At 73.3% G+C, this 55,526-nt stretch carries 50 protein-coding genes, 7 tRNA genes and 2 pseudogenes (1 of these 59 running past the window's edge); 28 read left to right on the forward strand and 31 right to left on the reverse strand.

All coding sequences use genetic code 11. From position 1 onward, the window contains the following. Positions 1-159 precede the first annotated feature (159 nt). Positions 160-1,233, forward strand: coding sequence for a cytochrome P450 (locus ABZT47_RS26675; protein ID WP_354847557.1), 1,074 nt, complete (start codon positions 160-162; stop codon positions 1,231-1,233). Between the two features lie 116 nt (positions 1,234-1,349). Here the strand turns inward: ABZT47_RS26675 and ABZT47_RS26680 are convergent. The 4 genes from ABZT47_RS26680 to ABZT47_RS26695 form a co-directional block, all read right to left on the reverse strand. Beyond that, a tRNA-Val gene (locus tag ABZT47_RS26680) sits at positions 1,350-1,424 on the reverse strand. Positions 1,425-1,446: 22 nt separating this feature from the next. Continuing rightward, positions 1,447-1,517, reverse strand: a tRNA-Cys gene (locus ABZT47_RS26685). Positions 1,518-1,547: 30 nt separating this feature from the next. Further along, a tRNA-Gly gene (locus ABZT47_RS26690) sits at positions 1,548-1,620 on the reverse strand. A 69-nt stretch (positions 1,621-1,689) separates the two neighbouring features. Beyond that, positions 1,690-2,346 carry an amino acid-binding protein gene (locus ABZT47_RS26695; protein ID WP_354847559.1) on the reverse strand — a complete coding sequence of 219 codons (657 nt, stop codon included), beginning with the start codon at positions 2,344-2,346 and terminating at the stop codon, positions 1,690-1,692. 127 nt (positions 2,347-2,473) lie between these two features. Between ABZT47_RS26695 and dusB the strand changes: the two genes are divergently transcribed. After that, positions 2,474-3,586 carry a tRNA dihydrouridine synthase DusB gene (dusB, locus tag ABZT47_RS26700; RefSeq protein WP_354847562.1) on the forward strand — a complete coding sequence of 371 codons (1,113 nt, stop codon included), beginning with the start codon at positions 2,474-2,476 and terminating at the stop codon, positions 3,584-3,586. A gap of 141 nt (positions 3,587-3,727) precedes the next feature. On the opposite strand, the gene ABZT47_RS26705 is transcribed toward dusB, so the two are convergent. Further along, positions 3,728-6,220 carry a DUF3516 domain-containing protein gene (locus ABZT47_RS26705; RefSeq protein WP_354847967.1) on the reverse strand — a complete coding sequence of 831 codons (2,493 nt, stop codon included), beginning with the start codon at positions 6,218-6,220 and terminating at the stop codon, positions 3,728-3,730. A 295-nt stretch (positions 6,221-6,515) separates the two neighbouring features. Here ABZT47_RS26705 and ABZT47_RS26710 point away from each other — a divergent pair, with 295 nt between their 5' ends. From ABZT47_RS26710 to ABZT47_RS26720, 3 genes and pseudogenes are all read left to right on the forward strand, one after another. Beyond that, entirely contained in the window at positions 6,516-7,295 is a 780-nt protein-coding gene (locus ABZT47_RS26710) for a hypothetical protein (RefSeq protein WP_354847564.1), read from the forward strand. 441 nt (positions 7,296-7,736) lie between these two features. After that, positions 7,737-7,988: pseudogene (locus ABZT47_RS26715) on the forward strand (metal-dependent phosphohydrolase); the annotation flags it as partial. Positions 7,989-8,210: 222 nt separating this feature from the next. Further along, positions 8,211-8,525 (forward strand): annotated as a pseudogene (locus ABZT47_RS26720) (metal-dependent phosphohydrolase); the annotation flags it as partial. 146 nt (positions 8,526-8,671) lie between these two features. On the opposite strand, the gene ABZT47_RS26725 reads toward ABZT47_RS26720, so the two are convergent. After that, positions 8,672-8,941, reverse strand: a complete 270-nt coding sequence (locus tag ABZT47_RS26725) for a DUF4031 domain-containing protein (protein ID WP_354847567.1) — start codon at positions 8,939-8,941, stop codon at positions 8,672-8,674. Beyond that, on the reverse strand, positions 8,938-9,453 hold the full coding sequence (locus ABZT47_RS26730) for a MarR family winged helix-turn-helix transcriptional regulator (RefSeq protein ID WP_354847570.1): 516 nt from the start codon (positions 9,451-9,453) through the stop codon (positions 8,938-8,940). Before ABZT47_RS26730 ends, ABZT47_RS26725 begins: the two co-directional genes overlap by 4 nt. A 60-nt stretch (positions 9,454-9,513) precedes the next feature. On the opposite strand from ABZT47_RS26730, the gene ABZT47_RS26735 reads away from it, so the two are divergent. Further along, a complete protein-coding gene (locus ABZT47_RS26735; RefSeq protein ID WP_354847572.1) occupies positions 9,514-9,909 on the forward strand; it encodes a VOC family protein in 396 nt (131 codons plus the stop codon). A gap of 92 nt (positions 9,910-10,001) precedes the next feature. Here the strand turns inward: ABZT47_RS26735 and ABZT47_RS26740 are convergent, their stop codons facing one another. Both ABZT47_RS26740 and ABZT47_RS26745 read right to left on the reverse strand, forming a co-directional pair. After that, positions 10,002-10,763: a rhomboid family intramembrane serine protease gene (locus ABZT47_RS26740; protein WP_354847575.1), complete on the reverse strand. Its 762-nt coding sequence runs from the start codon at positions 10,761-10,763 to the stop codon at positions 10,002-10,004. Positions 10,764-11,078: 315 nt separating this feature from the next. Further along, positions 11,079-11,489, reverse strand: coding sequence for a nitroreductase family deazaflavin-dependent oxidoreductase (locus ABZT47_RS26745; RefSeq protein WP_354847578.1), 411 nt, complete (start codon positions 11,487-11,489; stop codon positions 11,079-11,081). 163 nt (positions 11,490-11,652) lie between these two features. Between ABZT47_RS26745 and ABZT47_RS26750 the strand changes: the two genes are divergently transcribed. From ABZT47_RS26750 to ABZT47_RS26770, 5 genes are all read left to right on the forward strand, one after another. Continuing rightward, positions 11,653-13,191: an SDR family oxidoreductase gene (locus ABZT47_RS26750; RefSeq protein ID WP_354847580.1), complete on the forward strand. Its 1,539-nt coding sequence runs from the start codon at positions 11,653-11,655 to the stop codon at positions 13,189-13,191. An 83-nt stretch (positions 13,192-13,274) separates the two neighbouring features. Next, complete coding sequence (locus tag ABZT47_RS26755) at positions 13,275-14,660, forward strand: cellulose binding domain-containing protein (protein WP_354847583.1); 1,386 nt, start codon at positions 13,275-13,277, stop codon at positions 14,658-14,660. Between the two features lie 636 nt (positions 14,661-15,296). After that, positions 15,297-16,358 (forward strand): hypothetical protein, encoded by a 1,062-nt coding sequence (locus ABZT47_RS26760; RefSeq protein ID WP_354847586.1) that lies wholly within the window; start codon positions 15,297-15,299, stop codon positions 16,356-16,358. A gap of 280 nt (positions 16,359-16,638) precedes the next feature. Further along, positions 16,639-17,352, forward strand: a complete 714-nt coding sequence (locus ABZT47_RS26765; RefSeq protein WP_354847588.1) for a hypothetical protein — start codon at positions 16,639-16,641, stop codon at positions 17,350-17,352. A 252-nt stretch (positions 17,353-17,604) separates the two neighbouring features. Further along, positions 17,605-17,772 carry a hypothetical protein gene (locus ABZT47_RS26770; protein ID WP_354847591.1) on the forward strand — a complete coding sequence of 56 codons (168 nt, stop codon included), beginning with the start codon at positions 17,605-17,607 and terminating at the stop codon, positions 17,770-17,772. Between the two features lie 320 nt (positions 17,773-18,092). Here ABZT47_RS26770 and ABZT47_RS26775 read toward each other — a convergent pair whose 3' ends face one another. Beyond that, positions 18,093-18,998, reverse strand: a complete 906-nt coding sequence (locus ABZT47_RS26775; protein ID WP_354847594.1) for a MurR/RpiR family transcriptional regulator — start codon at positions 18,996-18,998, stop codon at positions 18,093-18,095. 138 nt (positions 18,999-19,136) lie between these two features. Beyond that, positions 19,137-20,639: a glycoside hydrolase family 3 N-terminal domain-containing protein gene (locus ABZT47_RS26780; RefSeq protein WP_354847596.1), complete on the reverse strand. Its 1,503-nt coding sequence runs from the start codon at positions 20,637-20,639 to the stop codon at positions 19,137-19,139. 318 nt (positions 20,640-20,957) lie between these two features. Here ABZT47_RS26780 and ABZT47_RS26785 point away from each other — a divergent pair, with 318 nt between their 5' ends. After that, a complete protein-coding gene (locus tag ABZT47_RS26785; RefSeq protein WP_354847599.1) occupies positions 20,958-22,700 on the forward strand; it encodes a family 10 glycosylhydrolase in 1,743 nt (580 codons plus the stop codon). Positions 22,701-22,870: 170 nt separating this feature from the next. Here the strand turns inward: ABZT47_RS26785 and ABZT47_RS26790 are convergent, their stop codons facing one another. Continuing rightward, positions 22,871-24,154, reverse strand: coding sequence for a BadF/BadG/BcrA/BcrD ATPase family protein (locus ABZT47_RS26790; protein WP_354847601.1), 1,284 nt, complete (start codon positions 24,152-24,154; stop codon positions 22,871-22,873). A 171-nt stretch (positions 24,155-24,325) separates the two neighbouring features. Between ABZT47_RS26790 and ABZT47_RS26795 the strand changes: the two genes are divergently transcribed. Further along, on the forward strand, positions 24,326-24,946 hold the full coding sequence (locus tag ABZT47_RS26795) for a hypothetical protein (RefSeq protein WP_354847603.1): 621 nt from the start codon (positions 24,326-24,328) through the stop codon (positions 24,944-24,946). Between the two features lie 82 nt (positions 24,947-25,028). On the opposite strand, the gene ABZT47_RS26800 is transcribed toward ABZT47_RS26795, so the two are convergent. The 6 genes from ABZT47_RS26800 to ABZT47_RS26825 form a co-directional block, all read right to left on the reverse strand. Then, a complete protein-coding gene (locus tag ABZT47_RS26800; RefSeq protein ID WP_354847605.1) occupies positions 25,029-25,289 on the reverse strand; it encodes a hypothetical protein in 261 nt (86 codons plus the stop codon). After that, positions 25,286-26,317 carry an ABC transporter ATP-binding protein gene (locus ABZT47_RS26805; RefSeq protein ID WP_354847608.1) on the reverse strand — a complete coding sequence of 344 codons (1,032 nt, stop codon included), beginning with the start codon at positions 26,315-26,317 and terminating at the stop codon, positions 25,286-25,288. Before ABZT47_RS26805 ends, ABZT47_RS26800 begins: the two co-directional genes overlap by 4 nt. After that, positions 26,314-27,162, reverse strand: coding sequence for an ABC transporter permease (locus ABZT47_RS26810; protein ID WP_354847611.1), 849 nt, complete (start codon positions 27,160-27,162; stop codon positions 26,314-26,316). Before ABZT47_RS26810 ends, ABZT47_RS26805 begins: the two co-directional genes overlap by 4 nt. A gap of 5 nt (positions 27,163-27,167) precedes the next feature. Continuing rightward, positions 27,168-27,974: a molybdate ABC transporter substrate-binding protein gene (gene modA / locus ABZT47_RS26815; RefSeq protein WP_354847614.1), complete on the reverse strand. Its 807-nt coding sequence runs from the start codon at positions 27,972-27,974 to the stop codon at positions 27,168-27,170. A gap of 11 nt (positions 27,975-27,985) precedes the next feature. Continuing rightward, a complete protein-coding gene (locus ABZT47_RS26820) occupies positions 27,986-28,396 on the reverse strand; it encodes a helix-turn-helix transcriptional regulator (RefSeq protein WP_354847616.1) in 411 nt (136 codons plus the stop codon). Positions 28,397-28,631: 235 nt separating this feature from the next. Continuing rightward, positions 28,632-29,510, reverse strand: coding sequence for an alpha/beta fold hydrolase (locus ABZT47_RS26825; RefSeq protein ID WP_354847619.1), 879 nt, complete (start codon positions 29,508-29,510; stop codon positions 28,632-28,634). Between the two features lie 77 nt (positions 29,511-29,587). Here ABZT47_RS26825 and ABZT47_RS26830 point away from each other — a divergent pair, with 77 nt between their 5' ends. Further along, a complete protein-coding gene (locus ABZT47_RS26830) occupies positions 29,588-30,445 on the forward strand; it encodes a helix-turn-helix domain-containing protein (protein ID WP_354847622.1) in 858 nt (285 codons plus the stop codon). Between the two features lie 81 nt (positions 30,446-30,526). Here ABZT47_RS26830 and ABZT47_RS26835 read toward each other — a convergent pair whose 3' ends face one another. Continuing rightward, a complete protein-coding gene (locus tag ABZT47_RS26835; RefSeq protein ID WP_354847625.1) occupies positions 30,527-31,372 on the reverse strand; it encodes an SAM-dependent methyltransferase in 846 nt (281 codons plus the stop codon). A gap of 147 nt (positions 31,373-31,519) precedes the next feature. Further along, the gene (locus ABZT47_RS26840) at positions 31,520-32,080 is read right to left on the reverse strand and encodes a hypothetical protein (protein ID WP_354847628.1); all 561 of its coding nucleotides are present in this window, start codon (positions 32,078-32,080) and stop codon (positions 31,520-31,522) included. A 169-nt stretch (positions 32,081-32,249) separates the two neighbouring features. Between ABZT47_RS26840 and ABZT47_RS26845 the strand changes: the two genes are divergently transcribed. The 4 genes from ABZT47_RS26845 (at position 32,250) to ABZT47_RS26860 (ending at position 38,167) form a co-directional block, all read left to right on the forward strand. Continuing rightward, positions 32,250-33,908: an FAD-dependent oxidoreductase gene (locus ABZT47_RS26845; RefSeq protein WP_354847631.1), complete on the forward strand. Its 1,659-nt coding sequence runs from the start codon at positions 32,250-32,252 to the stop codon at positions 33,906-33,908. Beyond that, positions 33,905-35,362 (forward strand): ATP-binding protein, encoded by a 1,458-nt coding sequence (locus ABZT47_RS26850; RefSeq protein WP_354847633.1) that lies wholly within the window; start codon positions 33,905-33,907, stop codon positions 35,360-35,362. The genes ABZT47_RS26845 and ABZT47_RS26850 overlap by 4 nt, the downstream gene beginning before the upstream one ends. Positions 35,363-35,549: 187 nt before the next feature. Continuing rightward, positions 35,550-36,371, forward strand: coding sequence for a hypothetical protein (locus tag ABZT47_RS26855; RefSeq protein WP_354847635.1), 822 nt, complete (start codon positions 35,550-35,552; stop codon positions 36,369-36,371). A gap of 53 nt (positions 36,372-36,424) precedes the next feature. Further along, positions 36,425-38,167 (forward strand): PQQ-binding-like beta-propeller repeat protein, encoded by a 1,743-nt coding sequence (locus ABZT47_RS26860; RefSeq protein WP_354847637.1) that lies wholly within the window; start codon positions 36,425-36,427, stop codon positions 38,165-38,167. Positions 38,168-38,322: 155 nt separating this feature from the next. On the opposite strand, the gene ABZT47_RS26865 is transcribed toward ABZT47_RS26860, so the two are convergent. From ABZT47_RS26865 to ABZT47_RS26890, 6 genes are all read right to left on the reverse strand, one after another. After that, complete coding sequence (locus tag ABZT47_RS26865; protein WP_354847640.1) at positions 38,323-39,018, reverse strand: neutral zinc metallopeptidase; 696 nt, start codon at positions 39,016-39,018, stop codon at positions 38,323-38,325. A 177-nt stretch (positions 39,019-39,195) separates the two neighbouring features. After that, on the reverse strand, positions 39,196-40,176 hold the full coding sequence (locus ABZT47_RS26870; RefSeq protein ID WP_354847643.1) for a threo-3-hydroxy-L-aspartate ammonia-lyase: 981 nt from the start codon (positions 40,174-40,176) through the stop codon (positions 39,196-39,198). Positions 40,177-40,231: 55 nt separating this feature from the next. Next, positions 40,232-40,306 (reverse strand) — tRNA-Val (locus ABZT47_RS26875). Between the two features lie 22 nt (positions 40,307-40,328). Continuing rightward, positions 40,329-40,399, reverse strand: a tRNA-Cys gene (locus ABZT47_RS26880). 32 nt (positions 40,400-40,431) lie between these two features. Beyond that, positions 40,432-40,504: transfer RNA gene (locus tag ABZT47_RS26885), tRNA-Gly, on the reverse strand. 67 nt (positions 40,505-40,571) lie between these two features. Beyond that, positions 40,572-41,150: a hypothetical protein gene (locus ABZT47_RS26890; protein ID WP_354847646.1), complete on the reverse strand. Its 579-nt coding sequence runs from the start codon at positions 41,148-41,150 to the stop codon at positions 40,572-40,574. A 42-nt stretch (positions 41,151-41,192) separates the two neighbouring features. Between ABZT47_RS26890 and ABZT47_RS26895 the strand changes: the two genes are divergently transcribed. Genes ABZT47_RS26895 through ABZT47_RS26910 form a run of 4 tightly spaced genes read left to right on the forward strand, consistent with a single transcriptional unit; the run spans position 41,193 to position 45,365 of the window. Beyond that, a complete protein-coding gene (locus ABZT47_RS26895; protein WP_354847649.1) occupies positions 41,193-41,915 on the forward strand; it encodes a winged helix-turn-helix domain-containing protein in 723 nt (240 codons plus the stop codon). Between the two features lie 16 nt (positions 41,916-41,931). Next, positions 41,932-43,479 carry a histidine ammonia-lyase gene (gene hutH / locus ABZT47_RS26900; protein ID WP_354847652.1) on the forward strand — a complete coding sequence of 516 codons (1,548 nt, stop codon included), beginning with the start codon at positions 41,932-41,934 and terminating at the stop codon, positions 43,477-43,479. Between the two features lie 43 nt (positions 43,480-43,522). Beyond that, positions 43,523-44,509, forward strand: a complete 987-nt coding sequence (locus tag ABZT47_RS26905) for a chorismate-binding protein (RefSeq protein WP_354847655.1) — start codon at positions 43,523-43,525, stop codon at positions 44,507-44,509. Positions 44,510-44,534: 25 nt separating this feature from the next. Then, positions 44,535-45,365, forward strand: coding sequence for an aminotransferase class IV (locus tag ABZT47_RS26910; protein ID WP_354847658.1), 831 nt, complete (start codon positions 44,535-44,537; stop codon positions 45,363-45,365). Positions 45,366-45,455: 90 nt separating this feature from the next. Here ABZT47_RS26910 and ABZT47_RS26915 read toward each other — a convergent pair whose 3' ends face one another. Next, positions 45,456-46,895, reverse strand: a complete 1,440-nt coding sequence (locus tag ABZT47_RS26915) for a hypothetical protein (RefSeq protein WP_354847661.1) — start codon at positions 46,893-46,895, stop codon at positions 45,456-45,458. 95 nt (positions 46,896-46,990) lie between these two features. Here ABZT47_RS26915 and ABZT47_RS26920 point away from each other — a divergent pair, with 95 nt between their 5' ends. Beyond that, positions 46,991-47,623, forward strand: a complete 633-nt coding sequence (locus ABZT47_RS26920) for a DUF305 domain-containing protein (RefSeq protein WP_354847663.1) — start codon at positions 46,991-46,993, stop codon at positions 47,621-47,623. Between the two features lie 40 nt (positions 47,624-47,663). On the opposite strand, the gene ABZT47_RS26925 is transcribed toward ABZT47_RS26920, so the two are convergent. Then, entirely contained in the window at positions 47,664-48,077 is a 414-nt protein-coding gene (locus ABZT47_RS26925; RefSeq protein WP_248960202.1) for an SsgA family sporulation/cell division regulator, read from the reverse strand. Positions 48,078-48,522: 445 nt separating this feature from the next. On the opposite strand from ABZT47_RS26925, the gene ABZT47_RS26930 reads away from it, so the two are divergent. Beyond that, positions 48,523-48,597, forward strand: a tRNA-Val gene (locus tag ABZT47_RS26930). A gap of 259 nt (positions 48,598-48,856) precedes the next feature. Beyond that, positions 48,857-49,807 (forward strand): hypothetical protein, encoded by a 951-nt coding sequence (locus ABZT47_RS26935; RefSeq protein WP_354847666.1) that lies wholly within the window; start codon positions 48,857-48,859, stop codon positions 49,805-49,807. 45 nt (positions 49,808-49,852) lie between these two features. Here the strand turns inward: ABZT47_RS26935 and ABZT47_RS26940 are convergent, their stop codons facing one another. Next, positions 49,853-51,106, reverse strand: coding sequence for a PHB depolymerase family esterase (locus ABZT47_RS26940; RefSeq protein ID WP_354847669.1), 1,254 nt, complete (start codon positions 51,104-51,106; stop codon positions 49,853-49,855). A gap of 304 nt (positions 51,107-51,410) precedes the next feature. On the opposite strand from ABZT47_RS26940, the gene ABZT47_RS26945 reads away from it, so the two are divergent. Continuing rightward, positions 51,411-52,250 (forward strand): cellulose binding domain-containing protein, encoded by an 840-nt coding sequence (locus ABZT47_RS26945; protein WP_354847671.1) that lies wholly within the window; start codon positions 51,411-51,413, stop codon positions 52,248-52,250. 529 nt (positions 52,251-52,779) lie between these two features. Further along, positions 52,780-53,259 (forward strand): DoxX family protein, encoded by a 480-nt coding sequence (locus ABZT47_RS26950; RefSeq protein WP_354847674.1) that lies wholly within the window; start codon positions 52,780-52,782, stop codon positions 53,257-53,259. A gap of 91 nt (positions 53,260-53,350) precedes the next feature. On the opposite strand, the gene ABZT47_RS26955 is transcribed toward ABZT47_RS26950, so the two are convergent. Next, entirely contained in the window at positions 53,351-53,659 is a 309-nt protein-coding gene (locus ABZT47_RS26955; RefSeq protein WP_354847677.1) for a hypothetical protein, read from the reverse strand. Positions 53,660-53,954: 295 nt separating this feature from the next. Here ABZT47_RS26955 and ABZT47_RS26960 point away from each other — a divergent pair, with 295 nt between their 5' ends. Beyond that, the gene (locus tag ABZT47_RS26960; protein WP_354847680.1) at positions 53,955-54,911 is read left to right on the forward strand and encodes a helix-turn-helix transcriptional regulator; all 957 of its coding nucleotides are present in this window, start codon (positions 53,955-53,957) and stop codon (positions 54,909-54,911) included. Between the two features lie 71 nt (positions 54,912-54,982). On the opposite strand, the gene ABZT47_RS26965 is transcribed toward ABZT47_RS26960, so the two are convergent. Continuing rightward, positions 54,983-55,526: the final stretch of an FAD-dependent monooxygenase gene (locus ABZT47_RS26965; protein WP_354847683.1), read on the reverse strand. The gene runs 1,103 nt beyond the window's last position; 544 of the gene's 1,647 nt are visible here — the last part of the coding sequence; the start codon falls outside the window, past its right edge; the stop codon is at positions 54,983-54,985.

The raw sequence follows: 55,526 nt of genomic DNA on the forward strand, positions 1-55,526 counted from the left end.
CGTGCCTTTACAATGTAGATTCGCTGCAGATGCGCCGTATCCCCTGGCGCCGGAAACGCCGCACAGCCCGGCGTCGACCCCGGCGTCGGGCGTCAGCTCGACCGGCTGCCCGCCGAGCTCGCCGGGCTGCACCGCCGGTGGGACAACGACGCCCTGGCCATGGTGCGGCGCAACGTCTTCAACCTGGATCCGCCCGACCACACCCGGCTGCGCCGGCTGATGGCGCCGGGCTTCGGCGCCCGCCCCGTGGCCGCGCTCGTCCGGACCGTGCACCGGGTGGTCGGCGAGCTGGTGGACGCCATGGCCGGAACGGACACCACGAACGCCACGAACGGCATGGGCGCCACGAAGGCCAGGAACACTACGAAGGCCACGGACGGCACGGACGGCACGGACGGCACGGACGGCATGGGCGCCTCGGCCGCCGCAGGGGGCGAGGTCGACGTCGTCAGGGCGCTGGCGCTGCCGCTGCCGATCCTGGTCGTCGCCGACCTGCTGGGCTTCCCCGCGGAGGACCGGGCCCTGTTCCGCCGCTGGAGCGACGAGATGCTGGCCGGCCGGGACGGTGCCGAGACGCGCCGTTCAGGGATGAAGTTCGTCGCCCACATCACCGAGCGGATCCGCGAGCGGCGCTCCCGCGAGGGGGACGACCTGCTGTCGCACCTCCTGCGCGCGGAGGACGGCGGCCAGATCACCCGCCTGGAGCTGATCTCCAGCGTGTTCCAGCTGCTGTTCGCCGGGGACGAGACGACGGTCAACCTGATCGGCATCGGAGTGCTGGAACTGCTGCGCCACCCAGAGCAGCTCGCCCTGCTCCGTGCGCGGCCGGAGCTGATCGACTCCGCCGTCGAGGAGGTGCTGAGGTACAACGGCCCGGTCGGGCACTCCCGGCCGCTGTACGCGATGACCGACGTGGACTTCGGCGGGACGGTGATCGCGCGCGGGGACATCATCGTGCCGGTGCTGCTGGCCGCCAACCGCGACCCGGCGGTGTTCCCGCGTCCGGACGTCTTCGCCATCGACCGAAGCCCGAACCGGCACCTGGGCTTCGGCCACGGGATCCACTTCTGCCTCGGCGCCGCGCTGGCCCGGGTGCAGGCCCGCGCCGCCATCGGCACGCTGGTGCGGCGCTTCCCCCGCATGGCCCTGGCCGTTGACCCCGGCGAGCTGGAGTGGACGCGGGAGCTGTTCCTGCGCGGCGTGCGCCGCCTCCCACTGCGCCTGCACGGCTGAGCCGGCCGAGGCGCCCGGCCCGGTGGAAACGCGCGAGCCGGCCGGGGGGCGGGGAAGCGCGCCCGGTGGCCGGGGAAACGAAAGATCCCCAGGCCGCCGGCCTGGGGATCATCGTGTGGTGGGCGATACTGGGATTGAACCAGTGGCCTCTACCGTGTCAAGGTAGCGCTCTCCCACTGAGCTAATCGCCCTCGTGCGTCGATCGTCGCGCGGAGGTGGAGACGGGATTTGAACCCGTGTACGCGGCTTTGCAGGCCGCTGCCTCGCCTCTCGGCCACTCCACCGGGCAAGGCCTCTGCGCGGAGACCTCTCCGAGCGGACGACGGGATTCGAACCCGCGACCCTCACCTTGGCAAGGTGATGCTCTACCAGCTGAGCCACGTCCGCGTGCCGCCGCCACGAGATCGCCTCCCGCGGTGACGAGAAGGAACTCTAGCGGGTTTTCCGCGTCTGTGCCTAACCGGCGGCCGAACCGCGGAAGGTGCGCGCCACGCTGCGCTCGACGGCCGGCAGGGTCAGGAAGATCTCCAGGATGCGGGTGAGCCGGTGCACCTCGATGCGATGGAACGGCGGCCCGTCCGCTCTGGCCAGCAGGAACGTCATGGCGAGCGGCGGCAGCGGCGCCGCGATGATGTGCAGACCGGAGGGCAGCGTGTGCGCCTCGGGGCGCGGCGGCGTGATCGAGGGGAAGGGCACGTCCTCGGGGGCCCGCCAGCTCGCATGGACCAGCGTGCGAGGCACCTTCTCGGTGCCCGCGGCGGCCCAGTCGGCGCTGAACAGCACGGGCATGGAGTCGATCATCGTGGCCAGGGCGCGGTCGCCCGCCGTGGTGATGTACTTCAGGATCTCCAGCTCGGGATAGGTGCCCGGCGCCTCGCGCGTGGTCCACACCCCTTCGACCGTGACGTCGGCCATGCCCTCCAGACACTGGACCAGCGCCTCGCGCGGCGCCGAGTCGGGCCAGTACACCGTGAGGTCGTCCACCGCCCGGCCCTCGCCTCGTTCGAGCACCAGCAGCTGCGTGATGTCGGCGCCCGCGACCCCGAGGACGCGCGTGACCTGGCCGAGGGACCCCGGGCGGTCGGGCAGCGAGATACGCAGTCTCAGGAGCATCCAGCGCCTCCGATGTCACGTGGGGCGGAATCCCCTCCCAATCTAGCCGTCCCCGATCCTCGGGGTCCAAACGGCCCGGCCGGGCCGCCCGCGCCGCCCCGCCGGAAGGTGCGGTAGAAATGGGCAGGTGAAGATAGGTGCGTTCGAGGTCTGGCCTCCCGTGGTCCTCGCCCCGATGGCGGGCGTCACCAACGCGCCGTTCCGCACGCTCTGCCGCGAGCAGGGCGGCGGCCTGTACGTCTCCGAGATGATCACCACGCGGGCGCTGGTCGAGCGCAACGCCAAGACCCTGGCGATGATCCGTTTCGAGCCGGGTGAGCGGCCGAGGAGCGTCCAGCTGTACGGGGTCGACCCCACGGTTGTGGGCCGGGCGGTGGCGATGGTGGCGGAGGAGGGCCTGGCCGACCACGTCGACCTCAACTTCGGCTGCCCGGTGCCCAAGGTCACCAGGCGCGGCGGCGGCTCGGCGCTGCCCTACAAGCGCGACCTGCTGCGGCGCATCCTGCGCGCGGCGGTGGCCGCCTCCGGCACGCTCCCGGTCACGATCAAGATGCGCAAGGGCATCGACGACGACCACCTGACCTACCTCGACGCCGGCCGCATCGCCGTCGAGGAGGGTGTGAGCGCCGTCGCCCTGCACGCCCGCACCGCGGTGCAGCACTACGGCGGCACCGCCGACTGGGACGCCATCGCCCGGCTGAAGGACGCCGTCCCGCAGATCCCGGTGCTCGGCAACGGCGACATCTGGAGCGCCGACGACGCCGTGCGCATGATGCGGCGCACCGGCTGCGACGGGGTGGTGGTGGGCCGGGGCTGCCTGGGCCGCCCGTGGCTGTTCCGCGACCTGGACGACGCCTTCCACGGCCGGTCCGAACGCGCACGGCCGACGCTGGGGGAGGTCGCGGCGACCATGCGACGCCACGCCGAGCTGCTGGTCGAGTGCTTCGGCAGCGAGACCCACGGCGTGCTGGACTTCCGCAAGCACGTCGGCTGGTACCTCAAGGGCTTCACCGTCGGCGCCGACGCGCGCCGCGCCCTGGCCACCGCCCCCTCGCTCGACGTGCTGCGCGAGCACCTGGCCACGTTGCCCGCCGACCAGCCGTGGCCCGGCGAGGCGGCCGACGGTCCGCGCGGCAAGTCCACCCCCCGCGACCGCGTCCACCTGCCCGACGGCTGGCTCGACGACCCCTGCGACGGCACGGTCTCACCAGAAGCCGAACTGGAGACCTCGGGCGGCTGACGCGGTGACCGCAGACGTTCACCGGGCGCCAGCTCTCCACTCGGCCATGTGCCGGAGTTGATCGGCGCCGGGTCGGCGGGTCGTGGCACGGCGATGCCGGCGCCGGTTACGGCGCCCGAGCCGGTATCGGGGCGCCCGCCGTCAGAGGCGGTCGACGGTGGTGACGTGGACGACGGCGCGGCCCTCCTCGTCGGAGGCGGTCAGGTCCACCTGCGCGCTGATGCCCCAGTCGTGGTCGCCCGCAGGGTCGTGGAACACCTGGCGCACCCGCCACAGCTCCTTCTCCTCCTCGATGAGCAGCAGCGCCGGCCCGCGGGCGTCCGGCCCGGTGCCGATCTCGTCGTGCTCCTCGAAGTAGTCGTCGAGCGCGGACTCCCAGTCGACGTCGGCCAGCTCGTGCAGCTCCTCGTACCGTTCGAGCGCCGCGAGCTCCACCATGCGGAACATCGCGTTGCGCACCAGCACGCGGAACGCGCGCCGGTTGGAGGTGACCGGCCGGGTGTTCTCCTCCAGCCCCGGCCGCTCGACCTCCTCCGACGGGTTCTGCAGCTGCTCCCACTCGTCCAGCAGGCTGGAGTCGACCTGGCGGACCAGCTCGCCCAGCCACTCGATGAGATCCTGGAGGTCCTCGGTCTTCATGTGGTCGGGGACGGTGCGGCTGAGCGTGCGGTAGGCGTCGGCCAGGTAGCGCAGCACCGTGCCCTCGGAGCGGGCCAGCTCGTAGAACTGGACGTACTCGGTGAAGGTCATCGCCCGCTCGTACATGTCGCGCACGACCGACTTGGGGCTGACCGCGTAGTCGCCCACCCACGGGTGCCCGCGCCGGTAGGTCTCGTACGCGCCGAGCAGCAGATCTTGCAGGGGCATCGGGTAGGTGACCTCGGCGAGCAGCTCCATGCGCTCCTCGTACTCGACGCCGTCGGCCTTCATCTGCCCCACGGCCTCGCCCCGGGCCTTGTTGAGCTGGGCGTGCAGGATCTGCCGCGGGTCGTCCAGCGTGGACTCCACGATGGAGACGATGTCCAGCGGATAGACCGGCGACTCGGCGTCCAGCAGCTCGAAGGCGGCCAGAGCGAAGGTCGCCAGGGCCTGGTTGAGCGCGAAGTCCTCCTGGAGGTCCACGGTGAGGCGGGCCATGCGGCCCTGCTCGTCCGGCTCGCGCAGCTTCTCGACCACCCCGCCGGCCAGCAGGGACCGGTAGATCGCGATGGCGTGGCTGATGTGCCGGCGCTGCGCCTTGCGGTCCTCGTGGTTGTCGGTCAGCAGGTGCTTCATCGCCGCGAAGCAGTCGCCGGGACGGTTGATCACGGCGAGCAGCATGGCGTTGCTGACCTTGAACCGTGAGTTCAGCGGCTCGGGCTCGGCCTTCTGCAGGCGCTCGAAGGTCTCCTCGCTCCAGCTGACGAACCCCTCGGGAGCCTTCTTGCGGACGACCCGGCGCCGCTTCTTGGGGTCGTCCCCGGCCTTGGCCAGAGCCTTCTCGTTCTCCACGACGTGGTCGGGCGCCTGGCAGACGACGTAGCCGAGGGTGTCGAAGCCCGCGCGGCCTGCCCGGCCGGCGATCTGGTGGAACTCTCGGGCGCGCAGCAGCCGCACGCGGTTGCCGTCGTACTTGCTGAGCGCCGTGAACAGGACCGTGCGGATCGGGACGTTGACCCCGACGCCCAGCGTGTCGGTGCCACAGATGACCTTGAGCAGGCCGGCCTGCGCCAGGCGCTCGACCAGACGGCGGTACTTGGGCAGCATGCCGGCGTGGTGGACGCCGATGCCGTGGCGCACCAGCCGCGACAGCGCCCGGCCGAACTTGGTCGTGAACCGGAAGCGGCCGATGAGCGCGGCGATGGCGTCCTTCTCGGCCTTGGTCGACATGTTGACGCTCATCAGCGCCTGCGCCCGCTCCATCGCCGCCGCCTGCGTGAAGTGCACGACGTAGACCGGGGCCGACTGCGTGGACAGCAGCTCCTCCAGCGTCTCGTGCAGCGGCGTGGTGCGGTAGCTGTAGTACAGGGGCACCGGGCGGGTCGCCGAGCGCACCAGCGACGTCTCGCGGCCCGTGCGCCGGGTCAGGTCGGTCTCGAACCGGGTGACGTCCCCCAGCGTCGCCGACATCAGGACGAACTGCACCTGCGGCAGCTCAAGCAGCGGCACCTGCCACGCCCAGCCCCGGTCGGGCTCGGCGTAGAAGTGGAACTCGTCCATCACGACCTGGCCGATGTCGGCCCGCGCGCCGTCGCGCAGCGCGATGTTGGCCAGGATCTCGGCGGTGCAGCAGATGATCGGCGCCGAGGCGTTCACGGCGGCGTCGCCGGTCATCATGCCGACGTTCTCGGTGCCGAACACCGCGCACAGGTCGAAGAACTTCTCCGACACCAGGGCCTTGATCGGCGCGGTGTAGAAGGTGCGCTCGCCCGCGGCCAGGGCGGCGAAGTGCGCCCCCGCCGCCACCAGGCTCTTGCCCGAGCCGGTCGGCGTGGCCAGGATCACGTTGTTGCCGTAGAGGATCTCGATCAGCGCCTCCTCCTGCGCCGGATACAGCGTCAGCCCGCGCTGGGTGTTCCACTCGACGAACGCTTCGAAGAGGGCGTCCGGGCCGGTGTCCTGGGGAAGGTGCTCGAGGAGGCTCACACCGTCAATACTGCCGAAGCCCACGCCATGGTCGATCCACCACAAGGTGAGAACTCCACCCCGCCCGACGCCCACACCCGCCCATGCCCGCCCCGGCGCCCGCACGGCCCGCCCTGACCCGGCGTCCGTACCCGCCCCGCTCCGGTCCGGTTCGGTGTCCGTACCCGCCCCGGTCCGGTCCTGCGTCCGGGTCCGCGCCCGCCCGGCCGATGGTCGCCGGTTCGGTGAGGCTCCGGTGAACCCGTGCGGCCGGTGCCGCGTCTTCTGCGGGGGGCCGGCAGGCCCCGGGGGAGAGGGAGTGGCGATGCGTGGATCCACGACGGCCGTGATCATGGCGGCGATGACGGCGGCGGTGTTGGCGTTCAGCGCCGGCACGGCGGAGGCGGGAACGGCCCGCGCGAGCGCCCCGGCGTACGCGGGCACCGTGGTGCCGGCCGGGGTGACGGCGGCCACGGCGAGTGGGGCGCCGACGGCGGCCGGGGTGGCCGCAGTGTCGGCGGCAACCGGGGTGGCCGCGGCCCCGGCGGGTGCGGTCGGCGCAGTGGGCGCGGCTCCGGCGCCGGGGAAGGTCGCGAACAGGCTGTTCCGCGCCTGGCTGCGCGGCGACAGGAAGGCGGCCGGCGCCGTGGCGACCCCGGCGGCGGTCAAGACGCTGTTCGCCTACGTCTACCGCGCGCCGGACGAGTTCGCCGGCTGCGTGGGCGGAGCGTGCAGGTTCGTCCACACCAGCGTCCGCGTGCCCGGCGCCCTCAACGGCATTCTGATGATCGTCTCGGGGGGCACCGTCACGAAGGTGTACGAGTCACGCCACCTCACCACGGCGGGCAAGGCCGCCAAGCACCTGTTCGGCGCCTGGAAGGCGGGCGATCGGAACCGGGGCCTGGAGGTCGCCTCGGCGGGCGCGGTGAAGAAGCTGTTCCGCGCCCGGTTCGGCGGCGTGGGCTACATCTACCAAGGGTGCAGCCGGGAGACCGGCGGCACGAGCTGCGCCTACTCCTACGAGGGCGGCGCCATGCTGATGCACGCCCGCGGCAGCGCGACCAGAGGCTACGAGATCCGCTCGATCACCTACATCGCCGACTGAACCCCGGCGCACCGCTTGGCCCGCCCACCGGCGGGCCAAGCGGGCCAAGCGGACCAAGGCCATGCCGTCCCATCCGTCCCACCAAGCCGACCCGACCCGTGCCGTGCCGTCAGGCTGAGCCCTGCCCTGCCGGTCCGTCTGTGGGACCTGCCCATGCCGGACGACTGGGTCGAGCCCCGCTGTGGGGGACCGCCGGACGGCCGGGTCGAGCCCGCCGTGGGGGACCGCCGGACGACTGGGTCGAGCCCTGCCGTGGCGGACCGCCGGACGGCCCGGCACGATAGGGGCATGACCGATCGCGCGACGGCCGGGACGAACGGCCGGGGTGGGGAACGGGGCGAGCCCCGAGGCGCCGGCGATCTCGCGGCGGCTCGCGCGTCGGCAGGGGTGGACGGCCGGGATGGGGAGCCGGCGGGGGGGCTCGGAGGAGCCGGCGATCTCGTGGTGGCGTGGGCGGCCGTCGCCGGAGACTCGGCGGCGGCCCGCGCCGTCGTGGCCGAGCTGATCGCGCGCTGGTCGGAGCCGCACCGGCGCTACCACACGCCCGCCCACCTGCGTGCCGTGCTCGCCGCGATCGAGCCCCTCGCCGGGTTCGCCGCCGACCCGGTGGCGGTCCGGCTGGCCGCCTGGTTCCACGACGCGGTGTACGACGGGCGGCCGGGGTGGGACGAGGAGCGCAGTGCTCAGCTCGCCACGGCGCGGCTCACCAGGCTCGCCCCTCCGCCCGTCCCGTCACCTTCCCCGGCCGGACGTCCCGGCGCGACCGGAGGCTTCGACGGCCCGCTCGACGGCGGTTTCGACGGTGGGCCGGACGGTGGACTCAACGGTTGGCCGCACGGTGGTCTCGACGGTGGGCCGGACGGTGGTCTCGGCGACGGGCTGAACGGTGGTTTCGGCGGTGGGCTCGACGCCCGGCGGATCGCCGAGGTGGCGCGGCTGGTCCGGGTGACCGCCGGGCACGACCCCGCGCCGGGCGACCGCGACGGCGAGGTCCTGTGCGACGCGGACCTCGCCGTGCTCGCCGCACCAGGGTACGGGGCGTACGCCCGCGCGGTGCGGGAGGAGTACCGCCACGTGCCGGACGAGGCGTTCAGGGCGGGCCGGGCGCGCGTGCTCCGAGACCTGCTGGCCGCGCCCACGCTGTACCGGACCCCGCTCGCCCGCGAGCTGTGGGAGGCCGGGGCGCGGAGCAACATGCGAGCCGAACTCGCCCGGCTGCTCGGCCCCTGAGACGCCGCCGCCGCCGTCCGCCGCCCGCCGTCGGCCGTGCGCTCAGGGGCCGGGACAAGTGGGGTGGAGGCATGCCGGTCGTGAGGCCGGGACGTGTGGGGCGGCGGGCGGGCTGGTCGTGAGGCCGGGACGTGGGGGCGTGGCGGTCAGGAGACCAGGCGGCGGCGCCGGCGGAGTCCGGCGGCGATGAGGCGTTTCACCAGCGTCTGGGAGGAGACCGGCTCGGCGCCGAGGGCGACCGCGCGGTCGTACACCGTCTCCGGCACGTCGTAGTGGTCGCGGTCGAACGCCCTGGGCGGGACGCCCAGCTCGGCGGCGAAGGCGTGCAGCTCGTCCAGCGAGATGTCGCTGACCAGGTGGGACCACAGCAGGTCGCGCGGCCCCGGCCAGTTCGGCGGATCGATGAGCACGGTCACGAAGGCGACGATATCGGCGTTTCCCGCTCCGTTGGCACGTCGGTCTCGCCGGGGAGGAGGGCGGCGCGCGGGTCCAAGCTCGCGTAGGCCTTGCGCAGCAGGCGGTGCAGCGTCTCCCGCTCCTGCGCGTCGAGGGCGCGCAGGATGTCGTCGTGCACCTCCGCCGCGCGCCGCAGCGCCTCGTCCAGAGCCGCGCGTCCTTCGGCGGTTATCGACACCGAGTAGCGGCGGCGGTCGGCGGGGTCGCGCCCGCGGTCGACCAGACGCCGGGGGAGCAGGGCGTCCATCACGGCGACCAGGTCGCTGGCGTCGATGCCGAGCCGCCTGCCGAGATCGCGCTGGGATGCGGGGCCGAAGTCGGCGAGCGCGGCGAGCACCGCCATGTGCCACAGCCCGAGCCCCATCGACTCCAGTCGCTCGCCCATGCCGCGCCTGCCCGCGAGGCCGGTCTTGGACAGGACGAAGGCGGTCACGCCGAGCAGGGAGGGCGGCAGTTGCGGAACGTCGGTCACCTCGGCAGGATAGGGCACCACCAATCATTGGTGTAGACCAACGATTAACGGAAGGCAATGATGGACGCCCTGTACCCGCGCCTGCTCGTGTCGCGTTTTCCCGAGTGCTTCCGCTTCTACGACGGCGTGCTGACGGAGGCGCTCGGCGGCACGCGCGCCAAGGGGGAGCCGTCCGGACCGTACGCCAACTGGGGTCTGGGAGATCAGTCCCTGCTCTCCCTGCTGGACCGCGCCATGATGGCCGGCGTCGTGGGCGACCTGCGACCCCCGGCGCCGTCGGACGCCGCGATGCTGGTGCTCACCGTCGGCGACGTCGACGCCGCGGCGGCCTGCGGGGAGCGGCACGGGGGCCGGGTCGTCGCCGCGCCGGCCGCCCGGCCCGAGTGGGGGCCCACCGTGCGCACCGCCCACCTGCGCGACCCCGACGGCAACCTGCTGGAGTTCCAGTCCTACTGAAGCCCCTCGCGGCTCGCGGACGCGGTCACCGTCAAGAAGGCCATCGGGGGGGACGGCGAACGCGCGTGGTAGACCCTCGGAGAACCCGGCGGTCACAGTCCCAGGTCGTCGAGTTCCTTCATCAGGGCGGCGCGGGAGGGGTCGGTGCTCGTGGGGGCCGGCCGGCTCGCCCCCGGCATGCCGGGAACGGGCCGCCCCAGGCCGGGCGCGGTGGCGCTCCCCAGCGGCCGTGCGGCGGCGGCGCCGGCGCCGGGAAGCGCGGAAGCGGCGCGCGGGCGGCGGTCGCGGAACAGCCAGCCGCCGAGGATGCCGCCGGCGAAGCCGAACAGGTGGCCCTGCCAGCTGAACTCGTCGGTCGGCAGCAGGCCGGTGAACTGGTAGGCGAAGCAGAGTCCCATGACCAGGCCGACGACGATGTCGATGCGGTGCCGGTCGAACAGGCCCCGGACCAGGATGTAGCCGAAGTACCCGAACACGACGCCGCTCGCGCCCGCCGTGACGCTGTTCGGCCCGGCGACGAACCAGACGCCGAGCCCGCTGGCGACCGCGATCAGCGCGGTCACCCCGAGGAACTTCACCACTCCTCGGTAGGCGGCGAGGAAGCCGAAGACGAACAGCGGGCCGGAGTTGCCCTCGATGTGGGCCCAGCTCCAGTGCAGGAACGGCGCGGTGACGATGTCGGGCAGCCGGGCGGGGTCGCGGGCGACGATGCCGAACGACTGGCTCAGGGAGTAGGCGGTGATCGCGTTCAGGATCTGCAGGACCCAGATCAGCGCCAGGAACCCGACCATGACCCAGAACGCCTTCCGCGCCTCGGCGATCATGATTTCGGCCGTCTGATTCTCGCTGCCCACCGCGTGCCTCCCTGGTCCTGCGTCCGCGCGGGACCCTCACGACCGGCAGGCCGCCATGGCCGGACCTCGTCCGGGCCTCCCCCTGTGGTTCCGCCCCGACATCTTCGCAAATCCCGTGCCGTCAGGGCCACCGGGGAGCGGCCGACGTCCTCCAAGAAGGACACCGGCCGCCGCCGTCCTCGGCCGCAGGCCACCGACCGCGGGCCATCACGCCGTCGCCCGCCGCCCGCCGCCCGCCGCCCGCCGCCCGCCGCCCGTGACCCGTCGCCTGCCGCCCGCGGGCCGCGGACGGCGGTGGGAAGGGGGCGGGCGAGATCACAGGTCGCCGGTGCGCTCCAGGACCACGACGGGGATCTCGCGGTTGGTCTTGGTCTGGTACTCGTCGTACTGCGGCCAGGTCGCCGTCATCAGCCGCCACAGCTCCGGCTTCTCCTGCGGCGTCGCCGTGCGGGCCCTCGCACGGAAACGGTCGCCCATGACCTGCACCTCCACCTCGGGGTGGGCCTGCAGGTTCAGGTACCAGTCCGGCGACTTGGGGTCGCCGCCCTTGGAGGCGACGATGACGTAGTCGTCGCCGTGCCGCTGGTAGATCAGCGGGTTGACGCGATCCTTGCCGCTCGTGCGGCCCTTGGTGGTGAGGAGCAGCGTGGTCGTGCCGTTCCAGTCGTGGCCTTCCTTGCCATCTGTGGCGCGATACCGCTCAACGTGCTCTTTGCCGTAAAGCATGTCGATTGCCCTCTTTCATAGGTGGATGTCCCGGGGTCTACCCGGTATCCCGGAGATGATCCGCCTCCACGACGAGACCGTCCTCTCGGGCCCGCCGGGCGCGTGGCGCAACCGGCCCGGGCCGGGGGCACGAATCAGCTAGGGGAGTCGAGGGGGTGGCGAGATGGCGCGATGCCTGGTGACGGGCGCGACCGGCTACATCGGCGGCCGGCTGGTGCCCGAGTTGCTGGAGGCCGGTCACGCCGTGCGCTGCATGGCCCGCTCGTCGGCGCGCCTGCGCGGCCAGGTGTGGCGCGACCGGGTGGAGGTCGCCGAGGCGGACGCCACCGACCTGGCGGCGACCAGAGCGGCCCTGGAAGAGGTGGACGTCGCCTTCTACCTGATCCACACCATGGCCGCCGGCCGCGACTTCGCCGAGCGCGACCGCGCCGCGGCGCGGACCTTCGCGGTGGCGGCCAGGGAGGCGGGGGTGCGCCGCATCGTGTACCTCGGCGGCCTCACCCCCGCCGAGCGGCCCTCCCCGCACATGCGCTCGCGCGCCGAGGTGGAGGCCATCCTGCGCTGCTCGGGAGTGCCCACGGTCGCGTACCGGGCGTCGGTGATCATCGGCTCGGGGTCGGTGTCCTTCGAGATGCTGCGGTATCTGACCGAGCGGCTGCCGGTCATGACCACGCCCCGCTGGGTGCGCACCCGGACGCAGCCCATCGCGATCAGGGACGTGCTGCGCTACCTGGTCCGCGCGCTCGACATCCCGCCGGGCGCCGAGCGGGCCTACGACATCGGCGGCCCCGACGTGCTGACCTACGCGCAGATGATGCGGGGCTACGCCGAGGCCGCCGGGCTCCCGCCACGGCTGATCATCCCGGTGCCGCTGCTCACGCCCAGCCTTTCCAGTCACTGGGTCGGGCTGGTCACCCCCGTCCCGGCGGGCGTGGCGCGGCCGCTGGTCGAGTCGCTGCGCAACGAGGCGGTCTGCCGTGAGCACGACATCGCCCGGTACATCCCCGACCCGCCGGACGGCCTTACCTCCTTCGGGCAGGCGGTGCGGCTCGCCCTGCTGCGCATCAAGGAGGCCGACGTGGCGACGCGCTGGTCCTCGGCCTCGACGCCCGGCGCGCCCAGCGACCCGCTGCCGACCGACCCGGACTGGGCGGGCGGCAGCCTGTACATCGACGAGCGGTCCAGGGCGGTGCGGGCCTCCCCGGAGGCGCTGTGGCGGGTCATCGAGGGCATCGGGGGCGGCAACGGCTGGTACTCCCTGCCGGTCGCCTGGTGGGTGCGCGGCCTCGCCGACCGGGCCGTCGGCGGGGTGGGACTGCGCCGGGGCCGGCGCGACCCGGCCCGGCTGCGCGTCGGCGACGCCCTGGACTTCTGGCGGGTGGAGGAGATCGAGCCGGGCCGCCTGCTGCGGCTGCGCGCGGAGATGCGCCTGCCCGGGCTCGCCTGGCTGGAACTGTGCTGCCGCCGCGAGGACGGCGCGACCGTCTACGGCCAGCGGGCGATCTTCCACCCGCGCGGGCTGCTGGGGCACCTGTACTGGTGGGCGGCCTACCCCTTCCACGGGCTGATCTTCGGGCGGATGCCCGGCAACGTGGCGCGCGCGGCCGAGGGCGGCGGGGCCGGCGGGGCCCGCACTGAAACTTTCAGCGAACAATCGGGTGTCGTGCCTGCTCAACCGGGCGAACGCGGCCGCCCGCGCTAACGGGTCCTGTTCGGTGGCGGTGAGCCAACCTAGGGTCGCGACAGATTGGGAGCGCTCCCACATCCCACCCCCCCGGAGGCAAGATGAAACGCCGAGCACTGAGAGCCCTGACGGCCGTCCTCGCCGCCGTGGGCTCGATCCTCATGATGTCGGTGGTCGCCGGCCCCGCCCGCGCGGACGTCCAGATCTGCGAGAAGTACGGCGCCACCACCATCGCCGGCGGCAAGTACGTCGTGATCAACAACAACTGGGGCGACGACACCCAGCAGTGCATCAATGTCACCTCGAGCGGGTTCACCGTCACTCAGGGCAACCACAACAAGCCGCAGAACGGCGCGCCGGGCTCCTACCCCGCCGTCTACGCCGGCTGCCACTACGCCAACTGCAGCACGGGCAGCAGCCTGCCGATGCGCGTCACCGACAGCCGGTTCGCCGGCATCCAGACCAGCGTCAGCATGACCTATCCCGGAAACGGCGTGTACGACGCCTCCTACGACATCTGGTTCGACCCGACGTCCCGCACCGACGGCCAGAACACCGGGGCCGAGCTGATGGTCTGGCTCAACCACACCGGGTCGGTGCAGCCGGTGGGCTCCCGGGTGGCCACCGTCAACCTGGCCGGCGGCACCTGGGACGTCTGGTACGGCAACAGCGGCTGGAACGTCATCTCCTACGTGCGCACCTCGCCGACCAGCTCGATCAGCTTCAACGTCAGCACGTTCTACAACGACATGCTCAGCCGCGGCTACGTGCAGAACTCCTGGTACATGACCAGCGTGCAGGCCGGCTTCGAGCCCTGGGTCGGCGGCACCGGCCTGGCCGTCAACAACTTCTCCTATACCGTCGGCGGCGGCAACAACGGCGGCGACACCCAGGCGCCCTCCGCGCCGTCCAACCTGCGGGCCTCGAACGTCACCTCCAGCGGCGTGAGCCTGGCCTGGAACGGCTCCAGCGACAACGTCGGCGTGACCGGGTACGACGTCTACCGCGGCTCCACCCTCGTCGGCACCACGAGCGGCACCTCCTACAACGTCAGCGGGCTGTCCGCCTCGACGGCGTACTCCTTCTCGGTGCGGGCGCGTGACGCCGCGGGCAACACCTCCCAGGCCTCCAACACCGTCTCGGTGACCACCACCTCCGGCGGCGGCAACCCCGGCGGCTCCTGCCGGGTCACCTACACCAAGAGCGAGTGGGCCGGCGGATTCACCGCCAACATCACCGTCGGCAGCGCGAGCGCCGTCAACGGCTGGACGCTCGCCTTCACCTTCCCGGGCGACCAGAGGGTCACCAACGCCTGGAACGCCACCGTCTCGCAGAGCGGCTCGTCGGTGACCGCCAGGAACGTGGACCACAACGGGTCGATCCCGGCGAACGGCACCGCGTCCTTCGGGTTCCAGGGCACCTGGTCCTCCAGCGACGCCTCGCCGACCTCCTTCACCCTGAACGGCACCGCCTGCACGACCGGCTGATCAGCGGTCCGCGGCGGGGTGACCCCACCTCCCCGCGGTGGTGATCCCGCATCCCGCGGTGGCGATCCGCCCGCCCGCGGTGGCGGGAGAAGGGCCGGGTACGCGCGCCCGTACCCGGCCCTTTCCATGCCCGCGTCCGAGCCGGCCCCGGCGACCGGCGGCCGGCGGCGATGCGTACCTGCTGTCGCACTGGCGGCAGTACGACCCGTCCGGGTGGTCTCCCGAACGCGGCGAGGACACCTCCGTCTCGCTCTCGGAGCTCAACCCGCACGTGCTGTCCCTCATGCAGGAGGCGGAGAGCGGGTGGGCCGATGAATCCGATGCTCCCCTGAGCATCGAGCTGAACGGCGTTGCCTTCGGCGGGCCATCTGACCCAGGCCGGTGCGGAGGTCGTGTCACACCTCACCCGCCATCCCAAGGACGCGCCTTCCACGGAGGAGGTCGGCAAGGCCGCCGCCACGCCAGGTCGTGCGAGCGGATGCGTCATCACGTAGACGGAAATCGAGGCGATGCGTCATTACGTAGACGGATATATCGCTCCTGCGGGAGACTGTCGTGATTGATCATTGGCCGAGCGGGAGCGGTCGGCGTGGCCGCGACGGTCCGCTCCTGACGTGTTCAGCCGGGGGGCATCCCATGAGCCCGAGCCTCATGACCGGGACGGACCCGGGGCCGTTCAGGCTGCGGCGCGACACCCGCGAGCTGCCGCAGGCGGTCGCGGCGCTGGCCGGGGCGCTGCCGGTACGGAGCCTCGCGGCCGTGCTCGCCGCCGCCAACCGCACCGCCGTCCGCAAGGGGGCCACGACGGCGTTCGGGTCGATGTCGCCCAAGCCCGCCGACTGGTACTGCTTCGAGCAGGGCGACAACGACACCCTCGACTGGTACCCGCAGGGGATCACCGGCAGTTCGGAGGCGGGCCGCAAGGACGCCCAGGTGTTCGCGGTGAGCTGGTACTGGAAGCCCGACGGCAAGGCGGCCGAGCGCGGGGTGCGCATCTCCTTCCTCAGCACCGCCACCCGCAAGTACCGGCACGTCCTGCTCGTGGAGCCCGTCAAGGGGGCCGACTACAAGGCGATCAACATCCACGCGGGCGGCCTGGCCTGGTACGGCGACCTGCTCTACGTCGCCGACACCGGCCGCGGGATCCGGGTCTTCGACACCCGGAACATCTACGAGGTGCAGGGCGACGACGACAAGATCGGCAAGCGTGGCGGCGCGTACCACGCCTTCGGCTACCGGTACGTGATGCCGCAGGTGGACGCCTGGAGCGGCACCGGCTCCGCCCGGTTCTCCTTCGCCGCCGTCGACCGGAGCGCGAGCCCGCACCTGCTCGTCTCCGGCGAGTACGTGGACCCCGCGCAGGAGCCCGGCACGACCGGACGGGTGGCGCGCTGGGAGCTGGGCGCCGGCGCCGGTCTGGAGGCCGGGCCGGACGGGCTCGTGCCCGCCGCGCACGCCTTCACCCTCCCGGCGGCCAAGATCCAGGGGGCGCTGTCCCGCCAGGGCCGCTGGTACCTCAGCCAGGCGGCCTCCTCGGTCAAGAACGGCTCGCTGCTGGTGGTCGCGGACGGGCAACCGGCGCAGGTCCGCAAGTTCCCGATCGGCCCGGAGGACCTCACCTGCTGGAACGAGAAGGACCAGCTCTGGAGCCTCACCGAGTTCCGCGGCCGCCGCGTGCTGTTCGGCGTCCCCTTCTGACGGTGCCGGTGGAGGACGGCGCCTCCCGGCGGGCTCTGGGTCCGACGTCCGGCTGACCTGGAGTCCTCGGCCGGATCCGTCGGCTGAGACTGGGATGCGCTCGTCCGCACCCAGCGGACGTGGCCTCGCCGGCGCTTGCGACGCTTTCAACCCGCTTGCCGGGCCGGCGTCAAGCGGTGGTCAATGGGACTGCAGGTGACCGGCCGTATCTCTTGAGTGCGAAAGACGCCCCGGGCGAGCCGGCCGGGGCGGCGGGACCCTCACACTCAGGGAGACAACGATGAAGCGCACCCTCCTCGGACTCGCCGTCGCCGCCGTCGCGGGCCTGTCGGTCACCGTCCCCGCGACCTCGGCCTCCGCCGCCACCGGCGACTTCGGCCCCGACACCTGCCGCGAGGGCTTCGTCTGGCGCGAGGCCCGCCCCGCGGACCATGTCTGCGTCACCGGAGGCATCCGCACCCAGACCCGCTCGGACAACGCCGCCGCCGCCGGGCGCTGGACCTCCGGCGCCTTCGGCGCGCACACCTGCGTCGACGGGTACGTCTGGCGGGAGGCGTTCAGCGGCGACGACGTGTGCGTCACCCCGGCGGTGCGCCGTCAGGCCGCCCTGGACAACGGGCAGGCCGCCGACCGCAAGGTCTCGGCCCGCCTGTGGATCAACCGGTACACCGTGCCGCCGCGCGACAACGGCGACGGCACCTCGACCTCCACCTCGGTCGACGACATCCCGCGCATCAAGATCAGTGGCGACCACTACAACTTCGGCCAGGTGCGCCTCTACCTGCGCTACAACACGGGACGCACCTTCTGGAGCGGCACCGTGACCGCGAGCTCCCACGGCGGCTTCGCGGGCGGCAGCTTCGGCAAGAAGACCGGCGCCTTCGACTGCTCGCGCGCCGGCAAGGCCGCCAACGGCTACGCCCAGGCCTACGACGTCCTGTCCGGCCGCTGGTCCCCCCGCGTCCCCGTCACGATCGGCTGCGCCGTCCTGTGACCCCGCCTCCGATGCGCAGTCTGATCGTGCGAGCCCCGAAGCGAAGCGCGAACCCCGGCCGCCCCCTGCGGTCGGGGCGTAGCGCGACCCCGGCGGCGCCCTGGGGTATGGGGCGTAGCGCAAACCCTGGCCGCACGCTGGGGCCGGGGCGTAGCGCGAACCCCGGCCGCACCCTGAGGGGCGACCCTGACTCGTCCCTGAACCACCCGCCGCGGGGTCCCGCGGCGGTGCGCGGAGATCTAGCCTGGGGTCATGGCTCGAATCCTTCTCCTCATCGCCGCCGTCATCATCGGCTTCATGCTGCTCGGCACCGTGATCAGCCTGGTCGCGGGCATCCTCAAGTGGGCGCTCATCATCGGCGTGGTCGTCCTCGCCTACATGGCCGTCTCCCGCCTCCTCCACTCCCGCCACTCGGCCTGACCCCGCACGGACGTCCCGGCCTCACGCACCCGGCCCGCGCGCGGACGCACGGCGCGGGCGGTGCGTCGTCCGCAGGGCGGGCCAGGGACGAGGGCGCCCGGCCGGCGCTCACTCTTCCGCAGGCGGTCGCAGGTCGGCGTACCTCGTGATCTGGACGGCCGGCACGATGACGGCCGCCATCTCGAGTAACGAGAAATGACGAGCGTGGCGGACGTCGCTCCCATGAACCATGGCCCGCGTCGCCGATCGCCCGGTGGTCATACCTGCCTGGCGACCTCCCGGGCATCGCCGCCGCCGCGGACACGTGCGCCAGTGAGCGGTCAGGACGGGCGGCGGGGGCGGGAGCGGGAATCTGTGAGGAAGGTGTCCACGGCGTCGCGGGTGGTGCGGAGGGCCTCGTTGGAGACCTCGGAGGTGCGCTGGGCGACGCCCACGAACACGTAGTCGACGACCAGGAGCTGGCTGATCCTGCTGGCGAGCGCGCCGGGGCGGAAGGCCGTCTCGCGGCCGGCCGAGATCAGCACGTGGTCGCACCCCTCGGCCAGCGACGAGCGCGGGTTGTTGGTGATGGCCACCGTGGTCGCCCCCGCCTTGCGTGCCAGGCGCATCGGCTCCAGGACGTCGGGGGTCTCGCCGGTGCAGCTCACCCCGACCGCGACGTCGCCGGCCCTGAGCAGGACCGCGCTGGTCAGCGCCAGGTGGGCGTCGGTGAAGGCGTGGGAGGACAGGCCGATGCGCAGTAGTTTCTGCGCCATGTCGGTCGCGACCAGCCCCGAGGCGGCCACCCCGTAGATGTCGACGCGGCGCGCGCCGATGATGGCGTCGACCACCTCGCCGAGCCGTTCGGGGGACAGCTGGGCCGCGGTGTCCTCGATGGCCTCGCGTTCTGCCCGGGCGACCTTGGCGATCACGTCGGAAAGCGGGTCGTCGGGGGCGAGGTCGCCGGGAACGAGCCGGTCGGGGCCCTGACGGGTGGCGGCGGCCGCGGCCAGCGCCAGCCTGAGCTGGGCGTACCCCGAGAAGCCCAGCACCCGGGCGGTGCGCACGATGGTCGCCTCGCTGGTCGAGGAGGCCGCGCTGAGCTCGGTGATCGTGCTGCGGGCGACCGTCGCCGGATCGTCCAGGATGAGCCGCGCGATGATCTGCGCGGAGGGGGTCAGCGAGGGGAGCACGGCCCGCACCCGGGCGACCAGGTTCTCCGGGGTCGAGCGCTGCGGGTCGATCATGCGGTTCCTTTTCTGTTACCGACACATTACTCAATCCTGGTCGTGGCGAACCCCCTCGTTGGCGCCGTTTTGTGTCGTTCCACGCTTCGTCGGCCGCGGCGAACCGTACAACGGCGTGGTTCTGTGTCGTTTCGGGCTTCAGTGGCCGGTGAGCCATTCCGCGGCGGCCAGCGACGAGACGCGGGAGTTGCCGTTGGTGGCCAGGTAGACCGCTCCCGCCGGGCGGCCGGGCAGGCCCATCTCGACCACGACGGCGTCCGGGCGGCGCCGCAGGATCTCCGCCAGGCGGTCGCGCATCCACGCGTGCCGGTGGGCGTCGTGCGTGACGACCACCACAGGGGCCTGCTCGGGCTCGCGCAGCGGGGGAACCGCGTCCCGGCCGGGCGTCAGGACGGCGCGCTCGGTGCCGGGCAGCAGCGCGGCCAGCGCCTCGCCCGGCCCGTACGGCAGGGCGCCGCCGATCGCCTGGTGGGGGCGGGCGGTCATCTCGACCACCTGCGGCGGCCGGGTGAGGACGGGCCGGTCCGGCGAGGCGTCCCCGGCGGGGATCGTGACGCGCAGCGCCCGCCGGGCGGCGTCCAGGCCGAGCACGGACACCCCGTAGTGAGGGTCGCGCCCGATCATCCCCGGCTGGTCCGGTGCGCCGTGGGAGGCGTGCCAGGCGGCGAGGGCGCGCACGCGGCCGGCCGCCTCCGCCAGCCGTGACTCGGGCAGGGCGCCCTCGTGGACCGCGCGGACGATGCCCTCGCGCAGGGCGGTGACGTTCTCGCCGCCGGGGGTGGAGGCGCCCACGCAAATCGCGTCGGCGCCCGCGGCGAGCGCGCGCACGGCGATCTCCGGCGGGGGAAGGAGGGCGGCGACGGCCTTCATCTCGATCGCGTCGGTCACCGTCACCCCCGTGAACCCCAGTTCCAGGCGCAGCAGACCGGTCAGGACGCGGCGGCTCAGCGTGGCGGGCAGGGCGGGGTCCAGGGCGGGGACCATGAGATGGCCGCACATCACGGCGCGCACCCCGGCGGCGATGGCGGCGCGGAAGGGCGGCAGGTCGCGGCGCTCCAGCAGGTCGCGGGAGGCGTGCACGGTGGGCAGCGCGAGATGGGAGTCGGTCACCGTGTCGCCGTGCCCGGGGAAGTGCTTGGCGCAGGCCGCGACGCCCGTGCTCTGCAGCCCGGTGACCCAGGCGGCCGAGTGCCGGGCGACCAGGCCGGCGTCGGCGCCGAAGGATCGGATGCCGATGACGGGGTTGGCGGGATCGGCGTTGACGTCCACGTCGGGGGCGTAGTCCAGGGTGATCCCGGCCTCGGCGAGCAGCAGGCCGATCTCCCGCCCGGTCGCCTCGGTGGTGGCGGGGTCGTCCAGGACGCCGAGGGCGGCGTTGCCGGGCCAGGAGCTGCCGGTGGCGGCCTCGAGGCGGGTCACCGTGCCGCCTTCCTCGTCCACGGCCACGATGACCTGCGGATTCTCCTCGCGCAGCCGCCGGACTAGCCTGGGGGTGTCCTCGGAGATGTTGCGGGCGAACAGCACCACGCCGCCGAGCCCGCCGGCGAGGTGGCCGAGCAGCCAGCCGGGCGGGGTCGTGCCGTCGAACCCGGGCTGGAGCACCGTGGCGGCGAGGCGGTCGAGATCGGGACTGTGCGGCATGCGGGCTTCCGGTGGTCGGGGACCTGCTCCGCCACGGTTGTGGCGATGGACGGCTTTGCGCGTATCTTCTAGGAAGATTTCCTTCATTGGCTCCTGGTTAGGTCACGGCCTGATGACAACTTTCTTCAGATCCATTGATCCTCGGGAAGTTATCTGTCATCTTCGCGCCCGAGGCCGCGGTGGGCGGGCATGTCATGGTCGTCCGCGCGGCCTCGCCATCGGAGCACGCCAGAGAGCACCTCAGGGAGCACCTCAGGGAGCGAGGTCCGCCCCTCCGTCGTCCGGGAGGGCGGCGTCGCCACGCCGACAGGAGGCCGCATGAACAGCCGTCCGCTGACCCGCAGGGCCGTACTCGGCGGCCTCGCCGCGGCCGCGTTGAGCCCCGTCGCCCTCGGCCAGGCCCAGGCGCGGGCCGCCGGCGCCGTCCCGCTCACCGGACCGCGCGGCGCCGGCGCCGCGCACGCCTCGCCCGGCGGCGCGGTGGACGGTCCCTCCGCGCGCCGGATGCGCGGCATGTGGATCGCCTCGGTCGTCAACATCAACTGGCCCTCCCGCACCGGGCTGACCGTGGAGCAGCAGAAGAGCGAGTTCGTCTCCTGGCTGGACTTCGCGCGCTCGCGGCGGCTCAATGCCGTGTTCGTGCAGGTGCGGCCGACCGCCGACGCGTTCTGGCCCTCCCGGTACGAGCCGTGGTCGCAGTACCTCACCGGCGTCCAGGGGCAGGACCCGGGCTACGACCCGCTCGGCTTCATGGTCCAGGCCGCCCACGAGCGCGGGCTCGCCTTCCACGCGTGGTTCAACCCCTACCGCGTCTCGATGCAGGCCGACCTCGAACAGCTCGTCCCTGACCACCCGGCGCGGCAGAACCCCGCCTGGCCCGTCGCCTACGGCGGCAAGCTGTACTACAACCCCGGGCTGCCGGAGGTCCGCGCGTTCGTGCAGGACGCCATCATGGACGCGGTCGAGCGGTACGACATCGACGGGGTCCACTTCGACGACTACTTCTACCCCTACCCCGTCGCCGGCCAGGAGTTCGACGACGCCGAGGCCTACGCCGACCACGGGACCGGCTTCCCCGACAAGGCGGCCTGGCGGCGGCACAACGTCAACCTGCTGATCGAGGAGATGAGCGAGCGCGTCCGGGAGGCCAAGCCGGAGGTGCAGTGGGGGGTGAGCCCCTTCGGCATCTGGCGCAACGCCACGACCGACCCGCTCGGCTCGGCGACCTCCGGGTCCCAGTCCTACGACAGCCAGCACGCCGACACCCGCCTGTGGGTGAAGCGGGGCTGGCTGGACTACGTCGCCCCGCAGATCTACTGGAACATCGGCCTGCCGGTGGCCGACTACGCGGTGCTGGCCCCGTGGTGGTCGCAGGTGGTCGCCGGCACCGGGACACAGCTGTGGGTCGGGCAGGCCGCTTACAAGGTGGGCGTCGCCGGGCAGCCCGCCGCCTGGCAGGACCCGGCGGAGCTGTCGCGCCACCTGACCCTGAACCTGGACCACCCCGAGATCGGCGGCGACATCTACTACAGCGCGGGCGACCTGCGCGCCGACCGGCTCGGGTCCACCACGCGGCTGGTGGCCGACCACTACGCGCGCCCGGCGCTGCTTCCGGTGCTCCCGCGGCTCGCCTCCGGCCCCCGGCCCAGGACGCCCGTCCTCACCCAGGCCCGCACCGCCGCCGGCGGCGGTGTCGCCCTTTCCTTCGAGGCCGCAGGCCGGCCCGAACCCTGGCTGTACGCGGTCTACCGCTTCGACGAGGAGGACCCGGCCCCGGCGCCCACGGCCACGGGCGGCCCGGAGCCCACCGCCGCCGGGAGCCCGCCCGCGCCCGCGACGCGCGGCGCCGCCCATGCCGGTGTTGGCGGTGATGGCGGTCATGGCGGCCGTGACGGCTGCGACCCGGAGGAACTGGCGGCGCATCTCGTCGCGGTGGTGCCCGGCGGGCGCCGCGCCCAGTACACCGACCCCGCCGGCGGGCGCGGGTCGCTCTACCGCGTCACCGCTCTCGACCGCGCCAACCGCCAGAGCCCGCCCAGCCCCGCCCGCCGCGCCCTCTGACCGGCGCCGCGACGGGCCAGGCCGCCACGAGGCGGCGGCTACGGCCTTGGCTCCGCGCGGTGGTGGTGGAGGCCACCGGGAGGCGGCGGTGCTCGGCTCGGCCCTGCGCGGTGGTGGTTCAGGCCGCGAGGAGGCGGCGGCGTACGGCCTCGGCCCCGCGCGGTGGTGGTTCAGGCCGCGAGGAGGCGGCGGTGCGCGGCCTCGGCCTGCGCGGTGGCGCCGGCGGGCAGGGCCGCGCGCAGCGCGAGCGCGGCCGCCCCGGCGGCGCCGTCGCGGGCCAAAACGACCGGACGGCCGAGCAGGGACCGCCGGACGCGTTCGGCGACCAGCGTGGGATGGGTCAGCAACGAGCCGGCCAGCACCACGGGCAGGCCGGGATCGCCCTCGCCGACCGCCGCCAAGGTGGCGACCAGGCGGCGGGCGGCGTCGTCCACGATGGCCAGCGCCACATGGTCGCCCTCCCGGGCCGCCGCCTCCACGACCGGGCTCAGCCTGCCCAGCCGGGCCGGCTCCCCGTCGTAGACCACCGCGATGATCGCCTGCGTGAGGGCCTCCCTCCGCAGGGCGTCCGCTTGTATGGCGTCCGCGCGTAGGTCGTCCGCTTGGATGGCGTCCGTGTGGAGGCCGTCCGTGTGGAGGCCGTCCGCTTGGAGGGCGTCGGCTTGGGGAGCGTCCGCGCCCAGAGCCGGGGATGATCCGCCGGTTTGAGCCGGAGCCGGGGATGATCCGCCGATTGGAGCCGGAGCCGGGGATGCCTCGCTGGTAGGAGTCGTGGCCGGGGAAGCTTCGCCGGTGGAAGCCGGCGCTCCAGGGACGGCCGGGCGGGCCGTGGCGGCGTCCGCGTGCGCGGTCACCCCGGAGGCCGGGAGCGGTTCCCGGAGGGTCGGGACGATCAGCGAGGTGAGCAGCGTGGGGCGGCCGCGGCCGTCGATGGCGGCCAGGGCGGCCTGCACGGCGCGGCGGCCGATCCAGACCCCCGACCCCTCGTCGCCGAGCAGCCATCCGTAGCCGTCGCACCGGCGGACCATCCGGCGGTCCTCGACGTGGGCCGCCACCGCCCCCGTGCCCGCGATGATCACGTTGCCGCTGGGCGCCGGGGTCGCGCCGGCGAAGGCCACCAGGATGTCCGGGACGATGACCGGCCGGCCGGGCAGCCCGGCCCCGTGCCAGGCGTCCTGGCTGATGGCGTCCGCCTGCCTGCGGCCCGCCTCGCTCGCCCCGGCGAGCCCGAACACCCCGCCGGCGACGTCGCCCGGGCCGAACCGCGGGCCGATCTGGGACAGGGCCTCGGTGAGGGCGCGCGCGAGGTTGCCGCCCGGGTCGCGGGCAGAGCGCGGATTGGCCCCGCCGGCGCGGCCCCGGCCCACGATCTCGCCGCTGAACGTGGCGACCAGGCAGCGCGTGCTCGTCCCGCCGCCGTCGACGCCGACCACCAGCGGCTCCGCCGATCGCATACGCCTCCCCGATGACGATCTCCCCGGCAGTATAGGCGCCCCACCTCGGCCGATCCGGCCCGCGGGTGCGGCCCGCCTCAGGCACCGTTGTGGCGGGCCTTGGCGGCGGCCCTGATGTGGCAGGCTGCGTAGCCCAGGGAGCGTCTTCGGGGGAGCGGGATGGGGCGGCGCGTGGTCGGGACCGAGGAAGAGGCGGGCAGGACGGCCGGGGTCTCCGGGCGCGCCGCGCGGTGGGTCACCGAGATCTTCGCCCCGCAGGTGCTGGTGATCGCGCTGCCGCCGGTGGTCGGGCTGGTGTCCGACGGGCGCCCCGGGTTCTGGTGGGGCCTGGTCGCCTCGCTGCTGTGCGGAGGCGTCCCCGCGTCGGTGATCGCGCTCGGCGTCCGCGCCGGGCGGCTGGACTCCCGGCACATCGTGGACCGCTCGCGCCGGACGGTGCCGTTGCTGGTCGCCGTCGGCGCGGTGCTGGCGACGCTGGTGCTGCTGGCCGTCCTGGGCGCTCCGCGCCTGCTGGTGGCCACGGTGGGCGCGATGCTGGCCGGCCTCGCGGTGACGGTGCCGGTGACGTTGCGCTGGAAGATCTCCTTCCACGCCGCCGTCTCGGCGGGCACCGTGCTCGTGCTCGCCCGCGTCCTGCCGGCGGCGCCCACGCTCGCGGCCGGCGCGGCGGTCGTCGCGGTGGTGTGCTGGGCCCGCGTGCGACTGGCCCACCACACCGTCCCCCAGGTGGCCGCGGGCGCCCTGGCCGGAGCCGCCTCATCGGCGGCCGTCCTCGCCCTGTTCGGCGTCTGAGACGGCGGCGGACCGCCGATCTCAGGGGGTGCGCCGGCAGCGGTTGTGACCTCAGGGGTGTGCGCGGGCAGCGGTTGTGAGGTCAGCCGCCGCAGGAGCACGCGGGGTCGGGGGGATCGGCCCAGTGCAGGGCGATGTACGGCTCGGCCCGGCCGCGGTAGCGGACCCGTTCGCGGGTGACGCGGTAGCGCGCGCACGTCTCGGGCTCTTCGGGCGAGCGGCGCGGCATGGGAACGAACAGCACGCCGATGTCCTGGTCGATGTGGGTGAGCAGGCCGTGGCACGGACCGCCGAGGCAGATGGCGTTGCAGTCGTGGTCGCGGTCCCTCCGCTCGGCGCTCATGCCGGGTACGCGTGGGTCTCGGTGGCCTTCACCGACGCCCAGACCCGCTGCCCCGGGGCCAGGTCGAGCTCGGCGAGGGCGGCGGGCGTGATGTCGGCGAAGGCGGCGACCGGCCCCTGGAGGTGGACGCGGACGTTGTCGCCGTGCCGTTCGATGCCTTCGATGCGTCCCTCCCACAGGTTGCGCGGGCTGCCGTCGGGCCGGGAGCGGTAGAGCGCGACGGCCGCCGGCGGGAAGGCCACGAACACGGGCCCCTCCAGCCGTTCCGAGGTGCTGAACGGCAACGCGCCGACCATGACCCGGGCGCCGTCGGCCACACCGCGATGCAGGTTGAGCCCGACCAGCCGGGCGACGTAACCGGTGCGCGGGCGGCGGGCGACCTCGGCCGGGGTTCCCTGCTGGACGACCGCGCCGTCCTCGATGACGATCAGCCGGTCGGCCAGCACCATCGCCTCAAGCGGGTCGTGGGTGACAAGGACGGTGGCGCCGTCGAAGTCGGCCAGGTGGCGGCGGAGCCGGGAGCGGATCTCCAGCCGGGTGTGGGCGTCGAGCGCGGCCAAGGGCTCGTCCAGCAGGAGCAGCCGCGGCCGGACGGCGAGCGCGCGGGCCAGCGCCACCCGCTGGGCCTGGCCGCCGGACAACTGGCGGGGCCGGGCGGCGGCCCGGTCGGCGAGACCGACGCGTTCCAGCAGCTCCGCGGCCACCCGGCGGGACTCGGCCTTGGAGGCGCCCTGGCAGCGCGGCCCGAAGGCGACGTTGTCCAGGGCCGACAGGTGCGGGAAGAGCAGGTAGTCCTGGAAGACCATGCCGATCGGCCGCTGGTCGGGGGGCAGCGCCTGCACCGGGGCGCCGTCCAGCAGGATGCGGCCGCCGGTCAGGGCGATCAGCCCCGCCAGGGCGCGCAGGGCGGTGGTCTTGCCCGCGCCGTTCGGGCCGAGCAGCGCGACGACCTCTCCCGGCGCGACCTTCACCTCGATGTCCAGCGTGAACGCGGTCCTTTCGACCACGAGACGGGCTTCCAGCGTCATGGCGCGCTCACCCACCGGTCGCGCAGGCTCGCCAGGATGACGACCGAGACGGCCAGCAGGACCAGGCTGAGCACGATCGCCGCCTGCGGCTCGGTCTCCAGCGCCAGGTAGACGGCCAGCGGCATCGTCCGCGTCGTCCCGGGGAAGTTGCCCGCGAAGGTGATCGTCGCCCCGAACTCGCCCAGCGCCCGCGCCCAGCACAGCACCGCCCCCGCCACCACGCCGGGCATGATGAGCGGCAGTGTGACCCGGCGGAACACCGTCCACCGCGAGGCGCCCAGCGTGGCGGCGGCCTCCTCGAACCGCAGGTCGGCGGCGCGCAGCGCGCCCTCGACGCTGATGACCAGGAAGGGCATCGCGACGAACGCCTCGGCCACGACCACTCCCGCGGTGGTGAACGGCAGCGTGATCCCGAAGCTCGCCTCCAGCCACTGCCCGACCAGCCCGCGCCGCCCCAGCACCAGCAGCAGCGCCACGCCGCCGACGACCGGCGGCAGCACCAGCGGCACGGTGACCAGGGCACGGACCACGCGCCGGCCGGGGAAGTCCACGCGGGCCAGCAGCCAGGCCAGCGGCACGCCGAGCAGCAGGCACCCCGCGGTCGCGATCGTGGCGGTCACCAGCGACAGCCGCAGCGCCTCCAGCACGTTCGGCTCGCCCAGCCGTCGCGGCAGCGTGGCCCACGGAGCCCGCACCAGCAGCCCGGCGAGCGGCAGCACCAGGAACGCCAGCCCGGCCAGCGCGGGCGCCACCAGCACCCACGGCAGGCGCCCGGCGATGCCCTGACGGCTTCCGCCGCTCCGGCGGCTTCGGCGGCTCAGGCGGCTTCGAGGGGAGGTGCTCATGCGGGTCAGGGCGCCTCGAAGCCGGCCTTGGTCAGCACGTCCTTGCCGTGCGGCGACAGCACCAGGTCCACGAACTGCCCGGCCAGGTCACCGGCCGGAGCCTTGGCGAGGGTGGCGATCGGATAGTCGTTGATCGCCTTGTCCGCCTCCGGGAACTCGATGCCGTTCACCTTGCCCGCCGAGGCGATCACGTCGGTGCGGTAGACCAGCGCCGCGTCCACCTCGCCCAGTTCGACCTTGGTGAGCGTGGCCTTGACGTCCTGCTCCAGCGTGACGGGTTTGACCGTGAGCCCGGCGGCCTCCAGCGCCTTGGCCGCCGCGGCGCCGCACGGCACCTGCTCGGCGCACAGCGCGACCTTCACCTTGGGGTCGGTGAGGTCCTTCAGCCCTTCCACCTTGGCCGGGTCGGCGGCGGGCACGGCGATCTGCAGCTTGTTGCGCGCGAACGTCGTCGGGGAGCTCGCGAGCGAGGCGTCGGTGACGGTCTTCATCGTGGCCGGGCTCGCCGCGGCGAACACGTCGGCCGGGGCGCCCTGGGTGATCTGCTGGGCCAGGGTCGCGCTGGAGCCGAAGTTGAACCTCACGCTCGTGCCGGGGTGGGCGGCCTCGAAGGCCTTGCCCAGCTCGGTGAACGTGCCGGTCAGCGACGCCGCCGCGAACACCGTCACCTCGGTGGCCGCACCGGCCGCGGAGGCCGGCCCGGCGGCCGGCGTCGTGGAGGCGGCCGGTTCGCCGGCACCGCACCCCGACAGCCCGAGTGCGAGCGCGACCGGCAGGGCCACGGCCCACGGGGCAAGCCGACTGAACACCAAAGGGGGGCTCCTCACAGGCTGCCGGCGACACGCTCGTGGCCGGGGATCTCCACGACGACGTTGGTGGACTTGATCACGGCGACCGCCACCACCCCCACCGCCAGGCCGAGCTCGTCGGCGGCCTGGCGGCTCATCAGCGACACCACCCGGAACGGCCCCGCGGCGATCTCGACCTGCGCCATCACCGCGTCCTTGATCACCTCGGTCACGATGCCGCGGAAGCGATTACGCGCCGAGGAACGGCCGCCGTCGACCGTCTCGACCTGGGTGCGGGCGAACTCGGCCAGGTCGGCGCCGTTCAGCCGCCGGTGGCCGTTCTCGTCCCGCTCGGCCCTCAGCCGGCCCGCGTCCACCCATCGGCGGACGGTGTCGGAGCTGACCCCGAGCAACGCGGCGGCCTCGCTGATCCGGAACGTCGTCACAGACCCTCACCTTACTCCTCGCAGATTCCACCGCCAATGCCCATCTATCGCCGCATTCGCGGTCTGATCCACGGCTTTGTCATGGCATACACGAAAGGGAGCGGAGTCGTGCCCGGCTCCACGCGCCGGCCCGGCCGGATCGGGTCCGGCCGGGCCGGCGATCGCCTCCGCCTGGATCACCCGGGCTCCGCGGGATCATCCGGGCTGCTCCGGGATCACCTGGGCTGCTCCGGGATCACCCGGCCTCCGCCGGGTGGTCCGTCGGAGGGGTGGCGTGGATCGCGGCGAAGGCCAGGAGGAGGGTGGCGGTCCGCGGCGGGTCCTCCAGGTTCGGGGAGTGCCCAAGGCCGGGCAGCAACACGACCTCCGCCCCCGGAACGGCGTGGTAGCCGGCCGCGGAGGACGATCGCCATCGGCGGTCGTCCGCACCGAAGATCACCAGCAGTGGCCTGCCGAGGGGCGCCAGCCGGTCGGGGAGCGCCCGCTGCTCCAGGTAGTCGCGAGTGCCTTGCATCGTCGCGGTGAGCGTGTGGTAGGTCATGAAGCGCACCTCGTCCAGCAGTTCCTGGGGGATCCGGTAGCCCGGGCGGCTGAAGCCGGTGCTCGCGAACCGGCGGATCAGCTCGTCGGTGGGCGGCCACTGCGAGGGGCTGATCGCGGCGGACTCCGACGCGATGAAGGCGTCCAGGCTCGGTCCGGTGTTGATGAGCGCGAGCGCGTCCACCAGGCCGGGTCGCTGTTCGGCGAGGGCGGTGGCCACCGCGCCGCCGCTGGAGTGGCCGATGACCACGACGCGCCCGGCGCCGAGCCGGTCCATCGCCTCGCCCACCCGGTGGGCCTGGTCCGGGAGCGCGTAGCCGGGGCCGGCCGGCTTGGCCGACCGGCCGTGCCCGAGCAGGTCGATCCGGATGACGCGGTGGGATGCGGCCAGCAGCGGGACCAGCGGGTCCCATGAGCGGGTCGAGGACGCCGATCCGTGGATGAGCAGGAGTGCGGGGGCGTCGCGGGGGCCGTCCTGGCACACGTGGATGTCGCCGTCGTCCAGGGACAGGATTGAACTCTCGGTGGTCTCGGCGCCGCCGTTCGCGTGCGGTCCGCCGTCAGAGATGGTCATGAGGCGATCGTCGCGCCGGTGCGCGCCGGTGGATTGGACGAATGTTCCCCTCGGCCGTCCGGCCGTAGCATGGGGCGGTGCGGACGTTCATGCACGGTGCGGCTGTGTGGGGCGTCGCGTGCCCGCGGGGTCCCAGCCGGGTGGCCGGTGTCACCATGGCCGGGTTCCGCGTCGGTGACCTGGACGCGCTCCGGATGGTCCCGCACCCGGCCGTGACACTGCTCGTGGAGTTCGGCGCCGGTTCGCCCGTCGTGGACTACGCCGCCGGGCGGCGGGAGCGGGGAAGCATCGCCGCCGGGCCCGGGCTCGGGTCCGGGGGCGCTGTCTGGGCGCGGGGCGTGAACCTCGAGTGCGTGCAGGTGCGACTGTCCCCGGTGATCGCGCGCGCGGTTCTGGGCCTCCCTCCCGCCGACCTCGACGGCGCCGTGGTGGCCCTGGGCGACCTGTGGGGCCGGGAGGCCGCACGGCTGCGTGAGCGGCTGGCCGAGGCCTCCTCCTGGGAGGATCGCTTCGCGCTGACCGAGGCGCTGCTCGCCCGGCGGCGTGCGGCGGGGCGGGCCGTGGACCCGGAGGTGGCCTGGGCCTGGCGCCGCATCGTCGCCGGCCGCGGCCTGGTCCGGGTCGACGGGCTGGCGGCCGAGCTCGGCTGGAGCCGCAAGCGCCTGTGGTCCCGGTTCCGCTCGCAGATCGGCCTGCCGCCCAAGCGCGCCGCGAAGCTGGTCCGCTTCGACCACGCCGCCCACCGCCTGGCCGCGGGACAGGACGCGGCCGGCGTCGCGGCCGACGGCGGCTACACCGACCAGTCGCACCTGCATCGCGACGTCGTGGCGTTCACCGGAGTGTCGCCCGCGGCCGTGGCCGGCGAGCGGTTCCTCGCGGTCGACGACCTCGCCTGGCCCGGCCGCGCGACGCCCGCGCCAGACCCACGCCGCTGAGCCGCCCGGCACCAGCCCGCCCGGCACGTCCGGCACCGGCCCGTGCGGCACCCGGCCGCCCGACAGGGCCGACAGGGCCGGTCAGGGCTTGCGGGCCACGGCGCAGAACTGGGAGACCTCCTGCTGGGCGTCGAAGTCGTCGGGCTCGGGGCGCCACCGGGAGCAGGAGACCACGCCGGGCGAAAGCACCTCCAGCCCTTCGAGGAACCCGGCCAGCTCCTCCGGGTCCCGCAACGTCATCGGCGCAGAGCCGCCCTCGTTCCAGCGCCGCACCGCCTCGATCATCGCCTCGCCGTGCACCCGCGCCGTCGGATGGGCGATGACCAGGTGGCTGCCGGACGCCAGGCCGGCCATCAGCCGGTCCACGACCGACCTGGCCTGCCCGGTGTCGACGATGAAGTTGAGGCTGCCCAGCAGCATCAGCGCGACCGGACGGGCGAGGTCGAGGGTGGCGGCGGCCCGCTCCAGGATCGTCTCCGGCTCGTTGAGGTCGGCCTCGAGGTAGTCGGTGGCCCCCTCAGGGGCGCCCACGAGCAGCGCCCGGGCGTGGGTCAGCACGATCGGGTCGTTGTCGACGTACACGACGCGGCAGCGGGGGTCGATCGCCTGGGCGACCTCGTGGGTGTTGTCGGCCGTCGGCAGCCCGGTGCCGATGTCGAGGAACTGGCGGATGCCGGCCTCGCCGACCAGGTGGCGCACGGCCCTGCCGAGGAAGGCGCGGTCGGCGCGCGCGGAGTCCACCAGGGCGGGCATCACCGCGAGGATCTGCTCGCCCATCAGGCGGTCGGCGGCGAAGTTGTCCTTGCCGCCCAGCCAGTAGTTCCAGACGCGCGCGGAGTGCGCCACCGTGGGGTCGATCTTGGCGTGCGGCACCGGCGCCTCGTCGAGGGAGGACGCCTCGTCAGGGGAGGACGCTTCGTCGCTCATGGGGAACGTACCTGCTCCACCTGGCGTGGACCGATCTTCACCTCGCCAGCGTAGCGTCCGTATTGCCGGCCAAGTGAGAATTCGGACACTGTTCACATCGCCGATACCGGGCCGAAACCAGGCCGGGAGCGGACCGCGAAGAGCCGGTCAGGGGGAGGCGGGGGAGACGCGCTGCCACTGCGGGTCCCGGTACAGCACCACGGACGGCCCGCGCAGCATCTCGTCCGGCGCGGACAGCATGACCAGCTCGCCCGCGGCCTCCATCTCGCGCAGCAGGTCGCGCACGCGCGGGCCGACGGGCAGGCGGCCGAGGGGCAGGCCGAGCGTGAGACGCGTGGCGTCCGCCACCTCCGAGAGCCGGAACGGGCCGGGGAAGCCGTCGACCAGCCCGCGGACCAGGTCCAGCGTGATCACCTGCTCGGCCTCGCCGTGCGCGACCTCCCACACGAGCTGGACGTTGCGGCGGCCGGTGGCGGCGCAGGCGGCGCAGCGCCGCACGAAACCGGGCACGATCTCCTCGTCGGCCGAGCCCAGGCACACCGTGCACTGGCCGGTCTCCGAGGCGTGCAGTTCGGCGGCCGCCCGGTTGGGCAGGGGAGTGCGGCACGAGCACCGGAACGTGCGGAAGGCGCGCCCCTCGACCAGGGCGCGATCGTCGGCGTTCTCGGGGATCTCGTCCCACTGTGCGGTGATCGTATGCGTGGTCATCTCCCGTGACTCTACCGAGCCGTTCCGGCGCGTGGTCCCGGACGGCCGGGTTCGGCGTGACGGCGTGCCAGGAGGCGGGCGTGGCCCCTGGTGGGGGTGCGTTTCACGCGGCGCGCGGCGCGAACCCCGGGTGGAGGCGCCGCCTCCGGGGACATGCTTTTATTGATTCATGTCAAACCCGGCGATTCTGACCGTCGATGACGATCCGGGCGTCTCCCGGTCGGTGGCCCGAGACGTCCGCCGACGCTACGGCGACCGCTACCGCGTCGTGCGCGCCGACTCCGGCCAGGCGGCCCTGGAGGCGCTCCGCGAGATCAAGCTGCGCGGCGAACAGGTCGCCGTCATGCTCGCGGACTACCGGATGCCGCAGATGAACGGCATCCAGTTCCTCGAGGCCGCGATGGACATCTTCCCGCGCGCCCGGCGTGTCCTGCTCACCGCCTACGCCGACACCGACGCGGCGATCGATGCGATCAACATCGTCGACCTGGACCACTACCTGCTCAAGCCGTGGAACCCACCGGAGGAGAAGCTCTACCCGGTGGTGGACGCGCTCCTGGACGCCTGGCTCGCCGCGCCGGACGAGACGATCACCGAGACCCGCGTCGTCGGGCACCGGTGGTCGGCGCCGTCCTTCGCGGTCCGCGACTTCCTCGCCCGCAACCTGGTGCCCTACCGCTGGCTGCAGTCCGACGAGCCCGAGGGCTGCCGGCTGCTGTCGGCGGCCGGGCTGACCGGCGACGACGTGCCGCTGGTGGTCACCCCGGACGGCACCTCGCTGGTCAAGCCCAGCGAGGCCGACCTGGCCGCCCACGTCGGGCTCACCACCACGCCCACCGAGGACTTCTACGACCTGGTCGTCGTCGGCGCCGGCCCCGCCGGGCTCGGCGCGGCGGTGTACGGCGCCTCCGAGGGGCTGCGCACCCTCCTGCTGGAGCAGCGCGCCACCGGCGGGCAGGCGGGGCAGAGCAGCCGCATCGAGAACTACCTGGGCTTCCCCGACGGGGTGTCGGGCGCCCAGCTCACCGACCGCGCCAGGCGGCAGGCGCAGCGCTTCGGCGCCGAGATCCTGACCACCCGCGAGGTCGTCGGCCTGGAGGCCGGCGGCACGACCAAGCTGCTGCGCTTCGGCGACGGCAGCCTCATCGCCGCCCACACGGTCGTCCTGGCCACCGGGGTGTCCTACCGCCTGCTGGACGCGCCCGGCCTGGCCGAGCTGACCGGCCGGGGCGTCTTCTACGGCTCGGCCGCCACCGAGGCCCCGAGCTGCTCCGGCCAGGAAATCTACATCGTCGGCGGCGCCAACTCCGCCGGCCAGGCCGCCGTGCACTTCTCCCGGTACGCCAAGCGCGTGCACATGCTGATCAGGTCCGGCGACCTGCGGCGGTCGATGTCGCAGTACCTGATCGACCAGATCGCCGAGATCGACAACATCGAGGTGCACCCGCACTGCCAGGTGATCGGCGGCGAGGGCCGCGAGCACCTGGAGCGGCTGATCGTCTGCGACCCGCGCTCGGGGCAGGACCGGACGTTCGACACCTCGTGGCTGTTCGTCTTCATCGGCGCCGAGCCGCGCACCGACTGGCTGGACAAGTCGGTCGTCCGTGACGAGCGGGGCTTCGTGGTCACCGGCACCGACCTGCTCGCCGACGGCCACAGGCCGCCAGGCTGGACGCTGCCCCGCGACCCCTACCACCTGGAGACCAGCATGCCGGGCGTCTTCGCCGCGGGAGACGTGCGCGCCGACTCGGTCAAGCGCGTCGCCTCCGCCGTGGGCGAGGGCGCCATGGCGGTGTCACTGATCCACCGCTACCTGGAGACCCAATGAGCGAGCCGGCCACGGAGACCGGATGCGGCGTCAGGGGCGACGAGCGCCTGACCCCCGGCGAACTACGCACCCTGTTCCTGTTCGAATCGCTGGACGAGGCCCAGCTCGCCCGGTTCGCCGAGCACGGCCGGGTGGAGCGCTACCCGGCCGCCGCCCGGGTCTACGAGGAGGGCAGCCCGGCGACCTGCTTCTACGTCCTGCTCAGCGGCACGATCGCGCTGTCGCGCCGCGTCCAGGGCGACGAGGTCGAGCTCAACCGCACCGAGCAGCGGGGCGTCTACGCGGGCGCCACCCAGGCCTACCTGGCCGAGCGCGAGGGGCAGGTGTACCCCCACAGCATGCTCGCCATCAGCGACGTCGAGATGTTCTCGCTGCCCGCCGACGTGCTGGCCACCGCGTTGCGCGAGTGGTTCCCGATGGCGACGCACCTGCTGGAGGGCATGTTCCTCGGCCTGCGCGCCAGCCAGACCATCGTCGGTGAGCGCGAGCGGCTGCTGGCGCTGGGCTCGCTGTCGGCCGGGCTGACCCACGAGCTGAACAACCCGGCCGCCGCGGCGGTGCGGGCCACCGCGGTGCTGCGCGAGCGGGTCGCCCACATGCGCCACAAGCTCGCCATGATCGCCGACGGCCGGCTGGACGGCAGCCGCCTGCACGAGCTCGTCGAGCTGCAGGAGGAGGCCGTCAAGCGCGCCGCGGGCGCGGCGCCGCTGTCGGCGATGGCCACCGCCGACGCCGAGGACGAGCTGAGCGACTGGCTCGACGACCACGACATCGCCGGAGGCTGGGAGCTGGCCTCGACGCTGGTGGCCGGCGGCATCGACGCGGAGTGGCTCGAGCGCATCAGCGACGCCGTCGGCGGGGAGAACCTCGAGGCCGCCGTCCGGTGGCTGACCTACACGGTCGAGACCGAGCAGCTGATGTGCGAGATCGCCGAGGCGGTGACCCGCATGTCCACGCTGGTCGCCGCCGCCAAGCAGTACTCCCAGCTCGACCGGGCCCCCTACCAGACGGTCGACGTGCACGACCTGCTCGGCGCGACGCTGACCATGATGCAGGCGAAGATCCCCGAAGGCGTCCGCGTCGTCAAGGAGTACGACCGCACCGTCCCGCTCATCCCCGCCTACGCCGCCGAGCTCAACCAGGTGTGGACCAACCTCATCGACAACGCGTTCTCGGCGATGAGGGAGGAGGGCGGCACCCTCACGGTGCGAACCGGACACGACACGGAGCGGGTCTTCGTCGAGATCGGCGACAGCGGGCCGGGCATCCCCGCCGAGATCCGGCCGCGCATCTTCGAGCCGTTCTTCACCACCAAGCCGGTCGGCGAGGGCACCGGTCTCGGCCTGGACATCTCCTACCGCATCATCGTCAACAAGCACCACGGGGACATCAAGGTGGAGTCCCACCCCGGCGACACGCGCTTTCGCGTGCTGCTCCCCATCACCCCCGCCTGAGCCATCACCCCTGCCCGAGCCGCGCCAACGCGAGGACACCTCCAGGAACCGGTCACCATGGTGACCGGTTCCTGACATTCTGTCATCGCTCCCGTCGTGGCGAGCGGTCCGGCGACGCCCGATACTGCGAGCACCACTCGAGAAGAAGGCCGGGCCACACGCCGTGAACCGCTCCGACCCATCGACGGTGTCCACCCCCGCGACCCCCGCGACCGAACCGTCTCCGAGCCGGCTGAGCCGGCTCGTCCGCAGCCCGCTGACCTGGAGCGCCGGTGTGCTCGGCGCCGTCGCCGGAGCGCTGCTCATCGCCTGGCTCCCCGGAGGCGGGCACGACCTGGTCGACCGCGTCACCGCATCGGACCCGCTGCGCCTGCCCTACGTCGAGGAGGACCAGCAAGGCGACATCGCGCTCGAACGGCCGGTCGAGGATTCCGAGGACCGCGCCACGCTGCTCACCGAACCCGAGAAGCTGCCCGCCCTGGTCCGCGAGTACGGTGGCGGGCCGGTCGGGCGGCTGGACGTCGTCCTGGTCGCCGAGGGCGGCCGGGGGCTGGTGCGCGTGGTCGACATCAGGCCCCGCGTCGCGCGGACCCTCCCCGTGCTCACCGGCTCCTACCTGCGGCCGGACAGCGCCGGCGAGCCGGAGGTCATCCACGTCGTCTCCGACCTCGACGCCGCCGACCGGCGGCCGCGCGTCCCCGGTAAGGCCGGGACCCTCTACTTCACCGGCAAGCAGATCGAGCTGAAACGCGGCGAGCAGGAGACGCTCCGTCTGAGCTTCACCGCGCGGGACGCCGCCTACGAGTTCGACCTGCTGGCCACCGTCGTCGCCGACGGCCGCACCTACCAGCAGGTCATCCGGCGGCCGGACGGCGGGATGTTCCGCGTCACCGGCGCGGCCGCCGACCACCGCGCCTACCGGCGGATCTACACCGGCGGCACGTCCACCTGGCACCTCGCCGGTCGCGCGGCGAAGTGCGAAATCTTCCCCCGCTCCAAGGGATGCTGACCCGCGCGGCCCCCGCCCGCCACCCCGCCGCTCGTGCGAAGGAACGCCGGACGGTGCGCGCCGTGCTCACCGGGTTCGCCGTCTCGGCGCTGCTGGCCCTGGCCACGGGCGGCGCCGGGCCCGCCGGCCCGCTCCGTCCCGGCCGGGAGGCGGGGACGGAGCTGCCCGCCCGGCTCGCCGCCGTGTGGTCGGCCCCCGCCGACGTGCATCCCGAGGTGTACCAGACCGGACCGTACGCCTTCACCGGCGACACCGCGGTCCTGCCCGGCGCCGGGGGAAGCGGCGTGGAACTGCACGACCCGCGGACCGGGGCGGTCAGGGGCGCCGTCCCCGCACTCCCCGGGTACGTGATCACCGACGTCGGCTTCTCGGCGGGCCTGCTGATCCTCGGCCACCAGGCCGCCGACCGGCGGGGCGACCGCTTCATCGCCGGATACGACCCGCGCACCGGCGCACCACGGTGGCGGACCGCGATCCCCGCCTCGCTGGCGGGCGCTCCCCACGCCAGTGTGTCCGGCGCCACGACGATGATCACGCCGGGCGCGGTGGTCGTGCTGTCCACCGACCGCCGTGACCTCACGGGGTTCGCCTCCTCGACCGGCCGGAGCCTGTGGCGGCGTCCGCTGGAGCCCGGCTGCTCGGCCCAGATCGACTCCGGCGCCGTCGTGGCGATCATGCGCGGCTGCGACGGGAAGCCCGCCGAGGTGGCCGCCCTGGACCCGGCCACCGGACTGACCCTCTGGCGGCGCGAGGTCCCCCGGGGCGGCGGCTCGGAGGGGAGTTCGCTGGTCACGGCCGCCGACGGGACGATGTTCGTGGCCGCGAACGGCTCCTCCTTCTTCGCCGCGCCCGACGGGCGCTGGTCGGGCGAGTTGCACGCCGAGACGACCAGCACGTTCGGCGCGTACGGGGACGTGGTCGCCGTGGGCTCCACCGAGGGCCGCGGGGAGCGGGCGGTGGCCGTGCTGCGGGGCATCGGCCGCGCGAGCGGGAAGGTCCTGTGGACCAGACGAGACACTCCCGCCTTCAACCTCGGCTACCGTGACGTCATGCTGGCCGGAGAGGGTCTGTTCGCCGGCCAGACGAACTGGCCCCGTGTCCCCGGCGGCTGGCCCCTGCCGTACTTCGTCACGGTGGTCGATCCACGCGACGGGACCACCCGCAGCCTGCCCGTGCCCGCCGGCGACAACGGCACGGAGCTGATCGGCCTGTACGGCGACGTCCTGTTCGTCCGCCACGAAACTCCCACCGGCCCCCGGGTCACCGCCTACCGTCCCGCCCCGGCCTCGTCACCCCCAGGTCCGGCGGAGGTCCCCGCGTCCGCGCCGGGACCGGCCGAACTGGGCGGGGTCTCCCCGTCGTCCTGGCCGGACGCGTGCTCGCTGGTCTCACCGGGCGACCTCACGGCGCTGGGCCGGGGATACCGGGCCTACCCGCGCGAACGCCGCCTGGGCGGGGTCGTCTTCCCCCACCCGGTGGTCTGCGACCTGGTCGCGCCCACCGACCGGCGGCCCCCGGTGTCGCTGAGCGTCCAGTGGGTGGCCGCGTCCGTGCGGGAGGCGATGACGCTGTTCGACGACGCGCTGGCCGGGCAGCGCGCGGACCAGTGGCCGGTGAAGCGGCTCGCGCCGGGCCTCTACCAGGTCGCCGGGCCGTCCATCCGGCTGACCCCGGACACCGCGCTCATCCGGTGGGGTCCGGTCATCGCCCGGCTGACCGTCCACGGTGACGTGCCCGGGATGAAGAAGATCGCCCCCATCGTCCTGGCGAACATGCGGGCACGCCTGCCCCCGTGAGCGGACGGCCCGTCGCGCCGGCGGGCCGCCCGGCCACGGTGCCGTGGCCGAGACGACCTGCGGACGATCGTGCTCGCAGCCGCTGACGTGCCGGACGCGGAGCATCGCCCGGGGGACCTTGGTCTTCGCGCGGTCATGTCTGTTCGTCTCGTCGTCTACATGCCCATGCAGCCGGGCACCCCGTAGGCGGCGCCGCGGTCGAAGGCGGCGATGCGCTGTGAGGCGCTGCCGTGGTCGCCGGGCCTGGTCCACCGGGTCTTGTCGGCCATGGCCCGCAGGGCGGCGGCGATCTCTCGCACGTCCCCCTTCTCGAAGCGCAGCGTGCCGTCCGCGGCGGCCCCGTACAGCGCCGCGCCCGCCAGGCAGTCGGCCTGCAACTCGGCGGCCGGCGACCTCTGCGGAAAGCCCGGGTGCGCCTGCACGGCGTGCCCCCATTCGTGGGCGATGACGTCGTACACCCAGGCGTCCCCGGAGCGGTATCCCTGCTTCATGAGGTCGGTGTCCCAGGCGATGTAGTGGCCGTTCGGGCAGTAGTGGGCATTGTCGTAGGTCAGGCGCCTGCCACCGCAGAGCGGCGCCGGTCTGCCGCCCCGCGAGTATCCGCCGAAAATGTTCGGCCGATAATAACGACCGGCGAAGTACCGCGACCAGTGGCTCGCCCAGAAACGGTCCACGACGTACAGCGCCGTGGTGATATCGGACTTCATGCCGTCCATTCCGCGGGCCTGCGCCACGGCCGCCCCCGACTGCGACCTCCCCGCCGTGGACGCGTACGCCGTGCCGCCGCCGGCGAGCATCGTGGCGACGAGCAGAACGGCGAGCGCCGTCCGCCCCGGCATTCGTCGATGCATTTCCGCGATTCCCTCCCCTTGGATTCCGGGCCCCACGAGGAGGGTAAATGCGTTCCGCGTCCGGGGGAACGCTTACAGTTATGTCAAATCGCGGGGCCGGGCGCCGTCAGGGAAATGCGATCGGCGTCGTCGGGGAAAGGAAAAGGCCGCGGTGCCCGCAATGGGGCCGTCAGGTGGTCAGGCCGGAACGGCGCCGGCGACCAGCTCGGCGAAGCGGGCGGCGTCGATGTTGCCGCCGGAGACGATCACGCCGACACGCCCCGGGACGTGTTCGAGCCGCCCGGCCAGCAGGGCGGCCAGCCCGCAGGCGCCGCTCGGCTCCATGACGATCTTCATCCGTTCGAAGGCCAGCCGCATCGCCGCGCGGATGTCGTCGTCGGTGACCAGCGCGATCTCGTCGACCAGCCGCCTGTTGACCGAGAAGGTCAGCTCGCCGGGGACGTCGGCGGCCAGGCCGTCGGCGATGGTGCGCGGGACGGGGATGGACACCCGCTCGCCGGCGCCCAGCGACCGCCTGGTGTCGTCGCCCGCTTCGGGCTCCACACCCACCACGCGGAGGCGGCGGTGCAGCCCCTTGGCCGCCGTGGCGCTGCCGGCGATCAGCCCGCCGCCGCCGACCGGGACCACCAGCGCGTCCAGCTCGCCGACCTCCTCCATGAGTTCGAGCGCGGCCGTGCCCTGGCCGGCGATCACGTGCGGGTGCTCGTACGGCGGGATCAGCGCCAGTCCGCGATCGGCCGCGAGCGCCTCGCCGATCGCCACCCGGTCGCCGGTGTAGCGGTCGTAGGTGACGATCTCCGCCCCGTACCCGGCGGCGGCGTCCATCTTGGACCTGGGCGTGTCCTCCGGCATGAGGATCACCGCCGTGCCGCCCAGCTCTCGGGCGGCCAGGGCGACGGCCTGGGCGTGGTTGCCCGAGGAGTACGCGGCGATGCCCCTGGCCCGCTGCGCCGGCGACAGCCGCGAGACGGCGTTGTACGCGCCGCGGAACTTGAACGCGCCGACGCGCTGGAAGTTCTCGCACTTGAGGAAGACCTCGGCCCCGGCCAGGGCGTCCAGGGTGCGCGAGCGCAGGACGGGGGTGCGGTGCGCGACCCCCTTCAGCCGGGCCGCCGCGTCGTGGACGTCGTCCAACGTGACCGGAAGGGGGATGGTCATGCTCGATCCTCCAGAAAAACGGCGTCCCAGGCCGGGCCTGGGACGCCGTGTAGCGTGGTGGGCGATACTGGGATTGAACCAGTGGCCTCTACCGTGTCAAGGTAGCGCTCTCCCACTGAGCTAATCGCCCTCGTGCGTCGATCGTCGCGCGGAGGTGGAGACGGGATTTGAACCCGTGTACGCGGCTTTGCAGGCCGCTGCCTCGCCTCTCGGCCACTCCACCGGGCGAGGCCTCGTCGCGGCAAGGCCTCTCCGAGCGGACGACGGGATTCGAACCCGCGACCCTCACCTTGGCAAGGTGATGCTCTACCAGCTGAGCCACGTCCGCGTGGTCGGCCGGTGAACACCCGGCCTCACGCAGAGAACTCTAGCGAATCCCGGCCGACTCCCCAAACTCAGAGCGCGCCGACCTGCTCCGCGTACCAGGTGATTCCGGCCACGTGCTCGGCGATCCGGCGCAGCGTCCAGTTCGGGTCCCGGGGAAGATCCCACTCCGCCGCGCCGGCGGTCGCGTAACGGTGCAGGTAGCAGGCCCCGAGTCGCGTCCACCGCGAACGGGCCTCGGCCAGGTCCAGCTCGGTGAGGCGCGCCCAGTCCGCCTCCAGTGTCACCGCGCGCCCGTGCCAGCCATCGGGCTGGGACGGTCTCCCGGCGAGCAGCGCCTCCACCTCGGCGAGGTGGTCGACCAGGTGGTCCTGGATCCGCCTGGCCGCCTTGGCCGGAGTCCAGACGTTCTCCCCGTCGGTCACGATGGGACGGCCGTCCCAGGCATGCCAGGTCGCGGCCAGGGCCAGGCAGCGCTCGACGGCCGCCACGACGAGCGCCCCCGGGTTCCCGTCCGCCTCCGCCACGGGGGCGGGGATGACGTCGCCGGTGCTGCGAGAGACGTCCTCAACGGGAGGGGAGATGGCGACGTCCATGGTGGGGGAGGGGATCGTGATGCGGGCGGCGGCGGGCGCGTGCGGTGCGGTCATGCTTCGATGCTGGTGGAAGCATGGTTGGGCTACGGTCGAAACATGGTTGCCGAGTACGTGGCGTACGACGCCGACATCGCGGCGGTCGCCTCGCTGATCGCCGACCCCACCCGGGCCGCCGTGCTGACCGCCCTGCTGGACGGCCGGGCGCTGGCCGCCGGCGAGCTGGCCCGGCTGGCCGGGGTGAGCGCGGCCACGGCCAGCGCGCACCTCGCGCGGCTGCTGGCGGGCGGGCTGGTCACCGTGGTCAGCCAGGGCCGCCACCGCTACTACCGGCTGTCCGGCCCCGAGGTGGCCGAGGTGCTGGAGGTGCTGGCCCGGGTGAGCCCCCGCCCGCAGGTGCGGTCCCTGCGCCAGTCGCGGCAGGCCCGCATGCTGCGCGAGGCGCGCACCTGCTACGACCACCTGGCCGGACGGGCCGGGGTGAAGCTGCTGGAGGCCATGCTGGCGGCCGGGCACCTGGCCGGCCGCGACTCCTACGAGCTCACCGCGCACGGCGGGCGGGCCCTGGCGGAGCTGGGCGTCGACGTCGACGCCGTGCGGGCCGTCCGCCGCCGCTTCGCGCCCGCCTGCATGGACTGGACCGAGCGCCGTCCCCACCTGGCGGGCGCGCTCGGCGCGGCGATCACCCGGTCGCTGCTGGAGCGCGGGTGGTACCGCCCGGGGCCCGCGCCGCGCCTGCTGGAGCTGACCGACCTGGGCGGCGAGGGGCTGGCCGCGATGTTCTCCTGTAAGGGGCTAACATCCAATACGCCAGTTACCTAAGCGAGAGAGTGACACCATGCGCGACAACGAGGTCGTGGAGATCGGTCCCGAGCCGCTGAGCTTCGCCGACGTCATCGAGGTCGCCCGCGGCGGCGCCGCCGTCCGCCTCACCGACGAGGCGGTCGCGGCCGTCGCCGCCTCCCGGGCGCGCGTCGAGGAGCTCGCCGAGAGCCCCGTCCCCGCCTATGGTGTCTCCACCGGGTTCGGCGCCCTGGCCACCCGGCACATCGACCCCGCGCTGCGCGCCCAGCTGCAGCGGTCCCTGATCCGCTCGCACGCCGCGGGGTCGGGCCCCGAGGTCGAGACCGAGGTCGTCCGGGCCATGATGCTGCTGCGTCTGCACACCCTGGCCACCGGGCACACCGGGGTGCGGCCTGCCACCGCCCTGACCCTGGCCGGGATGCTGAGCGCCGGAATCACCCCCGTGGTCCACGAGTACGGCAGCCTCGGCTGCTCGGGTGACCTTGCCCCGCTCTCCCACGTCGCCCTCGCCCTGATGGGGGAGGGGCCCGTACGCGATCGCGACGGCGAGCACACCACCGCCGCCGAGGCGCTGAAGCGGGCCGGCCTCGAGCCGGTCGAGCTGGCGGCCAAGGAGGGCCTCGCCCTGGTCAACGGCACCGACGGCATGCTCGGCATGCTCGTGCTCGCCCTGCACGACCTCACCCGGCTGCTCAAGACCGCCGATGTGAGCGCCGCCATGAGCGTGGAGGCCCTGCTCGGCACCGACCGGGTCTTCGCCCCCGAACTGCAGGCGCTGCGCCCCCACCCCGGCCAGGCCGCCTCGGCCGCCAACCTGCGCGCCCTGCTGCGCGACTCCGGGATCATGGCCTCCCATCGCGACGACTCCTGCACCCGCGTCCAGGACGCCTACTCGCTGCGCTGCGCCCCGCAGGTCGCCGGCGCCGCCCGCGACACCCTCGACCACGCCGCCACCGTCGCCGGCCGCGAACTGGCCTCGGCCGTCGACAACCCCGTGGTGCTCGCCGACGGCAGGGTGGAGTCCAACGGCAACTTCCACGGCGCCCCGGTCGGCTACGTCCTGGACTTCCTGGCGATCGCCGTCGCCGACGTCGCCTCGATGGCCGAGCGGCGCACCGACCGCATGCTGGACGTCGCCCGCAGCCACGGCCTGCCCGCCTTCCTGGCCGACGACCCGGGCGTCGACTCGGGGCACATGATCGCCCAGTACACGCAGGCGGCCATCGTCTCGGAGCTCAAGCGGCTGGCCGTGCCCGCCAGCGTCGACTCCATCCCCAGCTCGGCGATGCAGGAGGACCACGTCTCCATGGGCTGGTCGGCGGCCCGCAAGCTGCGCCGCGCCGTCGACGGGCTCACCCGGGTGCTCGCCATCGAGGTGCTCACCGCCGCCCGCGCCATCGACCTGCGCCGGCCGCTGGAGCCCGCTCCCGCCACCGGCGCCGTGGTCGCCGCCCTGCGCCAGGAGGTGGCCGGCCCCGGGCCCGACCGGTTCCTCGCCCCGGAGATCGAGTCGGTGACCCGCCTGGTGGCCGGCGGCGGCGTCGTCGCGGCGGCCGAGTCGGTCACCGGCCCGCTCGCCTGACGCCCCGTGGTCCGGGGCCCGGCCCGCGCGAGAGAATGAAACCGTGTATTTCGCCCACGTCGGCGGTCGACTGGCCACCGGGCTGCGCGAGGTGACCACCGATCTCGGCGTCCTGGACGGGACCGGCTGGTGGGCCGTCGTGGTCACCTACGAAGGCAAGGTCACCTGCGCGCGTTTCGACCGGGTCGAGCGGGCGCCGCTGCCCCCGCCGTCCGGGCCGTGGCCGGCGTCCCTCGCGTGGACCACCTCGCTGGACCGGCAGGGGTACGAGGACGGCGTGCGGCGCATCCGCGCCTACATCGAGCAGGGCGAGGTCTACCAGGCCAACCTCTGCCGCGTGCTGACCGCCGGGCTGCCGCCGGAATCCGACCCGCTGGTGCTGGCCGCCCGGCTGGCGCGCGGCAACCCCGCCCCGTACGCGGCCGTCGTCCGCGTGCCGGGGATGGCCGTCGTGTCGGCCTCACCCGAGCTGTACCTGTCCCGCGACGGCGACGTGGTGGAGTCCCGGCCGATCAAGGGGACAGGGGTCACCGCCGGCGACCTGCTGGAGAAGGACCGCGCCGAGAACGTCATGATCGTCGACCTGGTGCGCAACGACCTCGGCCGGGTCGCCCGAGTGGGGTCGGTCACAGTCCCCGCCCTCTGCGAGATCGAGCAGCACCCCGGGCTGGTCCACCTGGTCTCCACCGTCCGGGCCGAACTCGCCGACGGCCAGGGGTGGCCGGAGCTGTTCGCCGCCACCTTCCCGCCCGGCTCGGTGAGCGGCGCGCCGAAGTCCTCCGCGGTTCGTATCATCAATGAACTCGAACCTGAGCCACGGGGGCCGTACTGTGGGGCGGTGGGCTGGGTCGACGCCGACCGGCGGCGGGCCGCGCTGGCCGTGGGCATCCGCACCTTCTGGGTCGAGCACGACCTCATCCGATTCGGCACCGGAGCCGGCATCACCTGGGGCTCCGATCCGCGACGCGAGTGGCGGGAGACCGAGCTCAAGGCTTCCCGTCTCGTCGCGCTCGCCTCCGGGAGGGGCTGACGAAGCAAGAATGGAGATTGGACAGATGAACGTTCCGGTCTGGGTCAACGGCGAGCTGCTCGACCCCGCGCAGGCCAGCGTCTCGGTCTTCGACCACGGGCTGATGGTCGGCGACGGCGTGTTCGAGACGATCAAGTGCATGAACGGCGGGTCGTTCGCGCTCACGCGGCACCTGGACCGCCTGAAGCTCTCGGCCGAGCGCCTGGGCCTGCCCGAGCCCGACCTGGACGCGATCGCGGACGGCGTGCGCGCCTGCCTGGCCGCGGCCCCGCCGTGGCCGCTCGGCCGCATCCGCATCACCTACACCAGCGGCAACGGCCCTCTCGGCTCCGACCGCGGCAACCAGGGCACCACCGCCGTGGTGATCGTGGGCGCCCAGGCCCCGTTCCCCGAGAGCGCCGCCGTCACCGTGGTGCCGTGGCCGCGCAACGAGCGCGGCGCGCTCGCCGGGATCAAGAGCACCTCCTACGGCGACAACGCCAAGGCGCTGGCCTACGCCAAGGAGCGCGGCGGCCAGGAGGCCATCTTCGCCAACCTCGCGGGCGACCTGTGCGAGGGCACCGGCAGCAACATCTTCATCGTCCGCGACGGCACCCTGGTCACCCCGACCATCGCCTCCGGCTGCCTGGCCGGCGTGACCCGCGCGCTGGTGCTGGAGTGGCACGGCGGCGAGGAGACCGATGTGCCGATCTCGGCCCTGTACGAGGCGGAGGAGGCGTTCCTGACCTCCACCACCCGCGACGTCCAGCCCATCCGCCTGGTGGACGACACCGTGCTCCCCGCCGCGCCCGGCCCGATCACCGCCAAGGCGATGCGGGTGTTCGCCGAGCGCAGCGCGGCCGACATCGACCCCTGAGCATCCCGAGTCGTCATCGTCTCCTGATCACCGGGGCCGGCGGCGGCCCCGGTGATCAGAAGACCGGCATGGCCCCGCGCGCGCCGGGGGTCACTCGGGGTAGGCCACCTGGGTCTGGGCGTTCAGCTCGGCCGTCGTCACCTTCTTGGCCGGGTCGGTGAGCGGATCGTCGACCGCGATCACGTCCAGGCCCTTGGTGATGTCGCTGGAGTAGATGTAGCCGTTGTAGTAGTACGCCGACCACGACCCGCCGAGCTGCGGCTCGTCGCCGGAGGCGCTGAGCGGCGCCGGGTCGACGTAGGCGATCTCCTTGGGGTGGTCGGGGTCGGTGAAGTCGACCACCGACACGCCGCCCTGGTACCAGGCCTGCACCATGATGGTCTTGCCGGGGACGGGGAGCAGCGAGCCGTTGTGCGCCACGCAGTTCTCCGTCGCGGTCTGGTAGCGGGGAAGCTTGTAGTACGCCCTGCGCTCCAGCTTGCGGTCGCCGGTGATGTCGTAGACCGCGTCGGCGCCCTTGTCCGGCCCGGTCTTGGCGTCGCACGCCGGGGCGACGCCGCCGCCCAGCTCGTCGGAGAAGATCACCCGCTTGCCGTCGTTGCTGAAGGTCGCCGAGTGCCAGATGGAGAAGTTCTCGGTGTCGGTGATCTGCTGGAGCACCTTCGGCCGCACCCGGTCGGAGATGTCCATCAGGATGCCGTTGCCGATGCACGCGCCCGCGGCCAGGTCCTTCTCGGGGTAGACCGTGATGTCGTGGCAGCCGCTGGTCGCGCCCGGCCGGGTGTCGTCGTCGGCGCCCCCGTCGGTGAACAGCAGCGGCTGGGCGACGATCTTCGCCTGCGCGGGCGCGGCCACCGGCACCTCGACGATGGCGATCGAGTCGTGCGGCGGCTTGCAGGTCGAGGAGTTCTCGTCCGGCCCGAACGAGGACACGTACAGGTAGACCTTGCCGGGGTCGTCCTTGGCGGGCACCAGCGTGTGGGTGTGCGAGCCGCACGCCGTGGCCAGGGACTTGACGTAGCGCGGATGGGCCTTGTCGGAGATGTCGAAGATCCGCACGCCCTCCCAGCCGCCGAGCGGGTCGCCGGGGGAGCTGTCGCACGTGTCGCCGTCCCGCGGGTCGTCCACCGACAGGAACAGCAGGTTCCCGGTGACCGAGATGTCGTTCTGCCCGCCGGGGCACACCACCCGCGTCACCACCTTGGGCTTGGTGGGGTCGCTGATGTCGTGGACCGTGAAGCCCTCGTAGTTGCCGACGTAGGCGTAGTCACCCTGGAAGGCCAGGTCGGTGCCCCACGCCTCATGGCCGTCGAACGGCGCCGACAGCGGGACCCGGGCCACGACCCTGGCGTTGGCGCTGCGCCGCTCGGCCTCGGGGGCGGCGGAGGAACCCGGCGAGGCCGCCGCGGCGGCGCCGGTGGACGGCGCCGGGGCGGACGGGGACGCTTGCCCCGGATCGGCGGCGCATGCCCCGAGCAGCAGGACCGCGCCCACCGCGGACGCGAACACGCCGATCCGCCGCCTGCCCACAATGCCCCCCGTGCCTCGTACCCCATATGGGAATCTGTCGCAGTATGGAAGCTATGTCGATCCGGAGCCGCGTGTGCGGGGTTTGTGTAACGGTTGTGCTGGCATCCGGGCTGGCTTCCACCATCACCGCCTGCACGAGCCGCAGCCCGCGGACGGGCGAGCCCGTCGTCGCCGGGACCGGCGCCCCGGTGATCGTCCCGGGCGCCCCGGGGGACCGGGGACGCACCGCCGCGCCGGGCGAGCGGGTCGGCACCGCGGGCCGGGGGCCGTCCGCCGCCGACGTCCGCTTCGCCGAGCGCATGGTCCCGCACCATCGCCAGGCCCTGGAGATGGCCGACCTGGCCCCCTCACGGGCCGCCGGGCCGGGGGTACGACGCCTGGCCGGGCGCATCTCGGCCGGTCAGCGGCCCGAGATCGACGTGATGACGCGCTGGCTGCGGGCGCTCGGCCGCCAGGCCGCCGAGGGTCACGACGGTCACGGGGCCTCACCGGGCCCCGACGCGTACGGCATGGCGAGCCTTGGGGAGATGAACCGGCTGCGCGCCTCGCGAGGGGCGGCCTTCGACGCGCTGTTCCTGCGCCTGATGATCAGGCACCACGAGGGGGCGCTCAAGATGGCGGGGGAGGAACTGGCGGGCGGCGCCGACCAGATCATGCGGAAGATGGCCCAGGACATGGCGTCCGGGCAGCGCGTGGAGATCGGCAGGATGCGCGCGCTGATGCGCTAGGCGGGGCGGTGCGGCCGAGGGAGCGGGCCGGCTGGGCGGGTCAGGAGCTCCACAGCATGTTGGTCAGCTCCTCGTCCAGGTCCATGAAGTCGGTCTCGCGACCGGCGGACACCAGCTCGTAGGTGCGGTGCAGGAACTCGGTCAGCGGCGGCAGCGGCACCTCGAACAGGGCCTGGCCGAAGGGGGAGGTGAGGCTGATGTTCAGCGTCCGCTCGCCGTCGGCCCTGGCCGGCCACACCTGCACGTCTCCGTCGCCCACCCGCCTGACGATGCCGACGGTGAGCAGCTCGCGGGCGAAGATCCACTCGACCGGTTCGTCGTTCCCCACGTGGAAGGCCATCCTGATGGCGTACGGGTCGTCGGCGGTGTAGCTCAGTCCGGCGAGCAGGGGGACGGTCGTACGGTCGGGGACCACAAGTCGAAGGCCCAGCTCGGCAGAGACGGTGGCGTTCATCGTCAGCCAAACCTTTCGTCGGTGGGTCCCCTGCGCGGGGCCTGGGTTGCGGTGCTCTGAAGGACTTCGCTCGGAGCTGTGTCTGCGAAACGAAGAGACCTGGAGGAGAGATTCCGCTCCTGGGCCCTTCTGTAACGCATATCACAGCCCGACATTTGCGCCTCTACCTGGTCAAACATCGCTTAGAGGTGCGTGTTTGCAAGGGTTTTAGCTGTCGTCCTACCGTCCTACAGGGCATCTGCGGGTGTGTCGGAGTAAAGATCATAAGTGGTGCGATTCGGATGAGTATGGGGCATGACGATGCTATGACAACAGGGCGCCACGCCGCCGGACTCCCGGGAACCTTCCCCACTGGATCTTCGCCTCGCTTCGCCAGGACCCTCCTGAGTGAGGTATGGTTTTCCCCGTCGGCAGGCACTCCGAGCGGGGCGCAGGCCACGGCGAAGGGCGATTAGCTCAGCGGGAGAGCGCTTCGTTCACACCGAAGAGGTCACTGGTTCGATCCCAGTATCGCCCACCACGTCACAGGCCGCTTCCCTTTCGGGGAAGCGGCCTTCGTCGTCTTCCGGGCGACCGTGGCCGGCCTCCGCGTGCCGCCCGGTCGCCCGCGGCCTGTCCGCGGCCAGGGGCGCGAACTCCCGACTTCGCCGAGCGGATGCCGGTTCGCGGTGCCGCGGCGGGGCGGCCGGGAAAGGTGACGCAGGGAAGGGTTCCGTCACTCGCGTTGACATTACTTCATGGTTTACCTACCTTTTTTGTAGGTATATTGGAGGTGGACCGTGAACGCGGTGACGGTGGCCGACCGGCTGATGCCCGATCTCACGGCGGGGGGTCCGCCCGCGGGCCTCCCCGTGCTCGTCCGCGGAATGGGGCCCGGGCTCGCCGGGGTCCTCGCGCCGTTCACGGAGGGGCGCGGCGGCCGGTTCTCCCGCGACCGCCGCGGGGAGGTGGTCTACCTGCCGTCGGGCGGCGAGCCCGTGCTCTATCTGGGCTCGGCCAGGGGAGTGCCCTGCCACCCCGCGATCGCCTACCGGCCGAGCGGAGCTCCGGCCCCCGAGCCCCGGTTCGCCGCGCCGGAGGCGCTGCCGCGCGGCCCGGCGCACTTCCGGCGCGAGGTGTGGCCGCTGGTGGCCAAGGACCTCGGTTACGCCTACTACCACGAACTGATCACCGCCCACCCCGGGCGGGTCCGGACGACCTGGGAGGACTTCGCCCCCGCCTACGCCGCCGAGGAGTGGGGGAGCAGGGCGGTGCGCGCGCTGATCAGGCGCGCCGTGCCGCGCTTCGCCGACCGGCTGGACCTGGACCGGCTCGATCGCCCGCTGGCCGGCATCCGATTCGGCGACCGCGCCGGGCTGCAGCGCTGGACGCGCGGCTACCTGCACGCCGACCTGGCCAGGCGCGCCGACCCCTCCTTCAGCGCCGACCTCGCCCTGGCGCGCGCGCTCCGCCGGGCCCGGGACGGGCTGGCCGGAACGCGGCACGCCGACCCCTGGCTCGACGGCCTCACCCGCTTCCTCGCCGAGGGGCCGCCGGCCGCCGAGCTGGTGGAGCTCGGCGCGCTCGCCGCCGCCGGCATCGTCGTGTTCCTCGGCGGCGACCTGCAGGTCCGGCCGCACGGGCGCGAGGAGGTGTGGCGGGTGTCCGGCTCGGCCTGGCCGGGCGCGGTCGAGGTCCACGCCGTCCTGGACACGCGCGACATCGTGGACAAGCAGGAGGAGTATCGCTGAGGGGCTCGGGCCGGGCCGCCGGCGCCCCGCGCCGGCGGCCGGCGTTCAGCACTGGCCGTCGGCCAGCACCCAGTAGTTCGGGCCGGTCTGCCTCAGCGCGTGGACGGTGAAGGTGTTCCACAGGCCCATGGCGTCGTTGGAGCCGTTGGCGTAGGTGTAGCCGCCCGACTGGTGCGCCCGCCCCGCGGAGGTGTGGGCGTAGTTGCTCGCCCGCACGCACGTCCCCGGCACGGTCGGAGTGGGCGTCGGGGTCGGGGTGACCGTCGGCGTCGGAGTCGGGGTCGGCTGGGCCCCGCCGTCCAGGCGGAAGAACAGCGCGTCGTGGTAGGCCGAGCAGATCGTGTCCAGGAAGTAGGCCGCCGTGGCGCCGCACTGGTCGGCCGCGCTTCCGGGGTCGACCGGCAGGCCGTGGCCCATCCCGGCGATCTCGTAGAGCCGCACGTCGTCGGCTCCGTACACCCGCAGCGTCGCGCCGCCGGTGAGCGACCGCGTCGAGGTCGCGGTCTGGGACACCCCGCGGACGTTGGTCCACTGGTCGCGCAGCTGCGTGCCGTTCGCCGGGGTGACGGTGTAGTCCGACTGGCCCTGCCAGATCGCGACGCGCGGGTACGGCCCGGAGTAGCCGGGGTAGGCGCCGCGCACCAGGTCGCCCCACTGCTGCGGGGTCTTGGACGTCGCGCCGTACTGGCAGCCGGACGCCTCGGTCAGGCTGGTCGCGCAGCGGTAGGCCAGCCCGGCCCCGATCGACCCCGCGGCGAAGACGTCGGGATAGGTGGCCAGCATGACCGCCGACATGGCGCCGCCGGCCGACAGGCCGCTGACGTACACCCGGGCCGGGTCGGAGCCGTAGGTGGCGACCGCGTAGGCCACCATGGCGCGGATCGAGGCCGCCTCGCCCTGTCCGCGGGCGGTGTCGCCGGTCTGGAACCAGTTGAAGCAACTGGAGGAGTTGTTGGCGCTGCCGGTCTGCGGCAGCACGAGCGTGAAGCCCCACTGGTCGGCGTACTTGCGCCAGCCGGAGTTGGCGAAGTAGCCGCTCGCGTTCTGGGTGCAGCCGTGCAGGAGCACCACCAGCGGGCGGCCGTTCGCCAGCCCGTCGGGCCGGTAGGCGTACATGGCGAGGGCGCCGGGGTTGGCGCCGAACGAGCCCACCTGGACCAGCGAGGCGGCGCCCGCCGGCGGGGCGGTCAGCATGGCGCCGAACAGGCCGGCGAGCGCGAGGAGGACGGCCGTCAGGAAGGAGGCGGCCCGTGCGGGCCCGGCTCGGCGAGTGGGGGGAGAGGGGGGTGATGGGACCATGGAGGGCTCCTAATGTGACCTGGCTCACGGCCTTTCAGCGCACGGTAGATCTCCGGTGCGCGTTCCGACATGTCCGCGAAACACACTTTCCGTGGTGCTGTCATGGACCCTTGTACGGCCGGGCGCGCGGCCGGCGCTGAAAATTTCACCTCGCGCGCGGGGCTTCCCCGCAGGACGCATGGCCGCCGTCCGCGCCCCCGCCCTGGGGGTTGACCCCTCCGGGCCCGGGTGCGTTGATGCGACCGCCGGCGGTCCCTCGCACCGGTCCGCCGACCCGCGAACCTCCGACCGAGAAAGGTGACCCATGCGCTCGAGCAAACGCTGGGCGGTCGCCGTGGCGGCGGCGCTGATCACCGCGCTGGCCACCCCCGCCCACGCGGCGGCGCCCGTACCGCCGCCCTCGCCCTCGCCGAGGCCCACGCCGACTCTCACCGACACCGAGCCGCCGTCCCAGCCGACCGGGCTGTGGGAGTGCGTGGCCGACTACACCGGCGCGGTGCCGTTCTGCTGGCGGCCCTCCACCGACAACGTCGGGGTCGTCGCCTACGACATCTCCATGCTGCAGGGCGACGTCTTCTCCCGCATCGGTACGGTGACGGTGACCTCCGCCAACGCCGACCGGCCCTACTTCGCCGCGACGAACCTGGTGCCGGGCCGGCTCTACAGCTTCCGGGTGATCGCCAGGGACGCCGCGGGCAACCAGAGCGTCCCGTCCGCGCTCTACACCGCCCGCGCGCAGCAGGGCCTGCCGCCGCCCAGCCCGAGCCCCTCGCCGACGCCCACCCCCACGCCCACCCCGTCCACGCCGGTCCCCGTCCCCGGCTGCCGGGTGGCCTACTCGGCCGTCGACTGGGGCACCGGCCTGTCGGCGAACGTGCGCGTCACCAACCTCGGCCCCATCCCGATCAAGAACTGGACCCTGCGGCTGGCCTTCTCGGGGAACCAGACGGTCACCGTCGTCTGGAACGCGACCGCCACCCAGTCGCCGCCCTGGGTGACCTTCGCCGCCCCGGCCTGGCAGCAGGCGATCGACGCCGGCCAGACCTACTCCTTCGGCTTCAACGCCTCCTACAGCGGCGTCAACGACCGGCCGACCGGCTTCCTGCTCAACGGCGTGCCCTGCACGGTGACCTTCCCGGCCTGACCGGCGCCGGGAGAACGGCCTCTCCGCCCGTGACGGAGAGGCCATTTACCGCGCGCGCGGAATATCCCTACGGAAACTTTCATTCGTGCGTGTGCATGGGACGCGCGCCGTCCCGGCCGGGTGGCCGAAGACCCGCAGCTCAGGGCCGGTGACCTCGAAGCGGCCTTGAGGCGGCCTGGAGCGGGCGTCCACCCGAGCCCGCGGGGCGTTGACTAGGGGTGGCCCGCACTTGATTCTGGGGTGGGCGCTCACCGGTCCGGCCACATGTGGACGGCGCCGGGCGAGACGACCTCGAGGTCCATGGACGGGATGACGAGGACCAGCGGAAAGGCAGGCGCCGACGCCTGCGCCCTGAACTTCCCGTATCTCGCGGGCGGGCGGAACCCGGTGCGCGTACGCGCGCGGCGGGAGCCGTCCCGAGGCAGACCGCGAGGACGGTTCCCACCCCCGGCCGTCCGGCCGCGGTCCCGCATGGCCTCATGCCGTGCCGGGGCCATGCGCGGCGGCCACACAGACCAAGAGGTGACTCATGAACGTCGACAGGTTCTCCGGACCGGTGCTCTCGCTGTTCCGCTTCGTGACAGGCCTGCTGTTCCTGTGCCATGGGCTGTCGTCCGTCTTCGGCGTCCTCGGCGGCAACCGCGGCTCGGGCCATGCCATCCCCTTCGGCACCTGGCCCGGCTGGTGGGCCGCGGCGATCCAACTGGTCTTCGGCGCGCTCGTCCTCGTCGGACTGTTCACCCGCGTCAGCGCCGTGCTGGCGTCGGGTTCCATGGCCTACGCCTACTTCACGGTGCACCAGCCGCAGGCCCTGCTGCCGCTGAACAACGGCGGTGAGGCGGCGGCGATGTTCTGCTGGGCCTTCCTGCTCATCGCGGTGCTGGGCCCGGGCGTGTGGGCGCTGGACACCGTCCTGCAGCGCTCCCGCGCCACCGAGCCGGGTGGCGTCTCCGCCAGGTGGGGCTTCGCCCGCGGGGCCGCCGCGGCGGTCCAGCCCCGGACGAGGTGACCGCTCCGCACATGAGCCACCGGCGGTACGCGATCGCGTACCGCCGGTGGAACCGGGGGATCCGGCCGGCCCGTTCTCGGCCGGCGCGGCCTCATGGACGACGGCCGGCGGACTGCTTCACCTTCCCGGCGCCGGCGCCGCAGGGCGTCCTGGCCCCTGGCGAGCCGCGCAGGGCCTCGCGGTGGTGGCGGTACTCGTCGTCGTCGATCTCGCCGTCGGCGAACCTGCGGAACAGCATGTCCTCCTCGCAGGAGCGCCCGCGGGGGAGCAGGTCGTCGAGCGGGTCGTGCAGTATGACCTTGACCCCGCCGATCACCGCTCCGCAGAGCAGGACGAAGCTGAAGGTGGCGAGCAGCATCTCGGAGTTGCTCAGTGCGAAACCGTACAGGTACATCTGCATGATCTTCTCTTCTCTCGGCGCGCGTTGTGATGCGATGGGCCGTGGCGCGAGCCGGTGGCGAGGGACGCACGGCCCATGGGGACAAGGTCAGGCCACGGGCGCCTCGGCGCTCGTCCGTCGCTTCGGTGCGAAGCGATCAGGGGACGCCGTGGTTCTGTGTTCCGTGACGGTGAGAGGCATGCGTTCATCGTGCTTCACTCTGGCTTGACCTGCCAGGACGCGTTCTACCCGGGAGAATTTAAGCTGGGTGTAACACTCCCACCCTAAAGCCGCAGATGTGTCGTAACGTGACGAAATGGACAGTGAGCGTCTCCTTGGTGACTTCCTCCGGGCCCGGCGCGAAGCCAAGGCCGTCGAGGAGGTCGGGATCAGGCGAGTAGGCCGCCGACGGACTCCGGGACTGCGCCGCGAGGAGGTGGCGATGCTGGCCGGGGTCAGCACCGACTACTACATCCGGCTGGAGCAGGGACGCGAGCGCCGCCCGTCCGAGCACGTGCTCGAGGCCCTCGCCCGCGTCCTGGACCTGGACGCCGACGCCACCGAGCACCTGTTCGAGCTCGCGCGCCCCAGGGTGCGGCGCCGCCAGGCCGCCGCCGCCCGCCACGAGGAGGCCAGCCCGCACCTGGTGCGCCTCCTGCACAGCTGGCAGGCCACCCCGGCGTTCGTCCACGGACGCTACATGGACATCCTCGCCGCCAACCCGATGGCCGACGCGCTCTACGCGGGGCTCGGCCACCGCGACAACCTCATGCGGATGACCTTCCTGGACCCCGCGGCGCGCGAGTTCTTCTTCGACTGGGAGCAGACCGCCTACAACAAGGCCGCGATGCTGCGCGCCGCCGCGGGCACCGATCCCGACGACCCGTTCCTGCCCAAGCTGGTGGAGGAGCTGTCCGCCCACAGCGACGAGTTCCGCCGCCTGTGGGCGCGCCACGACGTGCGCAGCACCGGCCAGGAGTGGAAGCACTTCCACCACCGCGAGGTCGGCGAGCTCCAGCTGGCCTACGAGTCGTTCTCCGTCAACAGCGCGCCCGGGCAGCAGCTGGTCATCCTGCAGGCCGAACCGGGCAGCCTTTCCGAGCACGCCCTCAGCCTGCTCGCCGGCCTGGTCGCCCGCGACATCGCCCGTAGCGGCGCTTCCGGGGACCCGCGCACGGCCCCCGAACCCGAGGCCGCCCTGGCCCTGCCCCGCGGGCCGGCCACGGGAGGCCACATCGGCGTGCCCTCCGCGACCTGGCGGACCCGCTGGTGAGGACCCGTATGGCCAGTGTCGGCCGGCGGCCGAGCGGGTGGTCGCGCACGCGCTGGGTCGGTCCGCGCTGATCAGCGCAAGGACGGGGCGTCCCGCAGGGAGTCCACCGGCACGCCGAACCAGCGCGACAGCGCCGCTCTGAGCGCCCGCCGGTCCTGGTCGCCCGCACGGGCGGCCCCCGTGGCCCAGGCCACGTAGCAGTCCGGCCGCAGCAGCAGCGCGGTGACCGGCGCGGTCGCGCCCGCGTCCCCCTCGGGTGGGGCGGCCGGGCGGCCGGCGACGGCGTCCACCCGGTCACGCCAGCCGGACGCCTCCGCCGCCAGTGAGCCGTCCTCGGTCAGGTCCAGCAGCAGCGGCCGGGCGCTCGCGGTGAGCTCGGCGAGCCGGACCGGGCCCGCCCCGGTGTCCAGCGTCAGGTCCGGAGCCCATCCTCCGACCAGCGGATGGGCCTCACCCTCCCCGCCCATGTCGTACCGGACGTCCGCACCCGCCATCGTGGCGGCGATGTGCCGGACGGCGCCCGGGTCGCGCAGCAGCTCGCCGAACAGCTCGCGAAGCGAGGTGACATCGCCGCCCGGGGCGATCAGCGCGGACTGCGCCCGGGTGTGCATGATC

Origin of the sequence: Sphaerisporangium sp. NPDC005289 (assembly GCF_040607455.1) — a bacterium.
Classification (GTDB): domain Bacteria; phylum Actinomycetota; class Actinomycetes; order Streptosporangiales; family Streptosporangiaceae; genus Sphaerisporangium; species Sphaerisporangium rhizosphaerae.

Coding starts and splice junctions, on each gene's coding strand:
- ABZT47_RS26775 (WP_354847594.1), bottom strand. CDS start 18,998: ATGATCGACCCGCAGCGCTCGACCCCGGAGAACCTGGTCGCCCGGGTG.
- ABZT47_RS26895 (WP_354847649.1), top strand. CDS start 41,193: ATGGTTGCCGAGTACGTGGCGTACGACGCCGACATCGCGGCGGTCGCC.
- ABZT47_RS26845 (WP_354847631.1), top strand. CDS start 32,250: ATGTCAAACCCGGCGATTCTGACCGTCGATGACGATCCGGGCGTCTCC.
- ABZT47_RS26850 (WP_354847633.1), top strand. CDS start 33,905: ATGAGCGAGCCGGCCACGGAGACCGGATGCGGCGTCAGGGGCGACGAG.
- ABZT47_RS26790 (WP_354847601.1), bottom strand. CDS start 24,154: ATGCGATCGGCGGAGCCGCTGGTGGTCGGCGTCGACGGCGGCGGGACG.
- ABZT47_RS26780 (WP_354847596.1), bottom strand. CDS start 20,639: ATGCCGCACAGTCCCGATCTCGACCGCCTCGCCGCCACGGTGCTCCAG.
- ABZT47_RS26865 (WP_354847640.1), bottom strand. CDS start 39,018: ATGCATCGACGAATGCCGGGGCGGACGGCGCTCGCCGTTCTGCTCGTC.
- ABZT47_RS26805 (WP_354847608.1), bottom strand. CDS start 26,317: ATGACGCTGGAAGCCCGTCTCGTGGTCGAAAGGACCGCGTTCACGCTG.
- ABZT47_RS26760 (WP_354847586.1), top strand. CDS start 15,297: ATGAGCCCGAGCCTCATGACCGGGACGGACCCGGGGCCGTTCAGGCTG.
- ABZT47_RS26785 (WP_354847599.1), top strand. CDS start 20,958: ATGAACAGCCGTCCGCTGACCCGCAGGGCCGTACTCGGCGGCCTCGCC.
- ABZT47_RS26750 (WP_354847580.1), top strand. CDS start 11,653: ATGGCGCGATGCCTGGTGACGGGCGCGACCGGCTACATCGGCGGCCGG.
- ABZT47_RS26950 (WP_354847674.1), top strand. CDS start 52,780: ATGAACGTCGACAGGTTCTCCGGACCGGTGCTCTCGCTGTTCCGCTTC.
- hutH (WP_354847652.1), top strand. CDS start 41,932: ATGCGCGACAACGAGGTCGTGGAGATCGGTCCCGAGCCGCTGAGCTTC.
- ABZT47_RS26945 (WP_354847671.1), top strand. CDS start 51,411: ATGCGCTCGAGCAAACGCTGGGCGGTCGCCGTGGCGGCGGCGCTGATC.
- ABZT47_RS26835 (WP_354847625.1), bottom strand. CDS start 31,372: ATGAGCGACGAAGCGTCCTCCCCTGACGAGGCGTCCTCCCTCGACGAG.
- ABZT47_RS26940 (WP_354847669.1), bottom strand. CDS start 51,106: ATGGTCCCATCACCCCCCTCTCCCCCCACTCGCCGAGCCGGGCCCGCA.
- ABZT47_RS26960 (WP_354847680.1), top strand. CDS start 53,955: ATGGACAGTGAGCGTCTCCTTGGTGACTTCCTCCGGGCCCGGCGCGAA.
- ABZT47_RS26675 (WP_354847557.1), top strand. CDS start 160: ATGGTGCGGCGCAACGTCTTCAACCTGGATCCGCCCGACCACACCCGG.
- ABZT47_RS26770 (WP_354847591.1), top strand. CDS start 17,605: ATGGCTCGAATCCTTCTCCTCATCGCCGCCGTCATCATCGGCTTCATG.
- ABZT47_RS26890 (WP_354847646.1), bottom strand. CDS start 41,150: ATGACCGCACCGCACGCGCCCGCCGCCGCCCGCATCACGATCCCCTCC.
- ABZT47_RS26695 (WP_354847559.1), bottom strand. CDS start 2,346: ATGCTCCTGAGACTGCGTATCTCGCTGCCCGACCGCCCGGGGTCCCTC.
- ABZT47_RS26870 (WP_354847643.1), bottom strand. CDS start 40,176: ATGACCATCCCCCTTCCGGTCACGTTGGACGACGTCCACGACGCGGCG.
- ABZT47_RS26840 (WP_354847628.1), bottom strand. CDS start 32,080: ATGACCACGCATACGATCACCGCACAGTGGGACGAGATCCCCGAGAAC.
- ABZT47_RS26925 (WP_248960202.1), bottom strand. CDS start 48,077: ATGAACGCCACCGTCTCTGCCGAGCTGGGCCTTCGACTTGTGGTCCCC.
- ABZT47_RS26810 (WP_354847611.1), bottom strand. CDS start 27,162: ATGAGCACCTCCCCTCGAAGCCGCCTGAGCCGCCGAAGCCGCCGGAGC.
- ABZT47_RS26800 (WP_354847605.1), bottom strand. CDS start 25,289: ATGAGCGCCGAGCGGAGGGACCGCGACCACGACTGCAACGCCATCTGC.
- ABZT47_RS26745 (WP_354847578.1), bottom strand. CDS start 11,489: ATGCTTTACGGCAAAGAGCACGTTGAGCGGTATCGCGCCACAGATGGC.
- ABZT47_RS26735 (WP_354847572.1), top strand. CDS start 9,514: ATGGACGCCCTGTACCCGCGCCTGCTCGTGTCGCGTTTTCCCGAGTGC.
- ABZT47_RS26710 (WP_354847564.1), top strand. CDS start 6,516: ATGCGTGGATCCACGACGGCCGTGATCATGGCGGCGATGACGGCGGCG.
- ABZT47_RS26755 (WP_354847583.1), top strand. CDS start 13,275: ATGAAACGCCGAGCACTGAGAGCCCTGACGGCCGTCCTCGCCGCCGTG.
- ABZT47_RS26765 (WP_354847588.1), top strand. CDS start 16,639: ATGAAGCGCACCCTCCTCGGACTCGCCGTCGCCGCCGTCGCGGGCCTG.
- ABZT47_RS26955 (WP_354847677.1), bottom strand. CDS start 53,659: ATGCAGATGTACCTGTACGGTTTCGCACTGAGCAACTCCGAGATGCTG.
- ABZT47_RS26825 (WP_354847619.1), bottom strand. CDS start 29,510: ATGACCATCTCTGACGGCGGACCGCACGCGAACGGCGGCGCCGAGACC.
- ABZT47_RS26910 (WP_354847658.1), top strand. CDS start 44,535: ATGAACGTTCCGGTCTGGGTCAACGGCGAGCTGCTCGACCCCGCGCAG.